The organism is Rufibacter roseus, assembly GCF_001647285.1.
GTDB lineage: Bacteria > Bacteroidota > Bacteroidia > Cytophagales > Hymenobacteraceae > Nibribacter > Nibribacter roseus.
Map to the genome: position 1 here is coordinate 57,672 of NZ_LRML01000015.1, position 55,828 is coordinate 113,499.

Below are 55,828 nucleotides of genomic sequence, written 5' to 3' on the forward strand. Positions count from 1 at the left end.
TTGCAGCAATTGCAGGTAAGAGGAGCCCACGTTGTAGAGCACGTCTTCCTCACTCATGCGGGTGCGCAGGGCGTAGAGGTCGCGGGTTGTGTTGGCAGCCTCCAGTCCTACAAAGAAAGACTTTCGGAAAATGAGCTGCTGCACTTCCAGACCGCCCTGGGCCGCGTACTTGGTCCCGAACCGTACCGGAACTAAAGTGCCCGGCTGACCGGCAATTTCACCGGGTAGCAGCTGAACAGGCAAGGAAGGGTTCATGGTAAAGCGGCCGTTGGCCGATAGCTGGGGCAGGCCGGAGCCTTGTGTTTCTTTGATTTTATACTCGGCGCTTTGCTCGTCTTGCAAGGCTTTTTTCACGTTCTCGTTGTTGGCTACGGCAAAGCGCAGGGCTTCCTGCAAGGTTAGTACCTTGCCCTGCGGCTGCGTTTGTGCATAGCTAAAGCTGGCTACCAATACCAGTAGAAAGCTCAGGAATAAGTGTTTTTTATTCACGGTTTTAGAATTATTATTTGGTTTGTAAAGTATTTTTTAGTTCTGAAAAATGAGAACTAAAATATTAAAAAAATTATGCTTTTCTTTCTTTTAGCCACTTTTCCATGAGCAAAGGCACCTGGCTTGACAGGTATTCCATAAACTCAAAGCGATCTTGCACCAGTTGGTTCATCTTTGGGTTGGCATCGCCGCGTAATTCATTGGCTTGTCTCATTAATTTGCTCATTGCTAAGATGCTGTTCATTTTAGAGATGACCTCTTCGTGCCAATTTTCCCGCAGGGCACTGAAATAGCGTTTCCGGTCGCCAGAAAAGGTAGTGTACTCAATAATGCGCACCTGTAGTAACAGGTTAAGCGCATTACTGGTCGCACTTTTGCTGATGCCCAATGTTTCAATAATTTCCTCAAAGCTCAGGTACTGCTTATCAGCCACAAACAACAACCCCATGATACGGCCCACTACCGGCGGAAAGCCCTGCTGCTCATGGTAGATGCCGATTTTTTCAATCAGCTGCTTCTGTTCTTGATTAAGGTTTACCACAGTGTTCTTCGTTCGTTTGGTGTTAGAACGTTACAAAGATAGATATTTGTTTCTTTAGTTCTTAACTTTAAGAACTAAATTTTTTTAATTATTTCGTCTATGAAATAGGTCGCTAAAATAGAAGGTTTTGCTGGCAAATGAAATAAAAGCGCGTTTTTAGACTGTTTTCCAAAAAATTGGCCATAAACAGCAATGAGCCGATCATGTAAGAACGGCTCATTGCTGTTAAGTGTAATAAATGTTTTTGTTGTTCAGCCGAAGATGGTATGGTAGCTGTTTTAGGGAATTTATCTGTTGTTGCGAACCGGCACTGGTATTGGTTGTAGTGTAGAGCCCCTCAACTTAGACACCAATTCTTTCAGTAGTTCGGCAAGTGTTATTTTTATTGTTGTAGACATGAGAGTTTCTAAGTAAGTCAAAGTTTAAAGTTAAACAAAAAAGTCAAAGCCTTGGCTAAAGGTTTCAACTAGGTACTACGTTGGCTGTCGTAATAATGACCTCACTAATAACGGAAATTTTTATAAAAACTTATGAATTGTTCCGGTACGGCTGCAAGATTCTCACGAGAATAGCCAAACAGCTGAGAAATGAAAAATCATCTTCTCCATTGTAAGGTATTTCTATGAGAGAGAACATTTGCTTGGGTTTAAAAATTCACTCAAAAAAATAGTAAAATTCAAATCGGTAAGTTATTGGTTTTACCCCGAGTTTCTTTGCTCATTCTACGGGAAATTATTAGATGTGACTAAGAGCTTATTCAAGCTTATATTAGATTCACAGTCATCATGATGTAACTAAATCTATAAGCAACGGTAGTTAGTAAATAGTTGTTTATAAGTAATTTGTGTTTGCAGTTGTAGATATATTATTCTTCTATAGTAGAAAATATATGTTTTGGCAAGATGTTTGGTTACTAAGAGATAAGTGACCTTACTATTTCTTTCGTTTCACCGTTAGGCTGAGTAGCTACATCTCCCGGACTATCAAGCTTAACACAGATAAGTAGTTATATGAAAACTTTTATGCAAAAGATTGGGGCTCTTGGCGTGATAGCGCTAATGGTCTTTAGCCTACTGAGCAGCAATCAGGCTCAGGCAGGTCCTCCGGGTGGGAGAGTTTCCTTCCAAGTGTTTTATGATGAACTGAGCCCTTACGGCCGCTGGATCAATGATCCTGATTACGGATACGTGTGGTCGCCAAGAGTGGAGATGGGGTTTCAGCCCTACGCTACCCGTGGCCACTGGGTCATGACCGAATACGGCAATACCTGGGTATCTGACTATGACTGGGGTTGGGCTCCGTTCCACTACGGCCGCTGGATGTACGATGATTTTTACGGCTGGCTTTGGGTTCCTGGCAATGAATGGGGACCGGCTTGGGTAGACTGGAGGCATAGCAACGGCTATTACGGCTGGGCGCCCATGGGGCCACGCGTTACCTACGTAGTGCCTGTAACCCGCTGGGTATTTGTGCCAGTCATGTACATAACCAGCCCACGCATTTACAGCTACTGTGTGCCGCGTACGCAGGTAGTGAACATCTACCACAATACCACCATCATCAATAACTATTACGAGCGCGATAACCGCAAATATGTTTACGGGCCCAGAACCCAGGATATTGAACGGGCCACCAACCGCAGAGTAGAAGTTCGTCGGTTAGAAAATGACAGCCGCCCAGGTAGAACAGCCGTTGCTGATAATTCTGTTCGTATTTACCGCCCTGAGGTAGAAACCAGAAGGAGAGAGGCTCCAGCCAGAGCTGAGGCAACTGATAGCCGTGCTACCCGTACCAGAGTGGCAAACTCTGTTGAATCTCCTAGCAGAACAGACCGTTCCAGCACTACTGGCAGAACACGTTTAACAGAATCGAACGAGGATATAACCAAAACTCGCACTTCTGAAAGCCGTGAAGAGTATGGCAGAAGCCGTACTGAGTCTGGCACTGAGACACCTAGCCGCGTAGTTAGAGAAAGAAGCACCCGTACCCAACCTGATGCAGATAATTCTGATACCTTCCGCCCACGCAGGAGCCAGGAAGCACCTGTTCAAACCGGAGGCGAAACGTATCCGGCAACAAGACAGCGGCAATACCCAGCTTCTACCTCACCAGCCACCACTGGTGACACTGACAGCTACGGGCGAAGAAGCAGAAGTGAAGCAGGTAGAACTGAAACCGCCAGATCAACTGAGACCCGCACGGGAACAATGGAGCGTCAGCAGCCGGTTCGGCAAAGCAGGCAGGAGGTAAGCCCAACACCAGCTCCGACTCAACGTCAGGTTACTCCACGGCAGGCACCGTTAAGGCAAGAGTCTTCCCCAGCCCGCAGCAGGGAAAGTAGCCGGGGCAGTAGAAATTAAGTTTAAATGCGATAATGAATGACGAAAAGCCGCACCTCTTTGAGGTGCGGCTTTTTTTGATGTTTTAGCCTTAGATTTTAAAAAGTGAGCAAAAAAGATGTAGTGGTCCTGAATGAAGGCTATAACTATTTAGGAGCATTACGCTGAGGTGATAATATTAAAATGCTTTATTAAGGCAAATGCAGTTGGTCTCTACCGAACATAATCACTTGAATGCTTAATTTAAGCACTGCTTGTTCATAGTACATAGCAGACAATCAGAACCAAAATTACAGTGAGGCCAATCAGTAGAGTAAGGGTTGCCAACTCTTTGGTTGAGAAATCATCTGCATCACCTTGCAGAGCAGAAGCTACATAATCCCTATTCAGGCTTTTCTTAGTATTTGATTTTTGTGCTACCCTTGAAAAGGGGAATGGCTTAAGAAGGAAAGACATACAGGTCGTTCTGATCTGGTTTTGTTGAATAGTTTGAGGGAATGCGAAATTTTAGAAAGCCTATTGACAAAAGGAATCATTATCAGCTGGGGGGAAGACTGATAGGGGGATGATTCCTTTCGTCAGTTGTCAATAGGTATGTAACAAATGTAGGTAGGTTTTGCTCTCTAAAGAAGGAAACTTTACGCAGTTCTGTAACATGTATTAAATACTATAAAATGCTTTTTATAAGCTTGTAAGGCTGTTTTGTGTTTCTTGAGTGTTAAAAATAGTAGAGTTTTGGCAGTGTTTGTAACATGAAAGAAATTTCAGATTGCCGCTGCCAGAGCGATAAAAAGAAGTTTAAGAGTGTTGAGCCGAGTTGTTTCTCCTGTTTTAGAGCTACTTTTTGAAAAATGGGCTTAAAGCAACAATTTCTATTTTGATAGAATGCGCAAATATTGAAGTAAGCATACCTCACTAAAGAGGGCAACAGCTGGAAAGCCTATGTGATGCTTCTATCAAAGTTTTATAGTTGATGTTTTGACTCATTCCAGTTATGTGATGCTTCTGTTTTTACCTCCATTTTCGAATAGGAGCGCCAAAACATAGTTAATTAAGTGGAAGTAAAAGAAAAGCCCCGCCTCACCAAATGGCAAAGACGGGGCTTAAAACAATGAAGGGAAAATGTAATCGTGTTACTTGACACGATTTACCTAATACTAAAACAACTGGTACTTCGACAGCTCTTTGCTCGGCAATTCTGATTCACCCATCAAGTAGATATCTATAGCTCTTGCGGCTTCACGTCCGTCAGAAATGGCCCAAACCACCAAAGACTGGCCACGGCAGGCGTCGCCGGCGGAGAAAACCCCAGGGACGTTGGTTTGCCAGTTGTCCAGCTTGAAGTTACCGCGGCGATCAAATTCAAACTTGAAGTTGGCCATGAAGGCATCGTGCTCCGGACGCTCGTAACCAATGGCAATCAGAGCCAGGTCGCAGGGCAGGATCTTTTCGCTGTTTGGTTTCTCAGTGTACTCACTTTGGTTTTTCCACTCCAGCTCCACTACCCGCAGTCCCTTCACGTTCCCGTTCTCATCGGCAATGAACTCTTTGTTCAGCCAGCCCCAGCTACGCTCGCAGCCTTCCTCATGTGACGAGGAAGAAGAGAACGTGGTGGGCCACTCTGGCCAAGGGTTAGTGGGGTGCCGTTCAGTGCTGGGCATGTAGCGGTATTGCAGCTGCGTGATTGATTTGGCAAACTGACGGTTGGCCGTACCTACGCAGTCAGACCCCGTGTCACCACCGCCAATCACTAGCACATGTTTCCCGAAGGCGTTGATGTCACTTTCCGGAGCAATTTGAGCACCGTCTACCCGGCGGTTCTGTAGACCCAAGTAGTCCATGGCGAAATGAATGCCTTTGAGGTGGTTACCCGGAATAGAAATGGCGCGGGGCTTGGTAGAGCCAATGGCCAGTAAAACCGCGTCATACTTGCGGTACAATTTTTTGAGGGTAGTTTCCTGCCCAATGTTGCGGTTGAATTTGAAGCGGATGCCTTCTTCTTCCAAAACAGCTAAGCGGCGGTCAATTACCCACTTCTCCAGTTTGAAATCCGGAATACCGTAGCGGAGCAAGCCGCCGGCTTTCTCGTCTTTTTCGTACACCGTTACCTTATGACCCGCTTGGTTCAGCTGAGCCGCAGCGGCCAACCCAGCTGGTCCGGAGCCTACAATGGCTACTTTTTTGCCGGTGCGGTAAGCAGGCTGTTGAGGTTTAACCAGACCAAGTTCAAAAGACTTTTCAGCTATTGATTTCTCAATGTGCTCAATAGCCACTGCTGGTTTGTTGATGGACAACACGCAGCTGCTCTCGCAAGGGGCGGGGCAAATGCGGCCGGTGAACTCAGGGAAGTTGTTGGTGCTGTACAACACTCTGATGGCCCGCTCCCAATCACCCTCAGAAACCGCATCGTTGAAATCCGGAATGAGGTTGCCCAGCGGACAGCCGTTGTGGCAGAAAGGAACGCCGCAGTCCATGCAGCGGGTAGCCTGTATTTTTGTTTTTTCCTCTGGAAAAGGAAGGTAGATCTCGTTAGAGTCGTTAACGCGTGCTTTCGGGTCGCGGGTACCAGGCAGTTCACGGTTATATTTTAAGAATCCATCTGGTTTTCCCATTACGCCAGTACTTTTTCGGTTTCAGTTTCTTTTACTTGCAGCGCCTTTTTCAGGTCGTGCGGCATCACTTTCAGGAAGTGCAGACGGTGCGTTTCCCAGTTGGTCAGGAATTCTTGTGCCAGTACGCTTCCGGTGTAAGTTAAGTGCTCCTGCAGCTTCTGCTCAATCCAGACAAGATCTTCCGCCTCTGGTGCTTCCAAGCCAACCATGTCTAAGTTACATTGCTCCACGTGGCTTGGGTCAGGGGCGTAGAGGTAAGCAATTCCGCCGCTCATACCTGCCGCAAAGTTCTTACCAATGGCACCCAATACCAGCACCTTTCCGCCGGTCATGTACTCACAGCCGTGGTCTCCTATGCCCTCCACTACGGCTTCGGCTCCTGAATTCCGCACGCAGAAACGCTCACCGGCCAAACCGTTGATATACACTTTACCCGAGGTAGCGCCGTAGAGCGCCACGTTGCCCGTAATGATGTTCTCATGCGCCAGGTACTGGCAATCCTGAAAAGGCTGAAGTATGATTTTCCCGCCAGAAAGTCCTTTGCCCAAATAGTCGTTGGCTTCGCCGCGCAGGCGGAAGGTAATACCCGGAGCCAAAAATGCCCCAAAGCTTTGCCCAGCCGAGCCGTAGAAAGTGGTGTTAAAAGTATCTTCCGGCAACCCATGCTTCCCGAAGTTCTTCGAGATTTCAAAAGATAACATGGTGCCCACCGAGCGGTCCACGTTGATGATGCGGTACTCTACATCTGTGTTGCCTTTCTTCAGGTCACGGATTAACTTTTTGTCCAGCACTTTGCTGATTTCGTGGTCTTGCTCAATCTGCTTGAACGTACCTACGTTTTTAGGAACATACTCCTGGTGCAAGATAGGAGACAGGTCCAGGTTCTTCAGTTTCCAGTGGTTCAGGTCGGTTCTGATTTTCAGAATCTGCGACTGGCCCACCATCTCGTTGACCGTCCGGAAGCCCAGTTGCGCCATAATCTGCCGCATTTCCATAGCCAGGAACGTGAACAGGTTTACCACATGGTCAGGGTCGCCGGTGAAGAGTTTGCGCAACTCAGGATCTTGCGTAGCCACACCTACCGGGCAGGTATTCAAATGACACTTGCGCATCATTATACAGCCTTCCACAATCAATGCGGCAGTAGCTACACCATATTCCTCGGCTCCTAACAAGGTGGCAACTACAAGGTCTTGTCCGGTTAATATCTTTCCGTCAGTTTGCAATGTTACCCTGCTCCGCAGGTTGTTCTTGATAAGTGTCTGGTGCGCCTCAGCTAAACCAATTTCCCAAGGCAGACCTGTGTGACGGATAGAGCTCAGCGGACTCGCGCCCGTTCCGCCATCGGCCCCAGAAATCATAATAGCGTCAGCTTTGGCCTTGGCCACACCCGAAGCAATGGTTCCTACGCCCGCTTCAGCCACTAACTTCACGTTGATTCGGGCTTTAGGGTTTGCGTTCTTCAGGTCGAAAATTAATTGCTTTAAATCTTCAATGGAGTAAATATCGTGGTGCGGAGGAGGTGAAATTAAGCCTACGCCTGGAGTAGAGCACCGCACACGGGCAATCCAATGATCTACTTTATGGCCGGGCAGCTGACCGCCCTCGCCAGGCTTAGCGCCCTGGGCAACCTTAATCTGGATTTCATCGGCGTTGGCCAAATAATGGCTGGTTACGCCAAAGCGGCCCGAGGCCACCTGCTTCACGCGTGATCGTTCAGAATCGCCGTTCGGGCGCTTGATGTAACGTGCTTCGTCTTCGCCGCCCTCGCCGCTGTTGCTCTTGCCGCCAATGCGGTTCATGGCAATGGCCAGTGTGCTGTGTGCCTCATAAGAAATAGAGCCGAAAGACATGGCACCCGTCGCAAAGCGCTTCATGATAGCCGAAACCGGCTCCACTTCCTCTAACGGTACCGACTGACGCTTACGGAACTCAAACAAGTTTCGGAGCGTGATCGTAGATTGATGGTGTTCCCGAATAGCCTTAGAGTACTCTTTGTACAACATAAAGTCATTCAGACGAGTCGATTTCTGCAGTAGGTGAATCACCTTTGGGGATAGCAGGTGCTCCTCACCGTCGCGGCGCCACTGGTAGAAACCGCCGGACTCCAGCAGGTTCTCCAGATCTGGGAACGCTGATTCGTGTTTTGTCAAGGCCTCACGCTCCAGGTCTTCGAAGTTCAAGCCTTCCAAGCGGTTCACGGTGCCTCTGAAGCATTTCTCAATCACTTCCTGCCCTAAGCCCAGAATCTCAAATATCTGAGAGCTCTGGTATGACTGCAGCGTGCTGATGCCCATCTTAGATAAGATCTTCAATAGGCCGTTATCTACTGCCTTAATAAAGTTCTGGAAGTAATAGGTATAGGGCTGGCTGTTGTCCAGTTTCTGCTGGTCATGTAAGCTTTTGATGTTGTCGTACACCAGGAACGGATATACGGCACTGGCACCATAGCCAACAATAGTGGCGAAATGGTGGGTCTCCCAAGCATCACCGGCTTCTACTACCAGACCCGCTTTGGTTCTGATGCGCTTCTCAATGAGGTGATGGTGTATGGCTCCAACCGCAAGCAATGACGGAATTGCCGCCCGCTGCTCCTGAATATTGCGGTTAGAGATAATCAATATTTTCTTGCCCGCGCGTACCGCAGCCTCAGCCTCGGCGCAGATGCGGTCTATTTCGCGCTGCAGGTTACCGGTCTCCCGGGTAGAGAACGTGGCGTCTATTTTTTCGTGTTCAAAGCCTTCTTCCTTCAGGAACACCAGTTTCTGGAATTCTACTGGATCCAATACCGGCTGCGAAATGTGCACCTGGCGGCTGTGGAGCTCCGTTTCATCCAGAATATTGCGGGACTCACCCAAGCGGGTGAACAAAGACATGACCAAACGCTCCCGAATAGAGTCAATAGGTGGGTTACTTACCTGCGCGAAGAACTGCTTGAAGTAGTTGGAAATATGCTGGCTCTGGCGCGATAAAACAGCTAACGGAGAATCAGAACCCATGCTTCCTACTGGCTCGTAGCCCGAGGCAGCCATTGGTTCCACAATCATCTTCAGGTCTTCACGAGTGTAGCCGTAGGCTTTTTGGCGCTGACGCAACTCCTCTGGGGTGCAAGGCTGCAACAGCACTTTAGGCTCAGGGCGAAGACGAAGTTTGATTCGGTTTTTCTGCAGCCACTCATAATATGGCTTGTCGTTGCACACCATTCCTTTGATTTCCTCATCCTCAAAAATGCGGTTTTGAGAAATGTCAGCGAGCAGCATTTTACCCGGCTGGAGGCGGCCCCGTTTGATCACATCTTTAGGGTCAACAGTCAAAGCACCGGCCTCAGAAGCCATGATCAAGCGTCCTGATTTTGTAACGCAATACCGTACCGGACGCAGTCCATTCCGGTCAAGCGTGGCGCCTATCTGGGTTCCATCGGTGAAGAAAAGAGCAGCGGGGCCATCCCAAGGCTCCATCATGGAAGCGTGGTATTTATAGAATGCCTTGCGGTAGGTATCCATGTGCGGATTGTCCTGCCAGGCCTCGGGTACCAGCATCATCATGACGTGTGGCAACGGACGTCCAGAAAGTGTCAACAGCTCTACCAAGGCGTCCAGATTAGCCGAATCAGAATCATCTGGATTGGTAATAGGAATGAGCCACTTCATCTCCTCCTCAGTGAACAGGGGAGAGGACATAAGGGCTTCCTTCGATTTCATTTTGTTCACGTTCCCCCGGATAGTGTTGATTTCACCGTTGTGCGCTATAAAACGGAACGGCTGCGCCAAACGCCAGTTCGGGAAAGTGTTAGTAGAGAAACGGGAGTGCACCACGGCTATGGCCGATTTAAATTCAGGGTGGCGCAGGTCGTGGTAGTATTTCTCGAGCTGATCTGTTTTCAGCTGGCCTTTATATATAATAGTGCGCGATGAGAAAGAGGCAATATAGAAAGTGCCGTTCTCGCCGCGTACGCTCTTATGGGTTTCGTTGCTGATGAGGTTGCGCAGCACAAACAGCTTGCGCTCCAGGTCTTCGCCTTTGATGCTGGGATCAACTGGCTGCACAAACACCTGCTCAATATACGGCTCCACCGCTTTGGCGCCGTGGCCGGGTACCTGGCCGTTTACTGGTACTAAACGGTAGCCAATGAGGCTCAGGCCTAGCTTCCGCAGACACGTGTTCAGAATTTTACGCGATTTCTCCCGCACCTCATACACGGCCGGAAAGAAAACCATGCCTACGCCGTAACTGCCTTCAGGGGGGAGGGTAATGGCAAACTCGGCTAATTCTTTTTTAAAAAATTCATGGGGTAGCTGCACTAATATGCCGGCTCCATCGCCCGTCTCGGGGTCACTGCCGGTAGCTCCGCGGTGTTCCATGTTCTTTAACATGGTCAGGGCATCTTTTACGGTGGCGTGGTTCTTCTGTCCGTCCAGATTTACTACACTGCCTACCCCGCAGGAGTCATGCTCTAGCTCGGGTGTATAGAGCCCTTTATTCAACTCATCGACCTGGTTCATGTACTATTTTGTCTTGTCCGTAGTAGGGTGAATGAGAAATATCGGAATAAATTTCATAATAAACAATTTAAAATAAATTAATAATATCAACAAAACGCTTGTTAGGTTGAGAATTTTATATTTATATTTTTTAATGTTGCGAAAATTTTAATAAGGCGGCTTGAGGATGGGATATAGATTTTTATTTTATTAAAAATTTGTCTTAAAAAAATCTTAAGTGGCTGACAGTCATTTTTCAAATAAAATTTCAGAATGATGCTTTTAAGGTGGGAATGTGACCAAAAGTGTAGGGTTGACAAAATGAAACCATGTTTTTGCGGAGAGTAGCCAAAAAAATGAGAGGAGGTTTAGAAGGGATTTGGGAGAGCGTTGAAATTTTGGCAGTCATTCCAAAACAGTAGAGACGCAATACGTTGCGTCTCCTTACCCGCTGAAGAACCGTTTAACGTGGAAACAATAAAAAGGCGTTTTCGGCCTGTTTTTCTGAAAACAAATCGAAAACGCCCTTGCAATGTAGTTATCAGCAATGCCTGAGGCGCAATACTTTGCGCCTCTACATAACTTTTTCCTTCGATCTTTCTAATAGGTACAGGAGAAAAATGGCCAAAAGATTGATTGTAACATATTGGTTTGTGCTGGCAGCGTTGAAGACAAACTGAAAGGAGGAAAGGGAGAATTTCAGATTCACTATCCAACTCTCCAGAAAATCAAGGCCCAAGCCAATTTTTACACCCGCCACGTAATTAAACGCGAAACTGCCAATGCCCAGGCTAAGCACCTGCAGCACTTGATTGATGATAGAGAGGGTGAGGTGCTTTCTTGCGTTTTGCAACAGCAGAATTCCGCATATAATTGAGAAGGAGTAAAGGAGGCAAGCTAACAATACAGCGAGCAGAGAAGAGTTTGCCTCGTTCTCCATCTTCAACCCAAGCCGTAACGCCAAACTGATGCCTATAGCACCGCCAACCACTTGGTACAGGGCGATTCCGTTAAGCAAGGTAAAGCCTGGGCGGGAGCCAGGATTAGGTGTTTTTTTAAAAAAGAACCGAGCAAGGGGCATGAGAAAATTATCTGAGTTAGATTAAAAAGCCCTGACTAAGGTAGTCAGGGCTTTTTAATTTGTATTGTTTTAAGGCTGTTTTTCAGAAATAAGACTTAAAACAGCTTTAGTTGTGGTCGTAATCAATGCCGTGGTTTTTGTCGCGAAGTTCCGCCAGGCCCTTTTTACCGTAAGCCACGCGGGTAATCACCACGTAAAGCACTGGTACTATAAAGATTGCCAGGAAGGTAGCGGCCAACATACCGCCAATTACTACCCAACCAATGGTCTGGCGTGACACGGCACCCGCACCCGAGGCCATGGCCAAAGGCACGACCCCCAAGATAAAGGCCAAAGAGGTCATGATGATGGGGCGAAGCCGCAGCTTTACGGCGGTAATGGTGGCCTCTATCAAATCCATGCCGCGGTCTACCCGCTCTTTGGCGAATTCCACAATCAGAATGGCGTTTTTGGCAGCCAGACCAATTAGAGTAATCATACCAATCTGTGCGTAGATGTTGTTGTCCAGTTTAGGCAGAAGCGTGAGCGCCAGAATTGCCCCGAACATACCCAATGGAATGGCAAACAGAATAGAGAACGGCACTGACCAGCTCTCGTACAGAGCCGCCAGCAAGAGCAGCACCAGAAGAATGGAAAGCGAGAAGATGTAGATGGTACTGTCACCGGCCGCCAACTCTTCACGGCTTAAGCCGGAGAAGTCATAGCCATAGCCTGCAGGCAATACCTCGGCGGCCACTTCTTGCAGGGCTTCCAGTGCCTGACCGCTACTGTAGCCCGGGGCGGCATTACCGCTTATCTCTACAGAACGGAACAGGTTGTAGTGCGAAATCACCGAGGCGTTTTCTACTACTTTATATGATACCAGCGCACTCAGAGGCACGGCTTCGCCTTGGCGGTTCATCACGTAATACTGATCCAGGGCTTTAATGTCCATGCGGTAAGCGGTGTCGGCTTGGGCTACTACCCTGAAGTTACGGCCGTAGCGGGTGAAGTCGTTGATGTAACGGCTACCCATGTAAGAAGACATGGTGCTGAATACATCGGTCAGCGACACTCCCAGTTTTTTCACTTTCTCGCGGTCTACATCAATGTGGTATCCGGGGGTTTTTGCAGTGAAGAAGCTGTAGGCCATGGCAATCTCAGGACGTTGGTTCGCGGAAGCCAAAAACTGGCCCATCACTCGTTCCATCTCCTTTACATCGCCAGCCATACGCTGCTGCAGCATAAAGCTGAAACCGCCCGACTGGCCCAAACCCGGAATAGCCGGTGGCGCCACTACCCGTACCGTCGCTTCTTTTATGCTGGCAAACCGTTGGTTCAGCGTGGCCATTACCCCCTGCAACTGCATAGACGGGTCTTTCCGCTCATCCCAAGGCTTCATCTGCACAAAGAAGGTACCGTTGTTTGATTTAAAGGAGAAGTTAATGGCATTCAAGCTGGCAATGGCCGTGTAGTTTTTGATAGCCGGAACGTCTCCCAAAATTTTACCCATTTCATCCAGCACCGCCTTGGTGCGGGTGGTAGAGGCGCCTTCGGGTAATTCAATGGCAATAAACAAACGGCCTTCATCTTCCGTTGGAATAAAGCCGGTAGGTTTCGTCTGGAACAGAAGTACCGTGCCGGCATAGATGCATATCAGCACAATAAGAGCCAGCGGCGCGGCTTTAATGGTTTTACGAACGCCTACGGAATACCTCTCTGTGGTGCGGTTAAACCAATTGTTGAACTTGTAGAAGAACTTGTTCAGGCCCCGTGAATTTTCGTTCACGTTCATTGGCCGCAGGAACAGAGAGCAAAGCGCTGGAGTCAGCGTCAACGCCACAAAAGCCGAAATTAGTACGGAGATGGCAATAGTGATGGCGAACTGCTGGTATAGACGACCTACAATGCCTGGAATGAAACCTACCGGAACAAATACCGCCGCCAGAATCAGGGCAATGGCAATCACAGGGGCCGAAATGTCTTTCATGGCCTTACGGGTAGCTTCCTTGGGTGAGAGCCGCTCGTGGTCAATGTAATGCTGCACCGCTTCCACCACCACAATGGCATCATCTACCACAATACCAATGGCCAACACAAACCCGAAGAGGGTAAGGGTGTTAATGGTAAAGTCCAGTGGAATGAAAAAGATAAATGTACCGATAATGGAAACCGGAATAGCCAGAATGGTTACCAGTGTGGCACGCCAGCTTTGCAGGAACAAGAAAACTACTATAATCACCAGAATTAGAGCTTCTATCAAGGTAGTGACCACCTCGTCAATAGAAACCTGCACTACCGTCACCGATTCAAAAGATACAATATAGTCTACGTCGGCGGGGAAAGATTTCTTTAATTCATCTAAGGTGTTGTACACCCCTTCGGCCGTTTCCAGGGCATTACTGCCAGGAGCTTGATACAGCAATAGCATAGCAGAAGGGTGCCCATTGATGGTGGAAGAGCGGCCGTAGTCAAACCTTCCGAAGTCAATACGAGCCACATCACGTAGGTACACCAGCGTACCATCCTGCGGATTGGTGCGCACAATCACATTCCCGAATTCTTCCTGTGTGGCTAAGCGCCCACTTACAGTGATAGGGTACTGGAAAGCTTGGGTATTGGCCTGTGGCATAGCACCCACCGTACCGGCAGCCACCTGCAGGTTTTGCTCTTGAATGGCGGCTACTACCTCGTTGGCACTTATGTTGTACTGGGCAAGTTTGTCAGGCTGCAACCAAAGGCGCATACTGAAATCCTGGCCCAAGGCATTAATGTCACCCACGCCGGGTACGCGCAACAAGGCGTCACGTACGTAAATGTTGGTGTAGTTATCGAGGTACTCAATGGAGTGGGTGCCCTTGGGTGAGTAGATACCAATCACCATCATAATGCTTGGGTTCCGCTTCCGTACCGTTACCCCTAAGCGGCGAACCTCTTCTGGTAAGCTGGGCTGGGCAATGCTGGCGCGGTTCTGCACATCCAAGGTGGCAATGTCAATGTCGGTGCCTACTTCAAAGGTCACGCTCATGTTCATCTGACCTGTACTGGTGTTTGTAGAGGTCATGTAAGCCATGCCCGGCGTACCGTTAATCTGTGTCTCGATAGGTGTGGCTACCGTCTGCTCCACCGTCTGGGCATCGGCCCCGGTGTAGTTCGCCGAAACCGATACCGTAGGAGGGGAGATATTCGGGTATTGGGTAACGGGCAGGTTCAACATAGACAGAACCCCCACCAACACAATCACTATGGAAATGACGATGGAGGTGACTGGCCGCCTTATAAAAATATCAGATATCATATTCTTCTGAGAAAACTCTTTTTATAAAATTGATTATTGTCTGGCTGCGGCTGGTGCGCCAGCAGGCTGCGGAGCGCCTACCTGTACTTTAGCCCCTTGGCGTAGCTTCTGAATTCCTTCTTCCACAATTACTTGTCCTGCCTCGAGGCCCTCTCGGGCTACAATCTTCTCCTGGAAACGTGTACCCAGTTTTACATTCTGCTGCACCACTGAATCTCCTTGCACTTTATAGACAAAGTATTCGCCTAATTGCTCGGTTACAGCTCTGTACGGTATGGTGATCTGCTGCCCCACATCTTGATTCAGCACATTTACAGAAACGGTCATACCTGCCACCAGCTGGCGCTGTGGGTTAGGGAAGCTGACCCGAACAGTGATAGTTCCGCTTTGCAGACCCACCGCGCGGTCAATAGCCTGTAGTTTTCCGGTGTGCGGGTAACGGGTACCATCAGAAAGGGTAAGAGTAAACAAAGAATCTGGCTGGTTTCCCTGCTTCAATCTTGCAAAGCGCGGGAGTTCCTGCTCGTTGATCACAAAGTCTACGCCGGTTGGTCCTTCGGATGAAATAGTATTTAGCAGCGTTTGGCCCGGGCTAACCTGTGAACCAACCCGCACCTGAGAAATGCCAATGGTACCGCTGAATGGCGCGGTAATAATAGAATAACCCAAGTCTGTGGCAGCACTAGAAACTTGTGCACGGGCTACAGAAACCTGGGCTCGGGCAGTTTCAACGTCGGCACGGGCATAATCTACACGTTGGCGGGCAATGGCGTCTTGCTGCAACAGGTTTTCATACCGCTGCAGGTCTTGCTGTACCCGGTTCAGGTTAGCTTGGGCACTGCGTAGGTTGGCCTGGGCCTGGTTGTAGGCAGCCTGGTATTTGGTACGGTCAATCTCGTAGAGCTTCTGGCCTTTGCTGACCTGCTGGCCGTCTTGTACAAAAATCTTGCTGATGTAGCCGCTCACCTGCGGCCTCAGTTCCACTTCATTGAGCGGTACTACCGTGCCGGGGTAACTGTCAGTGCCGACTACGTGCTCCTGTGTGACAGTGTAGGTGGTTACTGGCACCGGTGCATTCATAAAGTTCTGTTGGGGAGCCTCCTGCTTGCCACAGGAAACCAGCAAGGCCGCGGAAAAAGCTACTGCTGTAAATAATGATAAGTTTGATTTCATTATATAAGGTGATTTAAATCTATCAGATTAATTTACTTGAATGGTGCCCAAGGCTCTTTCCACATCCAGCTTGCTGGATAGCACATTGTATAAAGAATTGTAGTAGTTCACCTGAGCGGTGCGCAGGTCGTTTTCGGCCACTATCAAATCCAGGTATGTTTTAATGCCTTCGTTGTACTGCAGCTTGATGATATTGTACACCTCCTGGGCTATTTCCAGGTTGCTTTGCAAGGTGAGCCAATCGTTGTAGTCGCTTTTGTAATCGGCTAAGGCGGTTTGGTATTCCGTATTAATTCTGCGCTGCAGGTCTGCTCCGCAATGGTTAAGCGCTGCTCCTGTAGCTGCGAGATACGTAAGTTCTGTATTCTGCGTGTTCCCTGAAAAATAGGCATAGACACCTGCAAGCCGGTGGCGGAAGTAGGGTAGGACTGGCTGTACAAATCAGAGAGGTTGTTGTTAAAGTAAACGGGGTTATAATTGATAAACGCGGATGCCGTTGGCAACCAGCCCCACCGGTAGAACCGGGTATTTAGGTTTTGTAACTGTTGTTGCGTACGGAGCTGCTGAAACTCCACCCGGTTCACAAATGAAACCACTTGGGTGGTGTCTAATCGGATGTTCTGCTGCATTTTCTCATAGCTATGCGTCAGCTGCAGGTCAGCCTCTATGGGTAGCCCCATCAATTCTTTTAAAAATGCCGTTCTGGCCTTTATGTTTTCCTGTGCACGCTTCCGGTCTGCCCTGATACTGGCCAGTGTTATGCTGGCTCGTTGGTAATCGGTTTTATCAACTAAGCCCTGTTCATACTGGGCGCGGGCGTCTTGGTACTGCTTTTCCTGGCGGGCAATGTTGGCCTCCAGAATCTGGAGCTGCTCTTGGGTAAGTAAGACATTATAGAAAGCTTTGCTTACCTCTACCACAGTATTGATTTTGGTTTCTTTGGTGTTTTGGTCCAGTTGCAGGCGGGTAAAACGCGCGGCACGGGAAGCCAATACCAAATCATTGCTGTATAAGTTCTGGTTGGCCTGAAACAGCAAGTTGGAGTTGTAGTTCTGCCCCAGGGTCACCACATTATCCCCAAATACCGACTGCGGACGTCTGATATTATGGGTAAGGGCATATTGGGCAGAAATCTGAGGAAGCCAACCAGAAAGCTGGGCTCTGATCTGACGCTCTCCAATTTCCTCGTCAATCTGGGCTTGTTGAATTTCTGCCTGGTTTTCCAGCGCATAACTGATGCACTCTTGTAAGGTGAAGCTGCTGGGCGGCGGCGTGCCAGGGTTGGTCTGGGCCTGTAGCCCTACCGGTATCCCAAGGCTACCTATAAGCCCCAGCAGGAGTACTCGCATTCTTTTCATTGAATTTATTATAATGGTAAGGGGGAATTAATGGTTTTGGCGCACGCTATCCCATGCCATTAGGGCTAGCTGCTGCATTTCTGTTTCGCCTAAGGTTACTTTTCCGGCCAAGTGTATTTTAGCTGCTATTAAAATGTTGCTGTGAATCATAATGCCCATGAGCCGGCGGTCCATCTTGCGGAGAACTCCTGTTTCTATGCCTCGGTCTATAAACTGTACCACCTCATTTTGGAAGCATTCGTTCTGCTCTTGCGTGCACTGGCTATGGTAGGGAGAGTTGACGAACTGCTCAATAAAAAAGAGAGCGTCTGGGTTTGCTATATAAAATTTACAGCGGCTAATCCACCGGCTAAAGAACTGGTCTTTATAATCCATGTCTTCACGGTTGTCGCGCAACATAGCCTCCAATACCAAATTGGTGGTGTAGGTGTACAGCTCCAGGATCAGTGCATCTTTGCTGTCAAAATAATGGTAAATAGTACCAGCCGCCACGCCTGCCTTTTTGGCAACTAAACTCATGGGCGTGCCATGAAAGCCTTTTTCTTTGATGAGTTTAAGGGTACTGTTTAGGATGGCCTTTTTCTTTTCTGCTAATTTTTCCAACGCTTCTTCCTTTTCTGTCTATTGAACGTTCATTCGGTATGCAAAGGAACAGCAGAAGGCGTTGTAATCCAAAAAGAAAGGTAGTTTCTGAAATGATACTTACACTATGTCAGTGGTGCGTAATGGAGTAGAAATCTGCTCATTGCCAGCCAAAACAGCCGTTTTAGGGCTGTTTTTCAGAAAAGAAGCTGAAAACAGAAGTTCACCCGTTCAGCATAAAAAGATTTTACCAGTACTTCCTCTTCCAGACTTTAAACCAGCTCTTGTTGGCGGGGTACTTGCGGTGCGGCGTAATGTTATTGAAAACCAAGGCCACTGTAAATAAAATGAGCACCCCAGACAGCACGGGGCTGAGGACGTAGAAGTACCCTAGGTTTAAAATTTTCTCAGACCCTATGGTGGCAATGAGCGCCGTGGCACCTCCGGGCGGGTGTAAAGTCTTTGTTATCTGCATGAGCACTATGGCCAGCGAAACAGCCAAAGCCCCTGACAGCCAAAGCTGTTCCGGAAACAGCTTATGCACGGTTACGCCAACAATGGCACATAATATATGCCCACCAATCAAGTTGCGGGGCTGGGCCAGCGGACTGTTGATGAGGCCATAAACTAAAACTGAAGAAGCCCCGAAGGAGCCAATGAGGAAAAGATTATCTGTAGGAGCCAAATGATAGCTGTTCAGAAAGCCTAGCAAACCAATGCCTGCAAAGGAGCCCAAAAAAGTCCAGAGGTGTTCAATAGGATCAAGGAGAGTTTCTTTATAGAAAACATACCGGGCCATCCGGAAGTGTTTTCTCATTCTCTTTCTCATGTCAGAAACGAAAGCCTGTTGCAATTCCTGAAATAAGGGATAAAAGTAGGCTAAACTTGGGTTGATGAATGACTTACGAGCTTTGAAGGGCGTAAAGGTAGAACATTCCAAAGCAGAAAATCAAAGCCAGAAAACTGTTTTTATTTGTTTGCCTTACCTTTGCGGTTTGTATCAAGACCCGTTTAGATGAATTTTACGCTCAAAAGAAAAGCAGTTACCCTCCGAAACCAAATTAATTACCCCCTTCAGTTTAACCCTTTCGTTTTCAGTAAGCTTTTCTTCTTTTGGGCTTTAATTGGTATAGTAGGCGGTGTCATTGCCAGTGGTTACTGGATTGTGCTGGAAAGCATGATGCACTACCTGAGCCAAGTGCAGGGGCTTTATGTCATTTTGCTGATGGGAGGAGCCGGTTTTCTGGCCGGACTGATTATTCATTTTTTGGGCGATCCCGGTGAAATGGATCTGATTGTAAACAACATCCGGTTCAAGGGCGGCAGACTGGAGCCCAGAAACAACCCCTCCATGATACTTTCTTCGTTGCTATGCATCTCCAGCGGCGGTAGCGCAGGACCTGAGGCGCCGTTGGTGCAGGTGGTGGGTTCAACGGGTTCATGGCTGGCCAAAAAGTTTAAGTTCAAGGGCGAAGACGTGCGCTCGTTGAGTATTGCCGGTATGGCCGCCGCGTTTACGGCTTTGTTTGGGGCTCCTTTAGGTGGTAGTTTGTTTGCATTGGAGATTCTGCACCACAAGCACGTGGTGGAGTATTATCATGCGCTCATTCCGGCCTTTGTGGCCAGTTGCTCCAGCTTTGTTGTTTTTATTCTGCTCACGCACATTGGTATTGGGCCTACCTGGGTATTTCCTGTTTACTCCACCCCAGAATTAAATGATGTGTTCTACGCTATGCTTTATGCCCTGGCCGGAACAGCAGCTGGTTGGCTTTTCATCTTCACGATTCGGCAGTGCCGCGCCATCTTCAAAAGTATTAAGCTTCCTATTTACGCCAGCATGACATTGGGCGGATTGATAATTGGTGCTATCGCTTATTTCGTGCCCTTGTCAAGGTACTTCAGCCATGATGAGCTGAGCGTACTGCTGGAGCAGGAGTTTACCCTGCAGTTTTTGGTGGTGCTGATGTTGGCAAAGATTCTGGCTATTGCTTTTACCGTTACCTCAGGCTGGCGCGGCGGCTTTATCATTCCGTTGTTTTTTGTGGGAGCCACTGTGGGCATGATAGTGAACGCCGCTTTTCCGGGGCAGAATGTGGCTCTTATTCTGGTGAGTTGCATGGCGGCAATCAATGCCTGCGTAACCAGAACGCCTATTAGCACCACCATTTTGCTGGCAACGCTCACTGGTTTTCACCACTTTGTTCCTATAATGTTTGCCAGCCTCACGGGTTTCTTTCTGGCTCCTAAAACGCCGCTCATCAACGCACAGTTAGGAGTAAAAGAATAAGACTTGTTTTAGGCCTGTTTTCCAAAAAAGAGGCCCAAAACAAGTCTTGTTTTTAATTTCTGGTTCATAACCAATTATGAGTAGCCAACAGAAACAAGAATAGGATTTGCCACATTTCTAATTCTTAATTTAACGTTGCTCCAGAATGTGCTGCACAATTTTCTCGGCATGGTCGCGGGAATTCTCGATAAACCAAAGGTGAGTGTCCATGCCTCCGCAGACTACACCTGCCAGGTACAGACCGGGCTGGTTTGTTTCCATCGTCTCGGGGTTGTGCTGGGGGTATAATTTCTCGACTTCTGACAACTGCACGCCAAATTTCCGGAGCAGGTCAAAGTTGGGTTTATAGCCAGTGAGCGCCAACACGAAATCATTGGCTATGGTTATTTTGCCATTGGGGGTCTGAATGTCTATCTCGCCTTTTCTGATTTCGGTGATAGTGGAGTTAAAGTGAGCGTTGATGCTTCCTTCTTTGATGCGGTTTTCTATGTCTGGCTTCACCCAGTATTTCACCCGCCGCCCAATCTCAGGGCCGCGCACCACCATGGTTACCTCGGCACCTTTGCGGTAGGTTTCCAGCGCGGCATCTACGCTGGAATTGCTGGCCCCCACCACCACTACTTTCTGCAGGGCGTAGTAATGCGGGTCTTTGTAATAATGCGTTACGTGTGGCAGTTCCTCCCCCGGAATGTTCATGAGGGCAGGTAAATCATAAAATCCGGTGGAGATGATAACTTTTCTTGCTGAATAAGTGCCTTTGGACGTCTGCACCTGAAACCGTTCACCTGTTTTCTGCACCTGCAGCACCTCCTCAAACAGACGCACATTTAAGCTGAATTTGAGTGTAACGCGGCGGTAATACTCCAGCGCCTCGTTGCGGCGTGGCTTTGGGTTGTCAGAAATAAACGGCACCCCGCCAATCTCCAGCTTTTCGGAGGTGGAGAAGAACGTCATAGTGACTGGGTAATTGTACAGCGAGTTCACTAAGGCTCCTTTGTCAATGATCACATAAGTGAGGCCGGCCTTTTGCGCTTCAATGCCACAGGTTAAGCCGATGGGGCCAGCTCCAATGACCACTATATCTAATTCTGGGAAGGTATGCATGCTGCAAATCTACGGAAAGGGGTTGAGTGAGGGTGTATGCTTCATTCAAATAACATTTGCGGCTTAAGGCAACAGTATACCTGCCAATGCAAACCCTGCATGTAAAGGATGATGAAAGGGAACCACGATAGGGGAAGATAAACCTATCCCTATTAACCGCGTATTAAATATATAAACCTTACTATGTTTACTATGAAAAATTTACAAATACTTACTGCTTTTCTATTTCCTGTTTTCTTGTTCAGTTGCAGCGACACAGGCCAAAGAATTGAGAATGCAGATTCTGTATCGGAGATGGCAACGGTAGATACCGCAGTCTGGTTTGATGATGATCGTGTGTGGGAGAACGTTGATTTTGAAGGGCCAATCAGAGAGGAGCCGGAGTTGGCTGGTGCTGATGTTACCGTTCGGGGAAACGACACTGTCACGATATATCAAGCCAATGAAGATATTCTTTTTGATCTTGATAAAGCTCAGCTAAGAGATGCTGGCGTAGAAAAGCTTCAGAAGATTGCTGAAAATATTAAAAACACCACCAACGGACTGGGTAAGATCAGAGTAATGGGATTCACTGATTCTTTAGCCAGCAAAGCCTACAACCGAGACTTGGGTAGAGAGAGGGCGAAAGCGGTGGAAGACTGGTTGACTTCTAACGGTGGCTTTGACTCAAACAGAATCAGGGTCATATCAAAAGGAGAACAGAATCCGGTAGAAACGAATGCAACGGCAGAGGGCCGACAGCAAAACCGCCGGGTAGAGATAGTGGTAGTTAGAATGCCGCAATCTTCATAACAACCTAAACCCTGTCAATAAATAAAAACGCCGGAGAAATCTGGCGTTTTTGCTTTGGGGCTGCTTTATGAGGAAAAAACTCAAAACAAATCCTTCAGTAAATTACTATAATCCGTTTATTAGCACCACCCACCCTTTGCCAGAACTAAATGAACAAACAACTCAGGGAGCTTCAATTCTTTTTCTACAGCCAGAATTTCTCTGACGGAATAAGGGTCACCGTAGGGGTGCTATTGCCTGCTTTGCTCTTGAGCATGTTGGGGGAGCTGCAAATGGGGGTGACATTGTCTCTGGGAGCAGTTTGCGCCAGCTTAGCAGATTCACCGGGGCCGGTACTGCACAAGCGCAACGGCATGCTAGCCAGTGTTGCCTTATGTTCTGCGGTGGCGCTGGTGACCGGTTTCGCGCGTATGAACCCATGGGTCCTTGGCCTGGAAATTCTGGTTTTTAGCTTTTTATTTTCAATGCTGCTGGTGTACGGCATGCGGGCTTCATTTATTGGTTTAGGGGCTTTGCTGATCATGATTCTGACCCTGGACCGCGAACTGGAGCCCTGGCAGATACTTAGGGCCAGCGGGCTTGTAATGGCTGGTGGCGTGTGGTATATGCTGCTGAGTTTGCTCGTGTACCAGATATTGCCTTACCGCGCTGCGCAGCAGGCCTTGGGCGAGTGCATGAAAGAAGTAGCCGTCTTTCTGCGCCTGAAAGCCTCTTTCTACCGTGCCCATACAGATTTCAATACTGGGTATAGGAAGTTGATTGCACAGCAGGTTTTGGTAAGCGAGAAACAAGATGCCCTCCGCGAGTTGCTGTTTAAAACAAGGGTGGTAGTGAAAGAGTCTACCAATACTGGCAGAAAGTTGGTCATGACCTTTGTGGACCTGGTAGATCTATACGAGCAGATAACGGCCATTCATTATGACTATGCCGCCCTTCGTGAAAAATTTGGAGGGACGGGAGTGCTGGAGGAAATTGCCAATTTGATTGAGTTGTTGGCTGAAGGGTTAGACAACATAAGCTTTGCTATACAGGCGAATCACAGGCACAAGAACTTGGTAGAAATTTTGGTTCCGCTGGAGAAACTAAAGCAACACCTGGACGAGCTAGAGGGAGTAAAGGGTGAAGCCAGCATTCTGCCCCTGAAAAAGGTGTACCACAACATCAGGTTAATCGCCCAGCGATTGAAAGACATCAGGTCTTATTTTGGTTCTAACGCAACAGAGGAGTTACAGCGCAAGACCGAAAAGCTGGAGTTTAGTTTGTTTGTTTCCCGCCAGATCATTGACCCCAGATTATTCCTCAGTAACCTAACCTTTTCTTCTTCGGTTTTCCGCTTTTCGGTGAGGGTGGCGTTGGTGACGTTTTTTGCGTACGTGTTGACCAAACTATTCCCCTACGGGCACCACAGTTATTGGGTGTTGCTTACCGTAATCGTTATTTTGAAACCGGCCTTCAGCCTGACCAAGCAACGGAACTATGAACGGATAGTGGGCACTGTCATTGGCGGGGCTATTGGTTTGCTTGTGTTGTACCTTGTGCCAAACGAGACTGCCCAGTTCTTGTTCATGCTCGTGTTCATGACAGGCTTTTACAGCTTGCAAAGAACAAATTACGCATTAAGCGTAGTGCTGCTCACCCCCTTTGTGTTGATTGTGTTCAGTTTTTTAGGCGGTGGCGGATTAAGCATAGTGCAGGAGCGGGTAATTGACACGTTGGTGGGCAGTGCCATTGCATTTGCCGCCACATACTTTGTTTTTCCTACCTGGGAATCAGGTCAGGTGGACAAGTTTCTGTTAGGGGTACTTCGGGCAAACGAGAAATATCTACAAGTATTGGCGCAGGTATTGGCAGGTGATGAAGTGAAAGAAGTGCAATATAAACTCGCCCGGAAAGAGGTATATGTAAGTGCAGCTAACCTGTCGGCCGCTTTTCAGCGAATGACTGCCGAGCCCAGAAAGAAACAACTTAACAGCCAGGAAGTGTATCATTTCGTAGTGCTGAACCATATACTGACTTCCTTCATCGCCACTATCATCTCTACCCAGTTAAGGCAGGAGGTGAGGAAATATTCTCCCAGATTTCAAACTCTAATCAAACAAGCTTTGAAAGCGTTGGCAGAAGCCACCGACGTCATTGGTGCCTCTGCCATTAACCAACTTACCCATAATAAAAATGAAACCGCAAAGGTAGAGTCAGCAGATACATCACTAAATGCAGAGTCCCAACTTCTGGAAGAGCAATTGGCGTTCATTCAGAAAGTCAGCACTGATATCTTTAAAACTTGCGTTGCCATTGGAGATAAAAGGCCAAAGTAATAGCCTATTTTTTGGCATAAAATCTTTCTGTTTCTGGTACGTTTTCAGAAAAACAGCCTAAAAACAGAAAATGATTTGGAGATGTTCTCTAAAGTCTATATCTATGTAGGTACATTAAATGTTGGCGTGTGTTTTGAACCAACAAGTATACACTCCGTATCTAATCTTTTGATCAGTCTTAAACTTTAAACCAAATATAAACTATGGCAAATGTAAGATGGTTAGTAGACCCTACCCACAGCGAGGTACAGTTCAAAGTAAAGCACCTCATGATTACCACCGTAACAGGTTACTTTAAAACCTTCAACGTAGAGGTAGAAACTGAGAAAGAAGATGATTTCACTTCTGCTTCCAGCATTATTTTCACTGCCAACGTTGACTCTATTGACACCAACAACGAGCAGCGCGATACGCACCTAAAGTCTGCCGATTTCTTTGATGCCGAAAACCACGGTGAAATCCGTTTCGTGGGCAACCGCTATGAGAAAACCGGAGATGATAGCGCTAAGCTTCACGGTGATTTAACTATTAGAGGTACTACCAAGCCCGTAACCGTAAATGTTGAATTTGGAGGAATTGTGGTAGACCCATATGGCCAAACGAAAGCCGGGTTCACGGTTGAAGGTAAAATCAACCGCAAAGAATTCGGACTTACCTGGAGTGCCGTAACCGAAGCCGGTAGTGTGGTAGTAAGCGATGAAATTAAGCTACACGCCGAGATTCAGCTAGTGAAACAAGGGTAGTAAGATAGCCGCCCTAAAACAGAACCGGCTGCCTGTGTAACACAGGCAGCCGGTTCTGTTTTAGGCTTGTTTAGGATTAAACACACCTGAAACGTCTGTAAACAGTGCTCAACAATCTAAAGACTGGATTGTTCTGAGCTTTTTCAGATATGTTCAACTGAATTGAAACCAGTTCGTAAACCCATAAGCTTGTGTAGGAGCAAATGATTGTGAAGGAGAACTGCTAATTTACGAATGCGACCATACGCTTTAAATACTAATATATTACCCGAGAATGAGCCAAACAGGCTTAAAAAGCTTTACGAGTACCAAATTCTGGACAGTGGGGTAGAAGGGGAGGCCTCTGCCGAAACCGAGGGTACTTTCCGACATGTAGTTTCATTGGCAACACACCTGTTCAATATGCCAATTGCCCTGGTTTCTTTTGTAGACCGAGAGCGGGTGTGGTTTAAAGCAGGAGTGGGACTTGATGGTTTAAAAGAAGTAGAACGAGACATAAGTCTATGCTCACTGGCCATCATGAGCGAAGAGCCCACTGTGTTCTCAGATACCCTTGAGGAGCCTTGCCTGTTGGCGAACCCCTTGGTTGCCGGTGAATTGGGTTTCAGATTCTATGCTGCCGCACCCTTAAAAACCATTGACGGTTACAATTTAGGTTCAGTCTGTGTCATTGACCGTGTACCCAGAGAATTTTCAGAAGACAACCAGTTAACGCTTCAATACCTGGCAAAGCTAGTGATGGATGAACTGGAGCTTTGGAAGTTTAAGGTGAGTTCGCAAAAATAAAACACCTTCTCATGAATGGATTCTGTTCAGCAGCTGGATTAGAATAAGTTTGGTATTTGTGTTTTGGAGCTATTTTTCAAAATATAAAGCAAAACCAACTGCTTATTTTGTTTCTGAGAAGCTGATTTGAGAAAACGTAGCAAGGCAGTTAGGACCTTTAGGCGACTGTGCATAAAAGCCTGCTTGCATTTGCTCTGGCCGGTGGTAAACAAACTGCCGTAGCACAGTCCAGACCTTTTTGTCTGGGGAGTAGTAAAACACGAATATGTTACCTTTTCTAGTCATACGCAGGTAAACCTCTCGTTTATTGCCCACTTGGAAGTAACTGTCATCGGTTACAAAATCTCTTACCACCGACAACCCTAACACAGACTGCTCGCCAGTGTTCTGCAAGAGTACCTTTGCCCAATTGCCGCTGTCAGTCCAGAGTAGGAGGCCACCGCCATCATAGAGGTTTTGGTGGCTTGGGCTCACACGAACGCTTAAGTCAAAGTCCTTCTGAAGTGGAAACAGAATCATAGGCGCGTTACTTTTCCTGAATGCGCCGCTGGCGGGGTTATGTAAATCTGTTTCACCCGGGGCAAGCAGAGTAAAAGAGGTGGGGGAAACAATCTTGGCAAGAGCTGGCCCATTGTTAAGCTGGCACGGATACGGAATAGCCTCCACGGTAAAACCAACCGCCGTTGTGTTGGCAGATTTCTGAGCCAATAAGCAAGACGAGAAAGAAAGCCACAACACGAGGCAGAGCAGGAAAGGCGTCTTCATGAAGCAAAAGTGCTGATAATTATTTTCATCTCATGAACCATCCAAAAAAGCTTTCTTCCGGTGGGAATTTGTGTTTAGGCGCTGATTTCTGAAAAACAGGTTAAAAATAGAAGGTGACTGTTTCTATTCTGTTGCCTTATTGCTTTGTGTTATTAAAGAAGGCCTTGTTGACGGCAAATATGACTTCTGGTTCAGGTGCCAGATAGATTGCGCTAACTGATTTCAGTCACGGGTGCTTTCTCTAAAAAGTTTGGTAGCAAATTCCCAATTATATCATTCCAGCCAGCAACAAAATTCTGTTTGGCCAAGTCTGGGTTGCTCTTTGGGAATGTATCCAGCCCGGTATGGGTAAGACGTATTTTGGTATGAGCTTTGCCCTCTGCAAAGAGCTCAAACGTGACAAAGGAGATTCCTTCGTACCCTTGGTAGCGCCAGCTGTAGGCCAGCTTTTCGCCGGGTACCGCCTCGGTAACCTGGCACAGGTGCACGTAAATTCGGTCATCTGGCCCTCCCTCAAATTCAAATTCAAAGCCCACTTCTGGCTTAAACTCCCTTAGGTTAAAATACCATTCCTTCATCTTGTCTCTGTCAGAAATTGCTGCCCATACTTCTCCGGCAGGTGCTTGAATGGTGCGTTCAATTATGATAGGTGCCTGTTTCATGAATTTTAAGGATAATGATAGCTTAATTTAAACTACACTTTTATTGTTTCATTTGAAGGCTTGTTGTAGCTGATTCAAAATTATATTCCCGTTGGTGGGTTCTGTGGTTTTGGGCATAGCGTCTTCGTCTGGTTCAGGCTCTGGTTCAGAACTTTTAAGTTGTTCTCGCCTTTGTTTTACATGGGCGTACCGGCCATCAGCTCCTTTGCTTCCGGCAGAATTAAGTAGGGTTACTGAGTTTTTGCTTTTGGAATTGTTAAAGTTGATAATAAATCCTTCTGCACCATAGGTAAAGGCAATATCACCGCCGCTGCCTCCAATGCCTCCTTTTCCGGGAGGAGTTCCGTCTATGGCTGGTAATCCTGGAACCCGGTTTACAATAACCATGGGTTTTCCGTTGTGGTCAGTGGTGGTAATCTTTTCAATTTTATCTGGGGTTGCCGGAATATCTTTGATGCCGTCTTTCCCTTTGCGGCCATCTCCGCCACGGGCATCTATGGTTAAGCTTTCCAGAGAATTAAAATGAATGGTAATAGAAAGGTTTCCGCCTTCTTCACCATGAAAGCGGGAGCCGCCGCGTGAGCTTATCAAACATTTATCACCAATGATTGCCGTTTTCACAATCAATATACCCTGCCCTTTTGATGAAAACTTAAGCACAGCCTTGTCTTCCATAAACAGGGTATCTAAAATTAGCGAGTTGCTAGGACCTACCTCATATACTTCTTTCTTTTTGATGATTAGCGTTCTGGTTTGCTGTTGCCCCAAAGCGGTGACAGAAACTAACACAAATAGCAGGAGGCAGAAAATGGAGGCTACACGGTATGAAGTGCTGAATTTAAAGCGTGGCATTAACATGCAAAGGTTAACTAAAACAGCCTGTTCAATGACCCTTATGCCAAAGAATGCAGCTGAAGATATGTTAAATATACCAAACAAAATCTTCTTCAACCCATAGGGTAACCCTATTTCCTGAACTGAATTTTACCTGACCAGTAACTCTTGCGGTATATAGCTGGTCTTTAACCGAAAGATTAAGTTCATGATAGCTGCCGTAGTAGGTTATTTGATGCACTACCGCCGAAACACCAGATGTATTGTGCTCTGTCACCTTTAGGTTTTCAGGCCTTACAAACAAACTTTTCCCTGCTGAATTTTCCTTGAGGCTTTCTTTAAGCTGGGTGGCCAGGGAAGGGGGGAACAAATTGAATTTGCCGAACAAACTGGCTACATACTCATTGATAGGCGACTGGTAAATCTGTTCCGGCGTGCCTTGTTGCTGTATGTTACCGTCTCGCATTACCAGAATCTCATCTGCCCAAGAGAGGGTATCCAGTGGGTCATGCGAGATCAAAAGACAGGTAATGTCTAACTGTTCGCCCAAGTCCTGAATTACAGTCTTTAGTTCATTTTTATGTGCCGTGTCTAAGTTGGAGAAGGGCTCGTCTAGCAGTAAAAGTCTAGGGGAAGTGGTGAGTAAGCGGGTAAGGGCAATACGTTGTTTTTCACCGCCTGAAAGTTCATCTGTCCGGCGCTGCAGCAAGTGGCTTATTTGACAAATTTCATACAAATGCTCCGCCTCTTGGGCGGTGAGGGTGTTGGCATACCGCAGCGCCTGTTCTACCCGCAGAAACTCCGGCAATTCAAAATGCTGCGACAGGTACGCTATTTCTGGGTGACCAGCCACTAACTGCTCGGCAGGTCCAAAGACTCTGTCTCCTTCTAAAAAAACTTTTCCAGCATCTGGTTGAAGGAGGCCGGCAATAATTTTGAGCAGAGTACTCTTACCTGAACCTGTTTCGCCGGCTATGGCTATTTTCTGAAACTGCTCTTGCTGAAAACTGATGTTCTGTAAGATATCACCTTTCTGTTCTTTTTTACTGATACCGGCTACTTCTAAAAAATGCATGTAGAAAAGTGGAAGTTGTTCAATGAATTGAACAAAGGTAGCTAAGACTTGGCAATCCCTATTCTACATTATCAGTATTGGCACAGCTGTTTTGAGCCTTCTTTTAGAAAAACAGACCGAAAATGTATTTCTAAAACCGGCTTGTTTCAAAAATGTATGAACTTTTACGAAGAAATGTTTAATGGTCGTGTTCTTCGGGTTCAGGCAATTCGTTGGCAGCTTTAGGGAGCAGGGCAGTGGGCACTTTGGGGTAGGTATGGTGCAGGTGATGAAACGCGAAGGAGGAGATAATAGGTGTCCAGAATTGAGCGGCTTTCACCCCAGCCAAACGAGCTGGATTTCGGCTGGCCATTTTGTGTGGAATGTATGAGGCCCAGAGCGGCATGAGAGCGCTCAACACAAACGCCACTCCCCAATACACCAGCCCCACCACTGAACCTGTCAGGAGAAAAAGCACCACAAAGCTTATCAGGAGCAGAAGGGTGATGCCTGTCTCAAATAGTTGTTTGTTTTTGGTAGCAGGCGCAATACGTAAAGAGGCAAACCGGAGCATGAAGATGTGGTATGGCCCGTTCAGAAAAATTTCTTTCAACGTCCATTTGGCTGGCTCTCCTTCCGGGTCATCGTCAGAAAGGCATTGGCCGTGGTGGCGCAGGTGCGTCACTTTTAAAGCGTGGCCACTTTTAAGAAGAAGCAAGGCACTAAGGGTGACCAGTAGGCTATGGCTTTTCTTAGTAAGCCCCAAAGATTGGTGAATAGAGTCATGCAGCTGTACAAAGGCAGCCAGGCAGGTGCCAAAAGCAACCGGTATCGCCAGCCACCAGATCTGGTTCAATGCCAAAACCAGGTACAGCGCCAGTAAGACCCAAGGCCGTGCTATTTCAATTACTTGCTGTACCCGTGTTAGCTCGTATTGTCCCTTTGTTTTCTTTGTAGTCCACATACTAGCTGGTAAGAGGTTGTGCTTGAGTAAAGTTAGAAATTATTCGCGCATTTCCTCTCTTATGGGTTTGGCATAGTCTGGTATTTCTGAGGGAGCTAAATTTTTGAATTCAGCCTTAAAATAGCCCGTGTACCCGAAGAGTGTACCAAAATACTTGTTACGTACCTGAACGCTGATTCTAAACAAATCCTCCTGTGCATCATATGCTTCATTTACTTCGGCGTTGCCAGAAAACAGCTCCGGAAATTTGAAGGCTAAAGGTCCCTCGTAAAACCTTTGGTTACCTGAGAAAATGGTGAGGCTGCCGTTGGGGTTAACCTTCATGTCAATATCAACCGCCAGGTGTTGCCAGTTACCCAGGTAATCTATTATTCGTCCTTCCTGCTGGCTATAGATCATGGTGGCGTCAAAGCGCCTAAGCTTTGTTGGGAATTGGAATTTGCGAATCCAGGTGACGGTTTCACGGCCTGCCCTGTCTTGGTAAGCGTAATTTTCAATAGTGAACGGAACGTCTTTCCCAGTTTCCGGAAACATGATGTTGAGAAAAGTGCCCACGTATAGAAAGGGAAGGGTGTGCAGTCCGGCATTATAGATTCTCTCCATTTTTCCGGTACCTACCATGGCCTGTCTATTCTGGCTTGACATACTAAAACGCTTCTACAGCATGGGGTGCATTTTCTCGAAATCACTGCCTAAGTACAGTTGATAGATAGAGGCGCTCATGGTTGGTCAGGTTTTCTTTTGCAATTATTGGCGGATGGTACCAATGGGAGAATTTTGAGCACAATGATAGATAAGCCCACCGCGCCAGCACTGGTAGTAGCCGGATTGAAGGGAGCCAAGTATATAGCAGGTTGGGCAAAGAAAGCAATCACTCCTAATCCCAATAACGCGGTTATGTTCAGGTAGTGCAGAAGCCGCCAACGGCCGAAGAGCAGAAAGCCTAACCCAAAGATAATTTCAGCTATACCAGCTGCATAAACACCTTCTACTTCGTACCCTGTGAACATGCCTGAAGCAGTGAGCATGTCCAGTTCACCGGTTTCCATGTGCAGCAGCTTGGGTACAATGCCATGGTAAAGCCAGGTAAAGGCAATGAGCAGATTGGCTATAATCAGAAGTAAGCCGAGGATTTTGCTAATGCGTGGGTGTTGCCCTTGCTCCAGCCATTTCTTAAGGGCATCGAAGCTCCAGGCGGTGGCCCAGCCAATGAGCGGCCGGAAGAACAGCTTATCTATCAATTTCCCTACAATTCCGTGGCGGGTTTGGTAGTCATACCAGGTAAGAAACGTCACGCCATGATCGGTAGGAATATATTTCCAGTAACCGGAGCCCACCTTGATTAGAGAAATTTTCTCGTCTGACCAAAACTTAAGCGCCGATGTGCTTTCCCCGGTTTCCTTGCTGTGCGTACCAGTACTCTTGCCTTGGCCAGATATTTTCAAGCCAAACCCAATCTGTGTCTGGTACAGGAAGTGCTGTGGAGCGTCTGCTGTCTCTTTTGGCAAATACTCAATGGTGTTGAACCTTAGATCCCATTCCTGGTGCAGTTGAGGGTTTTGAGTGTACTCCCAAAGCTGTTCTAAAGAAGTCTGTATCTGTGATTCAACGTAAATGGGGTCTGTTTTCAAGTAAGGGCTAATTGGTTTATACAATTAAGATAGCAAAATCATAAGGTGGTTTCAGCCATATTGTTCAGAGTAATTTTGCCATCTGTAATTTTTCCTGCTTTGGCGTTTGGGTTACCGGAGCCTATATTGTCAACCATGCCCCTGCCGTAGGCGGTACCCGAGGTGCCATTCCGGCCGGGAACGCCCAGTCTTCCGGCGGAATTTTTTATAACGACCACATGATTTCCTTTAGTGTTGTTGAAGTTGATAATGAAGTCTGTGGTACTATAAGTTAAGGACACATCACCACCGCTTCCACCGACGCCGCCCATGGTGCCTGGAGTACCGCTGGTGGCCGGCCTGCCGGGGATAAATCTGGTTTTCAATACCCGTACATTATTCTCAATTACATAATAACGCTCCTCTCGGTCAGGAACACCATCAGAGCCGTTGGTACCGTGGGTGCCGTTTTTACCATCTCCACCACTGGCGTCAATGGTCAGGCTTTCCAACTCTTTAAATTCAATGGTAAGGGAAAGCGGGCCACCGTCTTCCCCGTGAAAACGGGTGCTTCCTTTTGAGCTAATCAGACAATTCTTACCAATGAAGGCATGCTTCACAATCAATATACCCTTCCCATGCGGCCAAAACCTAAGGGTTGATTTATCTTCCATAATAAGGGTATCCAAGATAAGCGAATTGGTTGGGCCCACCACAAAAAGATCTTTCTTTTTAATGACCAGAGTCTTCGACTTGAGCTGAGCTTGTACTACATTATTAGCTATGAATAATAGACTGACTAAGAGAAAGATAGATTTGGGCAGGCGCATATTTAGATATGATTTCTTTTATATGATGTTATTTAAAAAAGTCTTTTTACAATAAACTAAATATATGTCAATTAACGAAGAGAAAAGTGTGAAAGTGAAGTACGGCTTCTAAACTTTTGGACATAGTTTAGCTGCTAGAAGAGCTAATGTTATGGGTATAGCTTAATCAGAAGAGGAGGTGGAAAATGAAAGAAAGGAGAATCAGTGTAAGAATAGAATTTGTATAGGCGCATTTATCCTGTTTTAGATTCGGTTTTGAAAAAACAGCCTGAAAACAGAACTATTTCAACCGGCCAGCTTTCCGCCGCATGATCTCCTGCACCGGTATATTTTCTATCTTACTTTCCAGCCACGAGATAATATCAAGGTATAGGAAAGGGCGGCGTTCAAACGGATTCTCTGAGATGGCAATTAGTTTATCCTTCAGCTCCACAAAAGCATCACGAACTTTATTGGGAGCTATAGTGCCTGCCCTGCGCAGGAACTTGAAGATCTCTACCTGCATCTGCTGCTGGTTATCCATCTTGCCCAGGAAATGGTAGACGGTTCTTATCTGGTAGTCCAGCGTGTCGTCGTCGTAGCCGGCTTCGTAGTGGGCAATCAGGTTCAGAATGCGGGCAAAGCATTGCAGGTCTTCGCGCAGGCTGGTGTTGCGGTGATGGATAACCTTATTCAGGTATTCAATGGCTTTCTTGAAATCGCCGCTCCCAAAATAAAGGCTGGCAATTTTGTAGTAGAACACCAGCATGCGGTGCGGATCCAGTTGCGCCTGAAAGCCCTCCAGGTTCTTCAGTACCCCCGGAATAACCGCCAGCCCCTCGGTGAAATTGCCTGATAAAAAGTAGGCGTTGATTTTGTTTGTGTAGATGTACAGGAACAGCAGCGTGTCTACATTGGCGTTAGAACGGCGCTTGGGGTCTTTCTCAAACTCCTCCAGTTTCTGCAGTACCTGCATGAATTTAGAGTAGTACAGCAGGTTGTACAGCGAGTTGAGCAGGTTGTGCATGCCCTTGATGTACAGCATAGGGCGCCGCTCTTTCATGTGCGGGTACTCGTCAAACAGGTCTACCCACTTCTGCGCATAGCGGTAGCAGGCCTTGAAATCCTGAATCATGAGGTAGTACCACACGTTGGCCTGGTAGTAGTACAGTTTCTCGTAAAAGCTGGCCCCCTTTTGCTCAAACGGGGGCAGGTTCTCATTGAAGAAAGCAGTGATGTAATCGTAATCCTCCTGATTGCGGGCCAGTCCTACTTTTAGGTACAGCCCGTACAGCCGTAACGCCACATTGGAGAACTGGTGCATCTGGGCAATTTGATTTGACACCTCCGTGGCCTGCTGGGTCAGATCCTCGGCCCGGCCACTTAGGCTGCGGGTAATATATTGGCTCTCAATCAGCTTCTCAAAATCTATGGCCGTAAGGGCGATATGAGGTAACTCATACTCCAGCGCCGACACTTTTACTTTATCCAGCATTTTCAGGCTCTGCTGGTAAAACCCTTTATTATATAGCACCCGGGCGTAATCCAGCTGCTCGTGCAGCTGAATGTCCAGGTTGTGCGTGGCGTGGTAGGCCCTTAGGCTAGACAGCAGGTGCTTGTATAGGTTGTTCTTAAGGTTAGCCAGCTGCGCCTTTTTAATGCTAGGCACCTGTTTCAGAATCTTCTCCTCATTCAAGGTGTCCTGCTGCTCCAGGGCATCAAACAACTGCAGAAACTTTAGGTCATCAGTAGAGCCGCTTTTGTTGGAAAACAGCCTAAAGTGCCGTTTCTCTGAGGGCGTCAGGGATTTTATCAATTGAAATAGTGGGTCAATATTTTGGTTAGGCATTGTAAGAATTAAGCAGGTAAAATATTGATTTTCATATTGATACCTTTTTTAGTTGGGTGGTTAGAAATAGTGAGAGTGCTTGAAAAAGTTTTTTGATTCAGCAAAAGACCTTGCTCTTTTGTAATGAACAAGAATCCAAAGAAACGATGTCAGCTCAGAAGATACAAATATTTGATACCACGCTGCGCGACGGGGAACAGGTACCCGGGTGCAAATTGAACATGGATGAGAAGTTGGTAATAGCGCGGCAACTGGAGCTTCTGGGTGTAAACGTAATTGAGGCTGGCTTCCCTGTTTCCAGCCCCGGCGACTTTGAAGCGGTGCGTGCTATTGCTGCCCAAACCAAAGAGGCCACCGTATGCGGACTGACCCGCGCGGTGGAAAATGATATTAGAATAGCTGCAGAGGCGTTAAAACCAGCGCGTTACCCTAGAATCCACACCGGCATTGGTACCTCAGAATCACACGTAAAATTCAAGCTGCGCACTACTCAGGCTGATGTGGTAGAGCGCGCCGTTGCGGCGGTAAAGTTAGCAAAAAGTTACGTGGAAGACGTGGAATTCTACGCCGAAGACGCGGGCCGTACCGACAATGAGTTCCTGGCCATGGTGTGCGAGGCCGTAGTAAAGGCTGGTGCCACTGTTTTGAATATTCCAGATACGACTGGTTACTGCCTGCCTGAAGAATACGGAGCTAAAATTAAGTACCTGTACGAAAATGTGCGCGGAGTACAGAATGTAACCCTTTCTACGCACTGCCATAATGATCTGGGTTTAGCCACCGCCAACTCTATTGCTGGTGCTATTAACGGTGCCCGCCAGATAGAGTGTACTATCAACGGAGTAGGGGAGCGCGCCGGCAACACGGCCTTGGAGGAAGTCGTCATGATTCTTCGTCAGCACCCTTACCTGAATTTGGATACCAGCGTAAACACCCGCCTTTTGACGGAGACCTCTCATCTGGTATCGCACATGATGCGCATGCAGGTACAGCCGAACAAGGCCATTGTGGGCGCCAATGCTTTCTCACACAGCAGCGGAATTCACCAAGACGGCGTGATAAAGCACCGCGAGACCTATGAAATCATTGACCCGAAAGAAGTAGGCGCCGAGGATTCTTCTATTGTGTTAACTGCCCGTTCCGGACGTGCCGCTTTGGCGTACCGTTTGCAGAAAATAGGGTATGCGTTTGATAAAGAAACATTAGACAAGGCTTACGCCGGATTTCTGGCAGTAGCCGATAAAAAAAAAGAAGTAGTAGACGCAGATTTACACCAGTTGGTAGAGCAGGATAATTTAGTTTCTGCGAATTAGTATGGCAAAGACATTATTAGATAAAATTTGGGACGCACACGTTGTGAAGTCCATCCCCGGTGGCTTAGATGTATTTTACATCGACCGCCACTTAATACATGAAGTAACCAGCCCGCAGGCTTTTGATGAGATAGAGGCCCGTGGATTACCGCTGTTCCGCAAAGAGCAAATAGTAGCCACGGCTGACCATAACGTGCCTACCAAAAACCAGCACCTGCCCATTGAGGAGCCACTGTCTCGTTTTCAGGTAGACAAACTGACCGAAAACTGCGCCAAGCATAACATAGAATTGTACGGTCTTGGTCACCAGAACCAAGGCATCGTGCACGTAATGGGGCCGGAGCTGGGTATCACACAACCGGGCATGACCATTGTGTGCGGCGACAGTCACACCTCTACGCATGGTGCTTTCGGGGCTATTGCGTTTGGAATTGGTACGAGCCAGGTAGCGCAGGTTATGGCTTCTCAGTGCTTGCTGCTGAGCAAGCCAAAGAGCATGCGCATCACCGTAGATGGCGGTGTGAAACCGGGCGTAACGGCCAAAGACATCATCCTGTACGTGATTTCAAAGCTGGGCACCGGCGGAGCTACTGGATACTTTGTAGAGTACGCTGGCAGCGCGTTCCGTGCCCTGAGCATGGAGGGCCGCATGACCGTGTGTAACATGAGCATTGAGATGGGTGCCCGTGGCGGCATGATTGCCCCAGACCAAACCACCTTTGATTACCTGAACGGCCGCGAGTTTGCGCCAAAAGGAGAGAAGTGGGAGCAGGCTGTGGCGTATTGGTCAACCCTGTACACCGAAGAGGGAGCCACCTTTGATAAAGAGCTGTTCTTTGACGCGGCAGACATAGCACCAATGATAACGTTTGGTACCAACCCTGGCATGGGCATGGCGCTTAACGCGGTTATCCCTACTGATGTTCCGGCCAGCGAGCAGGCCAGCTACAGCAAATCGCTCAGCTACATGGGCTTTGCGCCGGGCGAGTCGCTGCTGGGCAAGGAGATTCAGTACGTGTTCATTGGGTCTTGCACCAACTCCCGCATAGAAGATTTGCGTCAGGTAGCCAAATATGTGCAGGGCAAGAAAAAGGCTGCGCACGTAGAGGCCATCATTGTGCCGGGCTCAAAGCAAGTAGAGAAACAAGCTATTGAAGAGGGCATTGACAAAGTATTAGCCGAGGCTGGGTTTGAGCTTCGGGAGCCGGGCTGCAGTGCCTGTCTGGCCATGAACGAAGACAAGATTCCGGCTGGTGCTTACTGCGTGTCAACTTCTAACCGCAATTTTGAGGGCCGTCAGGGACCAGGTTCCCGCACCTTGTTGGCCAGTCCGTTGGTAGCTGCCATTACGGCCGTGGAGGGAAAGATTGTGGACATTACCCAATACCTGAATTAATCAGATGGAAAAGTTTGAAGTACTTCGGTCAACAGCGGTTCCGTTGCCGATTGAGAACATAGATACCGACCAGATTATACCGGCCCGCTTTTTAAAGGCCACTTCGCGTGAGGGGTTCGGCGAGAATTTATTCCGTGACTGGCGCTTTGATAACACCGGTCAGCCAAAGGCAGATTTTGTCATGAACACTGGCCGCTACAGCGGAAGAATTCTGGTGGCAGGCAAAAACTTCGGGTGTGGCTCTAGCCGCGAGCATGCCGCCTGGGCCATTCATGATGCCGGCTTTAAAGTGGTAATCTCCAGCTTCTTCGCCGATATCTTCAAAGGCAATGCCCTGAACAATGGCTTGCTGCCGTTGCAGGTGAGCGATGAGGTGCTGGAAAGGTTGCTGAACCAAATTGAGCAAGACCCGCAGACTACGTTGGTGGTGAACCTGGTGAACCAGGAGTTGGAGGTGCCGGTGTGGGAGGAGAAGTTTTCCTTTGAAATTGACGCCTACAAAAAAGAGTGCATGATCAATGGCTATGACGACATTGATTTTTTAGTGAATCAGAAAGAAGCAATAGAACAATACGAAAGCAACAGACCATGGGCGTATTAACCAAAAGAATTGCCGTTTTACCCGGCGACGGAATCGGGCCCGAAGTATGTACCGAGGCCCTGAAAGTGCTAGAGGCGGTGTCTGAGCGTTTCGGACATCAATTTGAGCTAGATGTTCAACTCATGGGTGCCTGCGCTATTGACGCCACCGGCGACCCGTTGCCAGAGTCAACCCTGCAAGCTTGCTTTGAAGCTGATGCTATTCTGTTGGGTGCCATTGGTGACCCTAAATATGATAACAACCCTGCCGCCAAAGTACGTCCGGAGCAAGGTCTGTTGCGCCTGAGAAAGTCTTTAGGGTTGTTCGCCAACATTCGTCCGGTAACGGCTTATGATGTGCTGATTGAGCATTCTCCTCTGAAAGCTGACCGCATTGCGGGTGTAGACATGGTGATTTACCGTGAGCTGACCGGAGGTATCTACTTCGGAGAAAAAGGCCGCACCGCCGACGGAGCTTTTGACAACTGCTTCTATTCAAAAGAGGAGATTGTCCGCATCTCGCATCTGGCTTTTAAAGCCGCTACCACGCGCCGTAACAAGCTGACGCTGGTAGACAAAGCCAACGTGCTGGAGTCTAGCCGTCTGTGGCGTGAAGTGGTGCAGCAGATTGCACCGGAGTACCCATCCGTTGAGGTGGATTACCTGTTCGTGGACAACGCTGCCATGCAGATGATTTTGAATCCGAAGCAGTTTGACGTGATTCTGACCGAGAACATGTTCGGTGACATCATCTCAGATGAGGCCTCCGTGATTGCTGGTTCTTTGGGCTTGTTACCATCAGCCTCAGTAGGAGAGACCGCTGCTTTGTTTGAGCCTATACATGGTTCTTACCCGCAGGCCAAGGGCAAAGGCATTGCTAATCCAATTGCTACCATACTATCTGTTGGTATGATGCTGGAGCATTTTGAGTTGTACGATGAAGCGAACCTGGTGAAAGAAGCCGTGGATTATGCCCTGAAGAGAAACGTGCTGACACCGGAATTGAACAAGGAAAAACCGTTCACCACCGAGCAAGTGGGCTGCTTCATTGCTGATTACGTGCAGGAGGGCGGTGAGTGCTTTCGGCACTTGAAAAATTTAGAACTAGGACTGAGTACTATTATTTAAACATTCTGTTTTCAGCCTGTTTTCTAGAAAATAGGCCGAAAACGAGAAAATATTAAAGATGCGACAGCGGTCGGTCATTTACCTTATTGTCATTAGTCCTCTGCCGCAAGGTGGGTAGGAATGGTCCCATACAACCTTTTGGAGCCTTTCTGACCACCCGGTAGAAAGGCTCTTTTTTTACAACAACCAAGACTTTACAGCTTTACATACAATGGCTTTAAATAAATACAGCGGCATTTACACCAAAGACGACAGCTTGCCGGCCTCTCAGGCCATGCTGATTGGCTCAGGTGTGAAAGAAGAAGACCTGCGCAAACCGTTTGTGGGCATCTGCTCCACGGGGTTTGAGGGAAATACCTGCAACATGCACCTGAACGGCTTAGCCGACGCCGTGAAAATGGGCGTGCAAGCAAACGGCATGGTGGGGCTTCGGTTCAATACCATTGGCGTGAGCGATGGTATCACCAACGGCAACCCCGGTATGCGCTTTTCTTTGGTGAGCCGCGAGATAATTGCTGATTCCATTGAAGCCATGGCTGGTGCGCACTATTATGATGCAGTGGCCACTGTGGTAGGTTGTGATAAGAACATGCCGGGTGCATTAATCGCCATGGCCCGCTTGAACCGTCCGTCGCTCATGGTGTACGGCGGTACTATCAAAGGAGGCGAGTACAAAGGGCAGAAGCTGAATATTGTATCCTGCTTTGAGGCTTATGGTCAAAAGTTGAATGGTGCTATATCAGAAGAAGATTACAGAGGCATCATCCGGAATGCTTGTCCGGGTCCAGGTGCTTGTGGCGGTATGTACACGGCCAACACCATGGCTGCCGCTATTGAGACCTTAGGCATGAGTTTGCCTTTCTCTTCTTCTTCTACAGCGGTAAGCGCAGAGAAAAACCAGGAAGCGTTAGATACTGGTGCCTACATTCTGAACCTGTTGGAAAAAGACATTAAGCCAAGAGACATCTTAACCCGTGATGCGTTTGAGAATGCCTTGGTGATGATTACAGTACTAGGCGGCTCTACCAATGCCGTGCTGCACCTGATTGCCATCGCGCATGCTGCAGGGGTGCACTTGACTATGGAAGATTTCCAGGAGGTGAGTAACCGTGTGCCGGTACTCGCTGACCTGAAGCCAAGCGGAAAGTACCTCATGGAAGACCTTTCTGCCCTGGGCGGTGTACCGGCGGTGCAGAAGACCTTGTTAGAGGCCGGTCTGCTGAAAGGTGATTTATTGACCGTCACCGGAAAAACCCTTGCTGAAAACTTGGCCAATGTGAAGCCTTTGGGAGCCGAGCAGGACTTGTTAAGACCGCTTTCAAACCCAATCAAATCAGACGGACACATCCAGATTTTGTACGGTAACCTGGCTTCTAAAGGAGCCGTGGCCAAGATTTCCGGAAAAGAGGGTTTGCGTTTTGAAGGCCCCGCCAATGTGTTCAACTCAGAAGAAGAACTGAACGAGGGCATTGCTGCCGGGAAAATTTTACCGGGACAAGTAGTCGTCATCCGCTATGTGGGTCCAAAAGGAGGCCCGGGCATGCCGGAAATGCTGAAACCAACTTCCGCCATCATGGGAGCGGGTCTGGGCGATAAAGTAGCCTTGATTACCGATGGCCGCTTCTCAGGCGGTACCCACGGCTTTGTGATTGGCCACGTGAGCCCAGAAGCCTATGACGGAGGAACGATTGCTTTGGTAGAAAACGGCGACTGGATAGTGCTGGATGCCACTACCAACACCATAGACGTGCAACTAGACGAAGCAGAATTGGCCTTGCGCAGAAGCCAATGGCAGAAGCCAAAGCCGAATGTGCAGAGCGGAGTTTTGTTGAAATACATTAGAACAGTGAGTGATGCCAGCCACGGCTGCGTGACCGATTTAGCAGAAGATACCTATGTTAATGCAAGAGAAACAAGCCCCAGCCTTGCCTGAAACAGACACCATGATTAGCGGCAGCCAAGCGTTGCTGCACGCCTTGGTGGCAGAGGGTACTGACACCATCTTCGGGTATCCCGGCGGTGCCATCATGCCTATCTATGACGCGCTCTATGATTTCGAGGGAGACCTGAAACACGTGCTGGTGCGCCACGAGCAAGGCGGTATTCATGCTGGCCAAGGCTACGCCCGTTCCTCCGGAAAAGTGGGCGTGGTGTTCGCTACCAGCGGCCCCGGTGCGACTAATCTAGTGACTGGCCTTGCCGATGCGCAGATAGACAGTACGCCTCTGGTATGCATCACCGGCCAGGTGTTCGCGCACCTGCTGGGTACCGATGCTTTTCAGGAGGCTGATGTAATAGGCATTACCACACCGGTAACCAAGTGGAACTACCAGATTACCGATGCCACCGAGATTCCGGAAGTGCTGGCTAAGGCGTTCCATATTGCCCGCAGCGGCCGTCCTGGGCCAGTGTTGATTGATATTACCAAAAACGCGCAGCTGCAGAAGTTTGCGTTCAAAGGATATACCCCCTGCGAACACATCCGCAGTTATCGGCCAAAGCCGATTGTGCGGAAAGAGTACATAAAACAGGCGGCTGAGTTAATCAACAAAGCCAAGAAGCCTTTTGTACTGTGGGGACAGGGCGTGATGTTGGGTTCAGCAGAGCAGGAGTTCAAAGCTTTCTTGGAGAAAACCGGAATACCGGCAGCCTGGACCATTATGGGCGCGGGCGCGTTGCCAAGCGACCATCCGCAGAACGTGGGCATGCTGGGCATGCACGGCAACTACGGCCCCAATGTGATGACGAACGAGTGCGATGTGCTCATTGCCATTGGCATGCGTTTCGATGACCGCGTTACTGGCCGCTTAGACAAATATGCCAAGCAGGCGCAGGTCATTCACCTGGACATTGACCCTGCCGAAATTGATAAGAACGTGAAGACCACCGTGCCGGTATGGGGCGACTGCAAAGAAACCTTGCCGCTGCTTACCCAACTGGTGGAAACCAAAAAGCACACTGATTGGCTGGCCAAATTCCGGGAATTTGAGCAGAAAGAAATTGACGCTGTCATCCGCGAGGAGTTGTTTCCTACTACAGAGGAAATGACCATGGGCGAGGTGATTCAGCAACTGAACGAAATCACCAACGGTGAGGCCATCATAGTCACCGACGTGGGGCAGCACCAGATGGTTGCCTGCCGCTACGCCAAACTGAACCACACGCGCAGCAACATCACCAGCGGCGGTTTGGGTACCATGGGCTTCGCTTTACCGGCTGCCATTGGTGCTAAGTTCGGGGCGCTGGACAGGACCGTGGTAGCCGTGATTGGCGACGGTGGCGTGCAGATGACCATACAGGAATTGGGTACCATCATGCAGAGCGGCATTGACGTGAAAATTCTTATCCTGAACAACCAGTTCCTGGGTATGGTGCGCCAGTGGCAAGAGCTTTTCCATGAGCGCCGCTACTCGTTTGTAGACATCACTAGTCCAGATTATGTGACGGTGGCCAAAGGCTACGGCATACCGGGCCGCAGCGTGAACAAACGTGAGGAGTTACGGGCGGCGCTGGAGCAGATGCTCTCCAATCCTGGCTCTTTTCTACTGGAGGTGATGGTGACGAAAGAAAACAACGTGTTCCCGATGGTGCCGCAGGGCTGCAGCGTGAGCGAAATCAGATTGAAATAACCTTGCTAAACCGAGACGAACATGAGTGAGCAAGCGATAGAAAAACAAGAATACAACATCACGGTGTATACCGAGAACCAGATTGGTCTGCTGAACCGCATCGCCATGATTTTCTCGCGCCGCAAGATGAACATCCTGAGCCTGAACACCTCCCCGAGTGAGGTGGAGGGTATTCACCGCTTCAACATAGTGGTGCACGAGACGCAGGAAGTGGTAAGCAAAATTGCCCGCCAGATTGAGAAGCAGATTGAAGTGCTGAAAGTATACTTCAACACCAATGATGACGTGATTTGGCAGGAGATGGCGCTTTATAAAGTGCCTACCCAAGTCATCGCTGAGAAAGCCAAAGTGGAACGCCTACTCCGAGAAAACGGCGCCAGAGTAGTGGCTATTCGGTCTGATTATACCGTTTTCGAAACCACCGGGCACCGCGAGGAAACCGACAACCTGATAAAAGTACTGCAACCTTACGGACTCATTGAGTTCGTGCGGAGCGCCCGCGTGGCCATCATCAAAGACAGCGACGGATTCAATAGGAAACTGCGTGAGTTTGAGCGCATGGAGCCTGGTCATGAGGTAGTGGAGAACGAGTTCCTGAACAGCCGCGACAAGGTGTTCAGCATGTAATTTTAGTGAAAGTAAATGGCGCAAGCGTCCGCTTGTGTCCAAGAATTGAATCTGGTATGCGTGCGGACACAAGCGGACGCTTGCGCCTTAATAAAACCAGAAACAAAGTGAGAGTACGTTTTCAGCCTCTTTTCTGTAAAACAGGCCAGAAACAAGATTAGAAAAGAAACAATTAAACCTTTATTAGCTACAGTAAAATGGCAAAGATTAATTTCGGCGGTGTAGAAGAAACCGTTGTAACCCGCGATGAATATCCTTTGGCGAAAGCTCAGGAAACCCTTAAAGACGAAGTAATTGCGGTAATTGGCTACGGCGTGCAAGGCCCAGGCCAGGCGCTGAACATGCGCGACAATGGCTTTAAAGTAATTGTAGGCCAGCGTAAAGATTCAGCCTCTTGGGAGAAAGCCAAGCAAGATGGTTTTGTAGAGGGCGAGACTTTGTTCTCTATCGAGGAAGCCGTTGAGCGCGGTACCATCATCTGCAACCTACTGTCAGACGCCGGTCAGATTGCGGTTTGGCCAACTATCAAAGAAAGACTGAAGCCAGGAAACACCCTGTATTTCTCACACGGCTTCGGCATCACGTTCAAAGAGCAAACCAACATTGTTCCACCAGCCGATGTAGATGTGATTCTGGTAGCTCCTAAAGGTAGCGGTACCAGCTTGCGTCGTCTGTTCTTGGCAGGCAGCGGCTTGAACTCTTCTTTCGCGGTATTCCAGGATGCTACCGGTAAAGCCTATGAGAAAGCCATTGCCATGGGTATTGGCGTAGGTTCAGGTTACCTGTTCGAGACCGATTTCAAAAAAGAAGTGTACTCTGACCTTACCGGTGAGCGAGGTGTGTTGATGGGTGCCCTGGCTGGTATCATCGAGGCCCAGTACCAGGTGTTGCGTCAGCGCGGTCACTCGCCGTCTGAGGCCTTCAACGAGACGGTGGAAGAATTAACCCAGAGCTTGGTGCCACTGGTAGGCGAGAACGGTATGGACTGGATGTTCAGCAACTGCTCTGTGACTGCCCAGCGTGGTGCCCTTGACTGGAAAGGAAAGTTCCGTGAGGCTACTCTGCCGGTGTTGAACGAACTGTATGACAGCGTAGCTTCTGGTAAAGAGGCCGAGCGTACCATCCAGCGTGGTTCTACCCCAGGGTACCGTGCCGAACTGGAGGAAGAATTGAAAGAAGTTCGCGAGTCTGAATTGTGGCAAACTGGTGCCGTGGTTCGTAAACTGCGCTCTGGTAGATAAGCATTATTAAATCCTGGTTTGTTGTGCGTAGAGTGGCCGGAAGCGCTCTACGCACCGCCGGGGCCTCTCTTGCCCAAGTGGCAATAGTGGAAATTTGTTTTAGGCCTGTTTTCTAGAAAACAGGCCTAAAACAAAATAAGTCAAAAACTATGCAGAAAGATACCACCACGTTGGAGACTTCGGTCGCGTTAGGGAATGTAGAGAAAGCCGCCAAGAATCTGAAGGGAGTCATTTACAAGACGCCTCTCATGAAGAACCTGTGGCTATCGCAGACCTATGCCGCCGATATTCACCTAAAGCGCGAAGACCTGCAGGTTGTCCGTTCCTACAAAATTAGGGGAGCGTACAACAAAATGTCTACGCTGACCCAGGAGGAACGCGAGCGGGAAATTGTCTGCTCCAGCGCCGGCAACCACGCCCAGGGGGTGGCTTATGCCTGCCAGCTGCTGGGGGTGAAAGGCTATATCTTTATGCCCGCCCAAACTCCGGCCCAAAAGGTAAGCAAAGTCCGCCTTTTCGGTAAGGAATGGGTAGAGGTAGTGCTGGTAGGTGCTACCTACGATGATACTTTCAAAGCCGCCAAAGAATTCTGCGACGAGAGAGGCAGCACCTTTATTCCACCCTTTGATGACCTGGCTATTATTGAGGGCCAGGCCACTGTAGGTCTGGAAATTTTCAAAGACGCTGATTTCTCTATCGATTACCTGTTCATGCCCATTGGCGGCGGCGGATTGGCTTCTGGCGTGTCCAGCGTGTTCAAGCAATTGAGCCCCCAAACAAAGCTCATTGGCGTACAACCGGCGGGAGCTCCGTCCATGTACCAATCCATCAAGAATGACAAGCGCGAGGCCTTGGATAAGATTGATTCATTTGTAGACGGCGCGGCGGTGAAATGCCCGGGTGAGCTCACCTTTGAGATTTGCCGTGAGTTGCTGGACGAGGTGATTCTGGTGCCCGAGGGCCAGATCTGCGAAGACATCCTGAAGATGTACAACGAAGAGGGCGTGGTTTTGGAGCCAGCTGGTACGTTGACCATCTCGGCGTTAAAGTCTTTTGCCGAGGAAATCAAAGGCAAGAATGTGGTGTGCGTGGTAAGCGGCAGCAACAATGATATCACCCGCATGGAGGATATCAAGGAGCGCGCTTTGCAGCACCAGGGCCTGAAGCATTACTTCATGGTCACGTTTAACCAACAGCCCGGCGCGCTGCGCACGTTCGTGAACCGCGTGCTGCAACCCCAAGATGACATCATCCATTTCCAGTACATCAAGAAGAACAACAAAGAAAAGGGGCCGGTTTTCATTGGAGTAGAGGTGAAGCACCCGCAGGATGTAGAGGGTATCAAGCTCCGCATGCTGGAAGAGGGTTTCGCTTATGAATACCTCAACGGCAAGCAGGATTTCCTGAATATGTTCGTGTAAAAGTTAATTAGAGTACCTGTTTAGTTTTTGTTTAAGTTAGTGTTGTGTGTTGTGTAAATGCCCTGCTGCTGTAATAGGTGGTAGGGCATCACAGTTTTTAGCCAGACCATTTTTGGTCTGATTTTCTGAAATCAGACCAAAAACAGGATTTTAAAAATTCTACATCAGCCAAGGCCTAGTTCTTCTTTTGATGGTAAAAATATGATAGGGTAATAGCGTAGGGTGAACCAATGAGTCACCAGTAGTATTAGAAATCTCAAAAGAACTTTTTAAAATCTGAAGAATAAGCGTAAATTCCATTAAATCAATTAAATACTATGAAAACAGTAATGCTACTTATACTGGTATTTGGGGGGATAGTTAATGGTTTACAAGCGCAAGATTCCACTGCGGCATCGGGCAAACGAGTTTATCTTTTTGTTGGTGGTTCGGTTCCATTAACCTCTAGCCAAGCCCATATTAGCAATATGTATATAACAGCTAGGACAACAAAAAAACTAGATTTAGGGATTGGTTTATACGGCAGTTCCTTTGCAGATAGCGGTGTGTCAGAATTTGACTTAACCAAGAATCAAGAACCCAGGCATGAGGTTGCGGAATTTAATGTATCAGTGGGGAAAATTATAAATTTTCACAAAACAGGATTCTTGTCTTTGTTTGCCGGACCTTCTTTTGTGCAATACATAATGCCGCATAATTTTAGGTCGACCTATACCGGCGGTTGGAAAGGTTATGATAAATTTGAGTATGATACCCGCACGTATTATTTGCCAGGAATTTCTGCCCGGGCGGATGTGGTGATTTTACCTTTCCGTAATATGCTCCTTTCCAAGAAGGCGACAAGAAAGGTTGATTTTGGCGCCAGTGTGGGCGGCGTGGTAAACTACAACCGGAAATTGACATCTTGGGGTTTGAATCTTAATTTAGTACTAGGCATGTTTTAGCCTTCCTATGCCTAACTGACAACTAATGACAGACTGAGACTTAGGATAGAATTTTCTGTTTTCGGCCTATTTTTAAGAAAAAAGGCTGAAATCGCATGGGTTTGCGCCAATATTGGTAAATTAGTTGTTTGGGCAGGTGATGCCCTTCTTTTAAAGTTGATATGAGAAAAGTTTTTGCTGTTTTTGTAGGTCCTCTGTTGTGGTGCCTTTTTTCTTGCTCTGTTGCCATGGGCCAAAACCAAATCAAGCTGTCGGGATATTCTTTTTCTGCGTCTAACCCCGTGGTGGGCAAAATATTGGCGAGTGAAAAATTACCTAATGTAAAACTTAGCAGCAAAAGTGAGACTTTGTTTACGTTGGGCAAAGACAACACCATTCAGGTGAAAAAGAGCGCACTTCAAACTCCAGCCGATTTTCTGGAGCTGGTGCTGGTTTCGGAGAATGGTAAGACAGACACGTTCCATATTGTGAAGGATGAGTTTGTCTCAAACCGGGTCATTGCCCACCGTGGCGCCTGGAAAAACACCGGAGCCACCGAAAATTCCATTGCCGCTTTGCAACACGCCATAAAAATGGGCTGCACCGGCAGCGAGTTTGATATTCACATGTCCTCTGACTCAGTGTTGTTTGTACACCATGACCATGATATGAACGGGGTGCACCTAGAGAAAACTCCGGCAGCCGAGCTGGCTAAATTGAAATTGGCCAACGGAGAAAGCTTACCTACGTTGGAGGCTCACTTGCTGGAAGGCCTGAAGCAAAACAAAACCAAACTAATCCTGGAAATAAAGCCCTCATCCATCAGCAAAGAGCGCGGGCAGGCGCTGGCGCAGAAAGTGGTGGAGATGGTGCAGAAACACAAAGCCCAGGGCTGGGTTGACTACATCAGCTTTGATTACGATATTCTGAAGAAAGTACTGGAACTGGACCCTTATGCCCGTGTAGCGTACCTGGAGGGCAACAAAACTCCTGCAGAGCTGGCAAAAGATGGCTTTTTTGGATTAGACTATAACCAAGGGCACCTTCAGAAAAATCCTCACTGGATAGAGGAAGCACACCAATTGGGCCTTACCGTCAATGTTTGGACTGTCAATGACCCTAAAGTAATGGACTGGCTTCTGGAACGAAATGTCGATTTTATTACCACCAACGAGCCAGAGCTTCTACTGGAGAAGGTGAAAAAATAAACCCAATTAGCTCCCTTCTGTTTTAAGGCTGTTTTCTTAAAAATAGCCTTAAAACAGAAGCAGAGTACCCACTGCTGCAAGCCTAATCACCACATCAGAAAATTGTGTCATTTATGAAGTTGCCCCACGGCAACTTTGTCCACTTCTATCTATGCCCCCTTTTCTTTCCCTCCGCAATGTCTCTGCCCGCTACGCCAATCATACAGTATTGTCACAACTGAACTGGCAGGTGCAGAAGGGTGAGCAATGGGCAGTGGTAGGGGAGAGCGGATCTGGTAAAAGTAGTTTACTCAAAGCCATTGCAGGGCAAATTGGCCTGGCGCAGGGGCAGATTGATTACGGATTTTATCAGGAGTACCTGACAGAGTATCCGGAGCAGGATGCTTTTTTCTCTTTCCGTGATCTGGTGGCAGAGGTTGGGCAACGGCATGCGTTTAAAAACTTCTCCAGCAACAGCTCCAGCTTTTACTACCAACAACGCTACCACGCCACTGATTCAGAAGATGCCCCAATGGTAGGGCATTATCTGGCTGAAATCAGCTCTTCCTCAAGCCATGATTCGGTGTGGTCTGTGCAGAAAGTTGTGAGCATGTTTAAGTTAGAGGCTCTACTGAAAAAGCAGCTGATCAAACTATCAAACGGCGAGACCAAACGTCTGCTGCTGGCGTCTGCCTTGCTGAAAAACCCGAAGCTGCTGTTGCTAGACCAGCCGCTGACAGGTCTTGACACCCAAACCCGCTCTGATTTCGACCAGCTGATTACCCAAATTGTCAACTCAGGCATCACGGTGATCATGGCCACCTCGCACTTTGAAATCCCCACATCCGTGACCCATGTGGCCACTTTAACCAGTGGCAGAATAACGGCTACGTCTACTAAAGAAGCATTAGATCCTGTAAAGGCCGTTGCCTCGCCAGTCTTTCCAGATGTAGCAGAATTGAAAAGATTACTGACCGTGCATGGCCAAAAAAGCTATACTACCGTGCTGCATTTAAAAAATGTGTCGGTGGAGTACGGTGAGAAACAGATACTTCAAAACATAAATTGGAAGGTACGGCAAGGCGAACGGTGGGCGTTGCTGGGGCCGAACGGTGCCGGAAAAACAACTTTGCTTAGTTTGCTGAACGGCGATAATCCGCAGGCCTTCTCTAAAGATATTACGCTGTTTGACCGCAAGAGGGGCAGCGGCGAAACTATTTGGGACATCAAGAAGAAGATTGGTTTTGTATCGCCGGAATTATTTCAGTTTTTCCCGTACCAGAACAACTGTCTGCAGGTGGTAGAGTCTGGGCTATACGATACATTGGGATTGATCAAAACAAGCTATTCAGAAAACGTCGAGCTGGCCATGCGGTGGCTGAAACTGCTGAGTTTAGAAGAGTTGGCGGAAAAACCGTTGCGGCAGGTTTCTGCCAGCGCCCAACGTATTTGCCTATTGGCCCGCGCCCTCATTAAGAACCCTCCCCTTCTTATTTTAGACGAACCTTGCCAAGGCATGGATGCCCCACAACAGCACCGGTTCAAGCTACTGCTGGAAGCCATCTGTGCCTATAGCAACACCTCGCTCATTTACGTTTCCCATTACCCTCAGGAAATTCCGGCCTGCGTAACTAAAGTCTTGCAGTTGCAGAATGGCGTGGTGCAGGAACATGTATGAATTACAAGGGAATTCAGTAAATTTCCTCTTCAATCTACCTCTTCAGTTCTGCCATGAAAGCCCATTTTTATCAAAACCGCTTTGCTTTGTTGCTTTCTGGCTTGGGCTGGCTACTGATGGTGGTGTTAGTATGGAGCTTACCTGTTTCTTTTTGCGGATACCTGCAGAATGATTCTGACACAACCTTTTGGTACCTGTTGTCAGAGTCGGGTGGGGTGTACGGTACTACGGGTATAGCCGTTTTATTATGTCTATTGGCAGCCAAACCGCAGCAAGAACTCAAGCTGAAGGTTAAATCATTCGCGGCTGCTTTTGGCTTTTTAGTGGTTACCTTAGGCGGAATAGCTCTGCTTAATGAATACGGAATAAAGCCGCTTACCCACGTACCCCGACCAAGCCATCAGTTCTTGTTGGGTAAAGCAGAATTACAGGCCTCTCTCATCCATGAATTTTACCGTAAGGATGTGCCCGCCCGCCAAGATTACCTGAGAAATTATCTGCAGCAAAATCCGGAAAAGTGGGCAGACGTTTCGCCGCAGGTGTTGGCGCACTGGGTAAACGAGGCGGGGTACTCCTTTCCTTCGGGGCACTCTCAGAATGCTTTCATGCTGGGCTCTATGCTCACCATGTGGCTAGGGCTGCAACTACCCCGCAAAAGACGGCCGTGGTTGTTATTGCCGCTGGCTTGGGCGGTACTTGTGTGCTTGTCAAGAGTGGCGCTGGGCGTGCATTCAGAACTGGATGTGTCCTTGGGAGCTGGTTTGGGCTTGGTGCTGGCGTATCTTCTTTCCTTGTCTGGAGTGCTTCAGAAGGTTTTTAAGGTTGCTACCCATCCAGAAGATGCCACCCTTTAATTCAATCAGAAATAAATTTAGCTTTATCCTTATTAAATTATAAAATCAATGACATCTAACATTACATTCAACAACAACTATGAAACAGTTAATTGTAATTCTGATTTTCCTTATCGGTATTCCTAGTGCCAAAGCCCAAGATTCTGTTTTTATAGCTAAACCCCGCATCTATGGGCAGTTGGGAGTAATTTTCCCACTGCCTTACAAGGTAGTGCCAGCTGTAAATGTAGCAGTAGTACTAGAAACGAAAGAAAACTTAGCATTTGGGCTGAGATACTATGGGTACTCGTACAATCATGATGTTCCTGCATCTGATAATGTGTCAGAGAAGTATATTCCGGAGCATGTGTATGAGGAGGCCAATGTAAGTATCGGGAAGGTTTTGCCCCTGCAGAAGAATGCCTTCCTTACCCTTTCTGCCGGTCCGTCTTTTGTATATTATAAAATGCCCTACAATGTTAAGAAAGTACCCTCGCCTTCTAACAGCTGGGGCGGTTTTTTCAACTATTCAATTTATGAGTACGAGGTGATAAGGCATAATATGATTGGCGGTAGCCTGCGGGGCGATCTAGCGCTTTATCCTGGCAAAAAGGTGGGGTTGAATTTCGGAGGATTCTTCAGTTTTAATCAGCAAATGACGTTAGGTGGAGTAGATATTAGCTTGGTGATTGGGAAATCTTTACGTGAGTAGAGTAATAGATAGCATTAATAAAAATTCCATAGTAGGTTTGAGAGTAAGACAACCACGTTGGTTGCAAAGGAAGATTAGTTCATGAAAATTCTATACGGTGTGCCCGGCGAGGGCATGGGACACGCTACCCGCAGTAAAGTCATTCTTACGCATTTACTGGCGCAGGGACATGATGTGCAGGTAGTATCAAGTGCCAGGGCGTATCAATTTCTGAGCAAGGCCTTTCCGGGGCGGGTACACGAGATCAAAGGCTTCCATATTGCCTACCGAAACGCGGCGGTCTCTACCGTAAATACGGCGCTACTCACGCTAAAGACAGCACCGGCTAATCTGAAAATGAATTTTAACCGGTACCGTGAATTGATAGAGCGGTTCATGCCGGAGGTAGTCATTTCAGATTTTGAATCTTTTTCGTTTCTGTTTGCCAAGCACCACCGCCTGCCTGTGATCAGCATTGATAACATGCAGGTGATTAACAGATGCAAGCTAGACATACCTGCTTTGCCCGAATGGAAAAGCAGCTTTCAGGTTGCAAAGAATGTGGTGAAAGCCAAGGTACCTGGTGCGGCTCATTATTTGGTAGCCTCTTTCTTTCAGGCCGAGGTATGTAAAGACAACACTACTTTGGTGCCGCCCATTATTCGGGAAGAAATTCTGAAAGCCAAGTCCATTCAGGGAGAGCATATTTTGGTGTACCAATCCAGTGCCAACCAAAAGAACCTACTGGAAACCCTTCAGCAACTGCCACAGGAGACCTTCTATGTGTATGGGTTTAACAAAGAAGAGCAGCATGGCAATGTGCAACTCAAAGCCTTCAGTGAAGACGGATTTATACAGGATTTGGCCTCAGCCAAGGCGGTGGTAGCCAACGGTGGGTTCTCACTTTTAAGCGAGGCAGTGTACTTGCACAAACCTATTTGTTCCGTGCCTATTCCCAAGCAGTTTGAACAGTACCTGAACGCTGCTTATGTTGACAAGCTGGGCTACGGACGTTACTTCCCTGCTTTCACACCAAATGGCTTGAAAGCATTTCTGTATGATGTGCCTCAGTTCCAGCAGAACCTGGCCGGGTACAGCCAAAATGGGAATGAGTTACTGTTTCAGAAGATTGATAGGCAATTAGAAAAACTGTTTTAGGCTTGTTTTCTGTAAAACAGCTCCAAAATAGCACTAGCCTATTTGCCTGGTAGTTCTTCCAGGTGCACGTAGTATTTGGTAATGCGGTCCCACTGGTAATCCTGAAAACCAGCCCAGCCACCTTCTGAAATGAAGGTGTTCAGCAGGGCACGGTCACCGGCTTCATCTCCATGGTTGTTGATGGCTTCGTGGCGGCCAATTTCAAAGCCCATGATTTTGGTGCCGTCACGGTACACCCTGAACGTGCTGCTGGCTTCCTTCACGAAAAAGTGCTTGATCACTCCCTCTTCACCGGGCTCCGGTTGGGGTTTCTGGCTGGGGTGCACCACAAACTCCGCCACGTCTTCTTCCTCTGTTACTTTAGATATCAATACCCAGTTTTCAAAGGTAGTACCCGGCAAAATAATGAGCATGTAATCGCCCTCAGATGGCTTTGTAGCCGACGACTTCTGCCCCTGTGGCGTGTACAGCTGAAAGGTAGAATTCATGCCTTCCAGCTTAGACCAGTCATTTACGTTGAATAGCTTTTGCTTGCTGCGTTCAAACTCCCGTCGGGCAGTGGCTTCGTCAGGAAAGGTGTTCTCGTTCACGAAGAGCTTGTCTTTTGCCTCTTCGCCTTTTAAAACTTCCCACTCTTTTTTAACCTTATCTAGTATATCTGAAATGGCCATGGCTAATGTTGTTCGTTATCCGTTGCTCGTTATTCGTTTTTTAGAGCAAGAGGTTAGCAACACAGCCAATTTTATTTAGGCAAATGCAGGAAACAAAAAGGACGAGCTTCCCCGTCCTTCCTAATCTACTAAACACTAAACACTACAGCGCTACTTCACCGTAATCCCTTCCAGTACCGGCCGAATCTGGTTCGCTTGAGCCATCATCTCGTAAAGTTTTTCAGTATCCTTGTTGATCAGGCATTCATGGAAACGCTGCAGGTGCTTGATATACTCGCTTAAGGCGTGGCTTAAAAAATGGGCATTCTGTTCGAAAATGGGAGCCCACATGTCGGGTGAACTTTTAGCCAGACGCACGGTAGAGGCAAATCCAGAACCAGCCAGAGTGAAGATGTTTTTTTCGTCTTTCTCTACGTCTAATACCGTCAGGCCCAGCAGGAAAGAGCTCACGTGCGAGAGGTGTGAGATATAAGCCACATGTTTGTCGTGCTCGAGCGGCTGCATAAAAATGGTTTTCATGCCCAAGACTTCAAACACCGCCAAAGTAGTAGCAAGAGCATTTTCTGAAGATAGTTCCTTCTCACAGATAATGTTCATTTTGCCTTGGTATAGCCCTTTGTGAGCTGCGGTAGGGCCAGAGTTCTCGGTACCGGCAATAGGGTGAGCTGCTACATACTGGTGACGCTTGGGGTGGTGGCGCACGGCTTCGCACAGCTGGCCTTTGGTAGAGCCTAAATCAATGACCACGGCGTGTTCCGGCACCAGACTCAGCAGCTCCGGTAGCATTTTCTGAATGGCTGTTACCGGAATAGCCAGTACAATGATATCAGACAACGCAGCAGCCTCTGCCAACGGAAGAACCTGGTCTACAATGCCTAGTTCAACGGCTTTAGCCGCGTTATCCTGATTTTGTTCTACCCCAATAAACTGGTTGGCAAATCCGGCATCTCGTAAATCAACCGCCACAGAGCCGCCAATAAGGCCGGTACCAACAATAGAAATGGTTTTCATAAAAGTAAGCGTACAGCAATTGCCGGCAAGGTACTACAAATCTTGCTCTATGCGTAACGCTGGGCTGCGTTTGTAAGGAGGAGGGTAGAAATGGTGAGATCATATATCACCATAGTTTCTGGCTTACAACACCATGAACTCCTGGTACTCAGGGTGCCGGTTTGCGTATGCCTCGACCACTGGGCAGGAGGGAGTAAACTTCAGGTTATTCTCCTTTACATACCGTAGGGCCGTTTCCACTAGCTGGTCAGCAAGTCCTTGGTTACGGTAGTTTTCCGGAACAAAGGTGTAATCAAAGTCCAGAACATTATCTTCGGTGACGAAGTAGGTTAGTTCTGCTTCTTCCTGATCTAAAGAGGCGTAAAACCGTAAATCGTCTTGGTCGTGGGTAATTTGCAATTTCATGGTTGGCTTAGCTACGTGGTGATGTACATACGTAATGTTTTCAAGTATGATAAGATGGAGTTACTACAGAATTTGCTGTTTGATTAGTTTCCGTTGGTGGCGTTAAGCAACAGAAACCAATCTAGTGTTGTACAAGTACTCAAGATCTAACTCGTTTATAAGCAGCATTTCTTTATATGAATTACATTGATATACTAATTGCATTTATTGTTCTTTCCAGCATTTGGTCTGGTTGGCACCGTGGCTTTGTGCTGGGAATGCTGGACTTGGTAAGGTGGGTGGGGAGCTTGCTTATTGGTTTACGCCTGTACCCCAATATGGCCGAAGTGCTGGAAAAATTGGTAGACTGGAGCGCCACCTGGCTGTTGCCAATTTCCTTTTTTCTGGTAGTTCTAATTGCCAGTATCATGATTCAGAGTTTGGGCAACCTGATTCTGGAAAAGCTGTCTCCGGAAGTGCACCGGCACAAAAGCAATAAATTGTTAGGCCTTATTCCGGGCTTCTTAAGTGGTGTGGTCACAGCGGCCATTGTGGGGGTGCTGCTCATGGCTATTCCGTTTAAAGGCGGTCTAGAAGAAGAGGTGCAAAGCAGCGCGCTGGCGAATAGATTTGCTTCTTACGGTGAACGCGCCGAAATGGCCCTTGCTCCTGTTTTTGACAAGGCGGTGCAGCGTACCATGAATAAGCTCACCGTAAAACCTGGCTCCGATGAAATGATTCAACTGCCTTATAAGGTTGCTGACGCCAAGCCCCGCCCAGATCTGGAAGCTGAAATGCTGGAACTCATCAACCAGGAACGCGCAGCCGAAGGTCTAGAGCCGTTACAAGCCGATACTGCCTTAAGAAGGGTAGCCCGTTTGCACTCGCAAGATATGTTTGAACGGGGATACTTCTCACACTACACCCCCGAAGGCCTCAGTCCGTTTGACCGCATTCGGAGAGGGAAGGTGCCTTTTAGAGTGGCCGGCGAAAATTTGGCGTTGGCGCCCAGCCTTACTATTGCGCACGACGGATTAATGAATTCCCCCGGACACCGCGCTAATATCCTCAGAGACAAATTTGGACGAGTAGGCATAGGCATTTTGAGCGGCGGAGGCCGGCGATTGATGGTGACGCAGAAGTTCAAGAATTAAGGTTCTTTAAATTAAGAATTAGAAATCAGTTTGGTTTAAAGGAGTTCTGGGGCTTGTGGAAAGCGGAAATGCCATAGGCAGAGTGAGAAAACGTTGTATATTTTTGACCTGTTTTTTAAATATAAAGCCCTTACCCCCAGAATCTCAGAGAAAGCGCTGCGCTACGATTTAACGGTGCCTTTTGCCCGTTACGTGGCCTCATGAACCGCAATGACATTTCTTTCCCCTTCAAGCGGTACCAGATTCAGCCGGTGTGGCGGGCCGACCGTCCGCAGCGGGGCCGGTACCGGGAGTTCT

General features: G+C 48.0%; 46 protein-coding genes and 1 pseudogene (1 of these 47 running past the window's edge). 23 read left to right on the plus strand and 24 right to left on the minus strand.

What is annotated here, in order from left to right; translation table 11 throughout:
- On the minus strand, positions 1-489 hold the 5' portion of the coding sequence (locus A8O23_RS17855) for a TolC family protein (RefSeq protein ID WP_066624303.1). 870 nt of this gene lie to the left of the window's left edge; 489 of the gene's 1,359 nt are visible here — the first part of the coding sequence; its start codon is at positions 487-489; the stop codon falls past the left edge of the window.
- Positions 490-562: 73 nt separating this feature from the next.
- The gene (locus A8O23_RS17860; RefSeq protein WP_066624306.1) at positions 563-1,030 is read right to left on the minus strand and encodes a GbsR/MarR family transcriptional regulator; all 468 of its coding nucleotides are present in this window, start codon (positions 1,028-1,030) and stop codon (positions 563-565) included.
- A gap of 1,010 nt (positions 1,031-2,040) precedes the next feature.
- Between A8O23_RS17860 and A8O23_RS17865 the strand changes: the two genes are divergently transcribed.
- The gene (locus A8O23_RS17865) at positions 2,041-3,390 is read left to right on the plus strand and encodes a DUF6600 domain-containing protein (protein WP_066624308.1); all 1,350 of its coding nucleotides are present in this window, start codon (positions 2,041-2,043) and stop codon (positions 3,388-3,390) included.
- A 1,136-nt stretch (positions 3,391-4,526) separates the two neighbouring features.
- On the opposite strand, the gene A8O23_RS17875 is transcribed toward A8O23_RS17865, so the two are convergent.
- The 9 genes from A8O23_RS17875 to A8O23_RS17910 form a co-directional block, all read right to left on the minus strand.
- On the minus strand, positions 4,527-5,981 hold the full coding sequence (locus A8O23_RS17875; protein WP_066624311.1) for a glutamate synthase subunit beta: 1,455 nt from the start codon (positions 5,979-5,981) through the stop codon (positions 4,527-4,529).
- The gene (gene gltB, locus A8O23_RS17880) at positions 5,981-10,483 is read right to left on the minus strand and encodes a glutamate synthase large subunit (RefSeq protein WP_239693440.1); all 4,503 of its coding nucleotides are present in this window, start codon (positions 10,481-10,483) and stop codon (positions 5,981-5,983) included. The genes A8O23_RS17875 and gltB overlap by 1 nt, the downstream gene beginning before the upstream one ends.
- Before the next feature lie 553 nt (positions 10,484-11,036).
- Positions 11,037-11,543, minus strand: a complete 507-nt coding sequence (locus tag A8O23_RS17885; protein ID WP_082883148.1) for a hypothetical protein — start codon at positions 11,541-11,543, stop codon at positions 11,037-11,039.
- 106 nt (positions 11,544-11,649) lie between these two features.
- Positions 11,650-14,820: an efflux RND transporter permease subunit gene (locus A8O23_RS17890; protein ID WP_066624313.1), complete on the minus strand. Its 3,171-nt coding sequence runs from the start codon at positions 14,818-14,820 to the stop codon at positions 11,650-11,652.
- Positions 14,821-14,853: 33 nt separating this feature from the next.
- Positions 14,854-15,993, minus strand: coding sequence for an efflux RND transporter periplasmic adaptor subunit (locus tag A8O23_RS17895; protein ID WP_066624315.1), 1,140 nt, complete (start codon positions 15,991-15,993; stop codon positions 14,854-14,856).
- A 27-nt stretch (positions 15,994-16,020) separates the two neighbouring features.
- Positions 16,021-16,299, minus strand: coding sequence for a TolC family protein (locus tag A8O23_RS22010; RefSeq protein ID WP_317039556.1), 279 nt, complete (start codon positions 16,297-16,299; stop codon positions 16,021-16,023).
- Positions 16,260-17,342 (minus strand): TolC family protein, encoded by a 1,083-nt coding sequence (locus A8O23_RS17900; RefSeq protein WP_262506465.1) that lies wholly within the window; start codon positions 17,340-17,342, stop codon positions 16,260-16,262. The genes A8O23_RS22010 and A8O23_RS17900 overlap by 40 nt, the downstream gene beginning before the upstream one ends.
- A gap of 36 nt (positions 17,343-17,378) precedes the next feature.
- Complete coding sequence (locus A8O23_RS17905; RefSeq protein ID WP_066624320.1) at positions 17,379-17,954, minus strand: TetR/AcrR family transcriptional regulator; 576 nt, start codon at positions 17,952-17,954, stop codon at positions 17,379-17,381.
- Between the two features lie 226 nt (positions 17,955-18,180).
- Positions 18,181-18,750 (minus strand): HPP family protein, encoded by a 570-nt coding sequence (locus A8O23_RS17910; RefSeq protein ID WP_239693441.1) that lies wholly within the window; start codon positions 18,748-18,750, stop codon positions 18,181-18,183.
- Positions 18,751-18,948: 198 nt separating this feature from the next.
- On the opposite strand from A8O23_RS17910, the gene A8O23_RS17915 reads away from it, so the two are divergent.
- Positions 18,949-20,220, plus strand: coding sequence for a chloride channel protein (locus tag A8O23_RS17915; RefSeq protein ID WP_066624330.1), 1,272 nt, complete (start codon positions 18,949-18,951; stop codon positions 20,218-20,220).
- 129 nt (positions 20,221-20,349) lie between these two features.
- Here A8O23_RS17915 and A8O23_RS17920 read toward each other — a convergent pair whose 3' ends face one another.
- Positions 20,350-21,324: a YpdA family putative bacillithiol disulfide reductase gene (locus tag A8O23_RS17920; protein WP_066624332.1), complete on the minus strand. Its 975-nt coding sequence runs from the start codon at positions 21,322-21,324 to the stop codon at positions 20,350-20,352.
- 192 nt (positions 21,325-21,516) lie between these two features.
- On the opposite strand from A8O23_RS17920, the gene A8O23_RS17925 reads away from it, so the two are divergent.
- The 4 genes from A8O23_RS17925 to A8O23_RS17940 all read left to right on the plus strand — a co-directional run bounded on the left by A8O23_RS17925 (position 21,517) and on the right by A8O23_RS17940 (position 25,960).
- Positions 21,517-22,116 carry an OmpA family protein gene (locus A8O23_RS17925; protein WP_161486764.1) on the plus strand — a complete coding sequence of 200 codons (600 nt, stop codon included), beginning with the start codon at positions 21,517-21,519 and terminating at the stop codon, positions 22,114-22,116.
- 149 nt (positions 22,117-22,265) lie between these two features.
- On the plus strand, positions 22,266-24,431 hold the full coding sequence (locus A8O23_RS17930) for an FUSC family membrane protein (RefSeq protein ID WP_066624335.1): 2,166 nt from the start codon (positions 22,266-22,268) through the stop codon (positions 24,429-24,431).
- A 203-nt stretch (positions 24,432-24,634) separates the two neighbouring features.
- Entirely contained in the window at positions 24,635-25,174 is a 540-nt protein-coding gene (locus A8O23_RS17935; RefSeq protein WP_066624338.1) for a YceI family protein, read from the plus strand.
- 234 nt (positions 25,175-25,408) lie between these two features.
- Positions 25,409-25,960: a GAF domain-containing protein gene (locus A8O23_RS17940; protein WP_066624342.1), complete on the plus strand. Its 552-nt coding sequence runs from the start codon at positions 25,409-25,411 to the stop codon at positions 25,958-25,960.
- Between the two features lie 102 nt (positions 25,961-26,062).
- Here the strand turns inward: A8O23_RS17940 and A8O23_RS17945 are convergent, their stop codons facing one another.
- From A8O23_RS17945 to A8O23_RS17985, 9 genes are all read right to left on the minus strand, one after another.
- Positions 26,063-26,725 (minus strand): DUF1349 domain-containing protein, encoded by a 663-nt coding sequence (locus tag A8O23_RS17945; protein WP_066624344.1) that lies wholly within the window; start codon positions 26,723-26,725, stop codon positions 26,063-26,065.
- A gap of 212 nt (positions 26,726-26,937) precedes the next feature.
- A complete protein-coding gene (locus A8O23_RS17950; protein ID WP_066624346.1) occupies positions 26,938-27,387 on the minus strand; it encodes an SRPBCC family protein in 450 nt (149 codons plus the stop codon).
- 48 nt (positions 27,388-27,435) lie between these two features.
- Positions 27,436-28,239: a hypothetical protein gene (locus tag A8O23_RS17955; protein ID WP_066624356.1), complete on the minus strand. Its 804-nt coding sequence runs from the start codon at positions 28,237-28,239 to the stop codon at positions 27,436-27,438.
- Positions 28,240-28,309: 70 nt separating this feature from the next.
- A complete protein-coding gene (locus A8O23_RS17960) occupies positions 28,310-29,296 on the minus strand; it encodes an ABC transporter ATP-binding protein (RefSeq protein WP_066624359.1) in 987 nt (328 codons plus the stop codon).
- Positions 29,297-29,474: 178 nt separating this feature from the next.
- A complete protein-coding gene (locus tag A8O23_RS17965; protein WP_066624362.1) occupies positions 29,475-30,239 on the minus strand; it encodes a fatty acid desaturase in 765 nt (254 codons plus the stop codon).
- A gap of 39 nt (positions 30,240-30,278) precedes the next feature.
- Positions 30,279-30,884 (minus strand): DUF4166 domain-containing protein, encoded by a 606-nt coding sequence (locus A8O23_RS17970; RefSeq protein ID WP_204377717.1) that lies wholly within the window; start codon positions 30,882-30,884, stop codon positions 30,279-30,281.
- 74 nt (positions 30,885-30,958) lie between these two features.
- A complete protein-coding gene (locus A8O23_RS17975) occupies positions 30,959-31,870 on the minus strand; it encodes a DoxX-like family protein (RefSeq protein ID WP_066624365.1) in 912 nt (303 codons plus the stop codon).
- 38 nt (positions 31,871-31,908) lie between these two features.
- Positions 31,909-32,679, minus strand: a complete 771-nt coding sequence (locus tag A8O23_RS17980) for a hypothetical protein (RefSeq protein ID WP_066624369.1) — start codon at positions 32,677-32,679, stop codon at positions 31,909-31,911.
- Positions 32,680-32,959: 280 nt separating this feature from the next.
- Complete coding sequence (locus tag A8O23_RS17985) at positions 32,960-34,507, minus strand: hypothetical protein (RefSeq protein WP_066624371.1); 1,548 nt, start codon at positions 34,505-34,507, stop codon at positions 32,960-32,962.
- 146 nt (positions 34,508-34,653) lie between these two features.
- On the opposite strand from A8O23_RS17985, the gene A8O23_RS17990 reads away from it, so the two are divergent.
- The 15 genes from A8O23_RS17990 to A8O23_RS18065 all read left to right on the plus strand — a co-directional run bounded on the left by A8O23_RS17990 (position 34,654) and on the right by A8O23_RS18065 (position 52,311).
- Entirely contained in the window at positions 34,654-35,820 is a 1,167-nt protein-coding gene (locus A8O23_RS17990) for a 2-isopropylmalate synthase (RefSeq protein WP_066624377.1), read from the plus strand.
- A 1-nt stretch (position 35,821) separates the two neighbouring features.
- Positions 35,822-37,216 (plus strand): 3-isopropylmalate dehydratase large subunit, encoded by a 1,395-nt coding sequence (gene leuC / locus A8O23_RS17995; RefSeq protein ID WP_066624379.1) that lies wholly within the window; start codon positions 35,822-35,824, stop codon positions 37,214-37,216.
- A gap of 4 nt (positions 37,217-37,220) precedes the next feature.
- A complete protein-coding gene (leuD, locus tag A8O23_RS18000) occupies positions 37,221-37,817 on the plus strand; it encodes a 3-isopropylmalate dehydratase small subunit (RefSeq protein ID WP_066624387.1) in 597 nt (198 codons plus the stop codon).
- Complete coding sequence (leuB, locus tag A8O23_RS18005; RefSeq protein WP_066624390.1) at positions 37,805-38,923, plus strand: 3-isopropylmalate dehydrogenase; 1,119 nt, start codon at positions 37,805-37,807, stop codon at positions 38,921-38,923. The genes leuD and leuB overlap by 13 nt, the downstream gene beginning before the upstream one ends.
- Positions 38,924-39,134: 211 nt before the next feature.
- Complete coding sequence (ilvD, locus tag A8O23_RS18010) at positions 39,135-40,856, plus strand: dihydroxy-acid dehydratase (protein ID WP_066624396.1); 1,722 nt, start codon at positions 39,135-39,137, stop codon at positions 40,854-40,856.
- A 10-nt stretch (positions 40,857-40,866) separates the two neighbouring features.
- Complete coding sequence (gene ilvB / locus A8O23_RS18015) at positions 40,867-42,552, plus strand: biosynthetic-type acetolactate synthase large subunit (RefSeq protein WP_204377718.1); 1,686 nt, start codon at positions 40,867-40,869, stop codon at positions 42,550-42,552.
- 21 nt (positions 42,553-42,573) lie between these two features.
- Positions 42,574-43,179 carry an acetolactate synthase small subunit gene (ilvN, locus tag A8O23_RS18020; RefSeq protein WP_066624407.1) on the plus strand — a complete coding sequence of 202 codons (606 nt, stop codon included), beginning with the start codon at positions 42,574-42,576 and terminating at the stop codon, positions 43,177-43,179.
- Between the two features lie 197 nt (positions 43,180-43,376).
- Positions 43,377-44,420, plus strand: coding sequence for a ketol-acid reductoisomerase (gene ilvC, locus A8O23_RS18025; RefSeq protein WP_066624409.1), 1,044 nt, complete (start codon positions 43,377-43,379; stop codon positions 44,418-44,420).
- A 149-nt stretch (positions 44,421-44,569) separates the two neighbouring features.
- On the plus strand, positions 44,570-45,841 hold the full coding sequence (ilvA, locus tag A8O23_RS18030; protein ID WP_066624417.1) for a threonine ammonia-lyase IlvA: 1,272 nt from the start codon (positions 44,570-44,572) through the stop codon (positions 45,839-45,841).
- A gap of 317 nt (positions 45,842-46,158) precedes the next feature.
- Entirely contained in the window at positions 46,159-46,785 is a 627-nt protein-coding gene (locus A8O23_RS21490) for a hypothetical protein (protein WP_153042269.1), read from the plus strand.
- Between the two features lie 161 nt (positions 46,786-46,946).
- Positions 46,947-47,972 (plus strand): glycerophosphodiester phosphodiesterase, encoded by a 1,026-nt coding sequence (locus A8O23_RS18045; RefSeq protein ID WP_239693442.1) that lies wholly within the window; start codon positions 46,947-46,949, stop codon positions 47,970-47,972.
- Between the two features lie 151 nt (positions 47,973-48,123).
- Positions 48,124-49,629 (plus strand): ATP-binding cassette domain-containing protein, encoded by a 1,506-nt coding sequence (locus tag A8O23_RS18050; RefSeq protein WP_066624443.1) that lies wholly within the window; start codon positions 48,124-48,126, stop codon positions 49,627-49,629.
- A 53-nt stretch (positions 49,630-49,682) separates the two neighbouring features.
- Positions 49,683-50,483: a phosphatase PAP2 family protein gene (locus A8O23_RS18055; RefSeq protein ID WP_066624446.1), complete on the plus strand. Its 801-nt coding sequence runs from the start codon at positions 49,683-49,685 to the stop codon at positions 50,481-50,483.
- A gap of 79 nt (positions 50,484-50,562) precedes the next feature.
- Entirely contained in the window at positions 50,563-51,174 is a 612-nt protein-coding gene (locus A8O23_RS18060) for a hypothetical protein (RefSeq protein ID WP_066624449.1), read from the plus strand.
- A gap of 81 nt (positions 51,175-51,255) precedes the next feature.
- Positions 51,256-52,311, plus strand: a complete 1,056-nt coding sequence (locus A8O23_RS18065) for an MJ1255/VC2487 family glycosyltransferase (RefSeq protein WP_066624452.1) — start codon at positions 51,256-51,258, stop codon at positions 52,309-52,311.
- Positions 52,312-52,349: 38 nt separating this feature from the next.
- Here A8O23_RS18065 and A8O23_RS18070 read toward each other — a convergent pair whose 3' ends face one another.
- From A8O23_RS18070 to A8O23_RS18080, 3 genes are all read right to left on the minus strand, one after another.
- Complete coding sequence (locus tag A8O23_RS18070; RefSeq protein ID WP_066624454.1) at positions 52,350-52,982, minus strand: hypothetical protein; 633 nt, start codon at positions 52,980-52,982, stop codon at positions 52,350-52,352.
- Between the two features lie 150 nt (positions 52,983-53,132).
- The gene (locus tag A8O23_RS18075) at positions 53,133-53,993 is read right to left on the minus strand and encodes a prephenate dehydrogenase (protein ID WP_066624456.1); all 861 of its coding nucleotides are present in this window, start codon (positions 53,991-53,993) and stop codon (positions 53,133-53,135) included.
- A gap of 123 nt (positions 53,994-54,116) precedes the next feature.
- Positions 54,117-54,398 (minus strand): GNAT family N-acetyltransferase, encoded by a 282-nt coding sequence (locus A8O23_RS18080; RefSeq protein ID WP_066624463.1) that lies wholly within the window; start codon positions 54,396-54,398, stop codon positions 54,117-54,119.
- A gap of 176 nt (positions 54,399-54,574) precedes the next feature.
- Between A8O23_RS18080 and A8O23_RS18085 the strand changes: the two genes are divergently transcribed.
- A complete protein-coding gene (locus A8O23_RS18085; RefSeq protein WP_066624465.1) occupies positions 54,575-55,531 on the plus strand; it encodes a CvpA family protein in 957 nt (318 codons plus the stop codon).
- Positions 55,532-55,654: 123 nt separating this feature from the next.
- Positions 55,655-55,828: pseudogene (locus A8O23_RS21935) on the plus strand (histidine--tRNA ligase); the annotation flags it as partial.

What these genes read in the sequence shown, in the direction of transcription:
- A8O23_RS17865 (WP_066624308.1), top strand. Translation starts at nt 2,041, where the DNA reads ATGAAAACTTTTATGCAAAAGATTGGGGCTCTTGGCGTGATAGCGCTA.
- A8O23_RS17875 (WP_066624311.1), bottom strand. Translation starts at nt 5,981, where the DNA reads ATGGGAAAACCAGATGGATTCTTAAAATATAACCGTGAACTGCCTGGT.
- gltB (WP_239693440.1), bottom strand. Translation starts at nt 10,483, where the DNA reads ATGAACCAGGTCGATGAGTTGAATAAAGGGCTCTATACACCCGAGCTA.
- A8O23_RS17885 (WP_082883148.1), bottom strand. Translation starts at nt 11,543, where the DNA reads ATGCCCCTTGCTCGGTTCTTTTTTAAAAAAACACCTAATCCTGGCTCC.
- A8O23_RS17890 (WP_066624313.1), bottom strand. Translation starts at nt 14,820, where the DNA reads ATGATATCTGATATTTTTATAAGGCGGCCAGTCACCTCCATCGTCATT.
- A8O23_RS17895 (WP_066624315.1), bottom strand. Translation starts at nt 15,993, where the DNA reads ATGAAATCAAACTTATCATTATTTACAGCAGTAGCTTTTTCCGCGGCC.
- A8O23_RS17900 (WP_262506465.1), bottom strand. Translation starts at nt 17,342, where the DNA reads ATGCGAGTACTCCTGCTGGGGCTTATAGGTAGCCTTGGGATACCGGTA.
- A8O23_RS17910 (WP_239693441.1), bottom strand. Translation starts at nt 18,750, where the DNA reads ATGAGAAAACACTTCCGGATGGCCCGGTATGTTTTCTATAAAGAAACT.
- A8O23_RS17915 (WP_066624330.1), top strand. Translation starts at nt 18,949, where the DNA reads ATGAATTTTACGCTCAAAAGAAAAGCAGTTACCCTCCGAAACCAAATT.
- A8O23_RS17920 (WP_066624332.1), bottom strand. Translation starts at nt 21,324, where the DNA reads ATGCATACCTTCCCAGAATTAGATATAGTGGTCATTGGAGCTGGCCCC.
- A8O23_RS17925 (WP_161486764.1), top strand. Translation starts at nt 21,517, where the DNA reads ATGAAAAATTTACAAATACTTACTGCTTTTCTATTTCCTGTTTTCTTG.
- A8O23_RS17930 (WP_066624335.1), top strand. Translation starts at nt 22,266, where the DNA reads ATGAACAAACAACTCAGGGAGCTTCAATTCTTTTTCTACAGCCAGAAT.
- A8O23_RS17935 (WP_066624338.1), top strand. Translation starts at nt 24,635, where the DNA reads ATGGCAAATGTAAGATGGTTAGTAGACCCTACCCACAGCGAGGTACAG.
- A8O23_RS17940 (WP_066624342.1), top strand. Translation starts at nt 25,409, where the DNA reads ATGCGACCATACGCTTTAAATACTAATATATTACCCGAGAATGAGCCA.
- A8O23_RS17945 (WP_066624344.1), bottom strand. Translation starts at nt 26,725, where the DNA reads ATGAAGACGCCTTTCCTGCTCTGCCTCGTGTTGTGGCTTTCTTTCTCG.
- A8O23_RS17950 (WP_066624346.1), bottom strand. Translation starts at nt 27,387, where the DNA reads ATGAAACAGGCACCTATCATAATTGAACGCACCATTCAAGCACCTGCC.
- A8O23_RS17955 (WP_066624356.1), bottom strand. Translation starts at nt 28,239, where the DNA reads ATGCCACGCTTTAAATTCAGCACTTCATACCGTGTAGCCTCCATTTTC.
- A8O23_RS17960 (WP_066624359.1), bottom strand. Translation starts at nt 29,296, where the DNA reads ATGCATTTTTTAGAAGTAGCCGGTATCAGTAAAAAAGAACAGAAAGGT.
- A8O23_RS17965 (WP_066624362.1), bottom strand. Translation starts at nt 30,239, where the DNA reads ATGTGGACTACAAAGAAAACAAAGGGACAATACGAGCTAACACGGGTA.
- A8O23_RS17970 (WP_204377717.1), bottom strand. Translation starts at nt 30,884, where the DNA reads ATGTCAAGCCAGAATAGACAGGCCATGGTAGGTACCGGAAAAATGGAG.
- A8O23_RS17980 (WP_066624369.1), bottom strand. Translation starts at nt 32,679, where the DNA reads ATGCGCCTGCCCAAATCTATCTTTCTCTTAGTCAGTCTATTATTCATA.
- A8O23_RS17985 (WP_066624371.1), bottom strand. Translation starts at nt 34,507, where the DNA reads ATGCCTAACCAAAATATTGACCCACTATTTCAATTGATAAAATCCCTG.
- A8O23_RS17990 (WP_066624377.1), top strand. Translation starts at nt 34,654, where the DNA reads ATGTCAGCTCAGAAGATACAAATATTTGATACCACGCTGCGCGACGGG.
- leuC (WP_066624379.1), top strand. Translation starts at nt 35,822, where the DNA reads ATGGCAAAGACATTATTAGATAAAATTTGGGACGCACACGTTGTGAAG.
- leuD (WP_066624387.1), top strand. Translation starts at nt 37,221, where the DNA reads ATGGAAAAGTTTGAAGTACTTCGGTCAACAGCGGTTCCGTTGCCGATT.
- leuB (WP_066624390.1), top strand. Translation starts at nt 37,805, where the DNA reads ATGGGCGTATTAACCAAAAGAATTGCCGTTTTACCCGGCGACGGAATC.
- ilvD (WP_066624396.1), top strand. Translation starts at nt 39,135, where the DNA reads ATGGCTTTAAATAAATACAGCGGCATTTACACCAAAGACGACAGCTTG.
- ilvB (WP_204377718.1), top strand. Translation starts at nt 40,867, where the DNA reads ATGATTAGCGGCAGCCAAGCGTTGCTGCACGCCTTGGTGGCAGAGGGT.
- ilvN (WP_066624407.1), top strand. Translation starts at nt 42,574, where the DNA reads ATGAGTGAGCAAGCGATAGAAAAACAAGAATACAACATCACGGTGTAT.
- ilvC (WP_066624409.1), top strand. Translation starts at nt 43,377, where the DNA reads ATGGCAAAGATTAATTTCGGCGGTGTAGAAGAAACCGTTGTAACCCGC.
- ilvA (WP_066624417.1), top strand. Translation starts at nt 44,570, where the DNA reads ATGCAGAAAGATACCACCACGTTGGAGACTTCGGTCGCGTTAGGGAAT.
- A8O23_RS21490 (WP_153042269.1), top strand. Translation starts at nt 46,159, where the DNA reads ATGAAAACAGTAATGCTACTTATACTGGTATTTGGGGGGATAGTTAAT.
- A8O23_RS18045 (WP_239693442.1), top strand. Translation starts at nt 46,947, where the DNA reads ATGAGAAAAGTTTTTGCTGTTTTTGTAGGTCCTCTGTTGTGGTGCCTT.
- A8O23_RS18050 (WP_066624443.1), top strand. Translation starts at nt 48,124, where the DNA reads ATGCCCCCTTTTCTTTCCCTCCGCAATGTCTCTGCCCGCTACGCCAAT.
- A8O23_RS18055 (WP_066624446.1), top strand. Translation starts at nt 49,683, where the DNA reads ATGAAAGCCCATTTTTATCAAAACCGCTTTGCTTTGTTGCTTTCTGGC.
- A8O23_RS18060 (WP_066624449.1), top strand. Translation starts at nt 50,563, where the DNA reads ATGAAACAGTTAATTGTAATTCTGATTTTCCTTATCGGTATTCCTAGT.
- A8O23_RS18065 (WP_066624452.1), top strand. Translation starts at nt 51,256, where the DNA reads ATGAAAATTCTATACGGTGTGCCCGGCGAGGGCATGGGACACGCTACC.
- A8O23_RS18070 (WP_066624454.1), bottom strand. Translation starts at nt 52,982, where the DNA reads ATGGCCATTTCAGATATACTAGATAAGGTTAAAAAAGAGTGGGAAGTT.
- A8O23_RS18075 (WP_066624456.1), bottom strand. Translation starts at nt 53,993, where the DNA reads ATGAAAACCATTTCTATTGTTGGTACCGGCCTTATTGGCGGCTCTGTG.
- A8O23_RS18080 (WP_066624463.1), bottom strand. Translation starts at nt 54,398, where the DNA reads ATGAAATTGCAAATTACCCACGACCAAGACGATTTACGGTTTTACGCC.
- A8O23_RS18085 (WP_066624465.1), top strand. Translation starts at nt 54,575, where the DNA reads ATGAATTACATTGATATACTAATTGCATTTATTGTTCTTTCCAGCATT.